Source organism: Noviherbaspirillum autotrophicum (assembly GCF_000818395.1).
In the GTDB taxonomy this organism is placed as follows: Bacteria; Pseudomonadota; Gammaproteobacteria; order Burkholderiales; family Burkholderiaceae_D; genus Noviherbaspirillum; species Noviherbaspirillum autotrophicum.
Genome location: NZ_JWJG01000028.1, coordinates 652784 through 710454 on the forward strand (window position 1 = coordinate 652784; position 57671 = coordinate 710454).

Consider the following 57671-nt stretch of genomic DNA (forward strand, 5'->3'; position numbering starts at 1 on the left):
GCCGTCGGCGCCTTGCTGGCTGGCTGGGGCGTGTTTGTGCGGTTCAACCGCGATGCGGAAGAGCTCGAACCCGATGCGATGCAGGAGGCCAAGCAGGAAGATAGCAAGCTGCAATAGCGGCGCGCCAGCCCGCGCCGCATGCCTCAGGAGCGGCTTCCGGGGATGACTTGCAGCTTCGGCCTGTGCGGGGAAGCAGGCAATAGTGCAGGCTCTGCGCTGCCCGCTTGGACCGACGAAGTGGCGGCTGTCGCTGGCGCATCCTCCAGCTTGAAGATGCCGACCAGCTGCTCCAGGTGACCGGCCTGATCCTGCATCGATTGCGATGCCGCGGCGGCTTGCTCGACCAGCGCCGCATTTTGCTGGGTGACGGCATCCATCTCGGCGATGGCCTGATTGACTTGCTCGATGCCCGCCGTCTGCTCGGAGCTGGCGGCGGCGATCTCGCCCATGATGTCGGTGACGTGCTTGATGCTGGCGACGACTTCCTGCATGGTGGCGCCCGCCTGATGCACCAGCGTCGTCCCCTCGCGCACCTGGTCGGCCGAGCCGCCGATGAGCGCCTTGATTTCTTTGGCCGCTGCCGCCGAGCGCTGCGCCAGGTTGCGCACTTCGGACGCCACCACCGCGAAGCCGCGGCCCTGTTCGCCGGCGCGCGCCGCTTCCACCGCCGCGTTCAGCGCCAGGATATTGGTCTGGAACGCGATGCCGTCGATCACGCTGATGATGTCGAAAATCTTGCGTGACGAGTCGCTGATCGCATCCATGGTTTCCACCACGCGCGCCACTGCCGCGCCGCCCTTGGCGGCCACGTCCGACGCCGATTCGGCCAGCTGGTTGGCCTGGTGCGCGTGCTCGGCATTCTGCTTGACGGCGCCGGTCAGGCGGTCCATCGAGGCGGCGGTCTTGTCCAGCGAGCCGGCCTGTTGCTCGGTGCGCGACGACAGGTCGGCGTTGCCGCTGGCGATGTCGCTCGATGCGCTATAGATTGCGTCGCTGCCTTCGCGCACCTGGCGCACGATGCGCACCAGGCTGCCGTTCATGTCCTTCAGGGCTTGCAGCAGTTCTCCGATTTCATTGTTCGAATCGACGTCGATCTGCTGCGTCAAGTCGCCGGTGGCGATGCCGCGCGCCACGCGCACGCCCTTTTCGAGCGGCCGGGTCACCACTCTGGTGATGAACGGATAGATCAAGAGCAGTACCGGGATGCAGGTGATGATGGCGGCGATGATCGACTTCATGCGCTGCTGCGCCAGCCCCGCGTTGACGTGGTCGAGCGAGAGCTTCATGCTGACCGCGCCCAATACCGTGTTTTCCGGCACCTGATGGCAGGAGGTGCAATCCTTGCCGAGCGAGTTCTTCTTGGCCAGCGCCGGGCGCACCGCGCGCAGGTACTCGCCGCGGCTGTCGGACTCGACGCGCACGACTTCCTTCCCGCTTTGCAGCACCTGCCGTTCCAGATCGTCCGGCTTGACGTCGTTCTTGGCGTTCGGCGCGCCGAACATCTTGCTGACGGCATCGCCCCGGATCACGCGCAGGTCGCGGATCGTGCCCAGCTGCTTGACCTGATCGAGGAACACGTCGCGCTGCTGCACGGTGCCGGTCACCATCATGCCGGTCAGCCCGGCCATGGTGGCGTCATGCATGCTGAGGGAAAAGTCGTCGGCCTGTTCGATCGCGGCCTTGCGGTACACATAATCCTGCCAGGCGATCACGCCCGACCAGACGACTGCCAGTGCGATACCGATGGTCAGCAGCAGCTGTACCCAGATCTTCGTGTTGGAGATGCGCGAGCCCATAGTCATTCCATGTAATGCAGACTTGTGAAGTACGCCGCCAGCCGCTGCGGCGCCTGTTGTCTGCGTCACGCATGGATGCCGCCACGCTGCATGGTCGAGGCGAGCGGCGCTGGGGCGCGGTCATTGTGATTCCTGCCGAACACGCCCGGCACCGTGCCGCCGGTGATGATTGCTGGCGAACCGAGGGCCAAACCGGGTAGTTCGTGCGCCCAGCATAGGTGCCGCTCGTTTCGAAATCCTTGACTTAGAGCAAATTATTTCTTTTTTGCAATTGTGCGCCCAGGGGCGGATGCCCCGGAGCGCTCCGCTAGACGGCTTGCGCCATGCCGGCACCGCCGCTGACCATGCTTTGTCCGGCGCCGGAAATGTGCATTTTCGGCGAGGGCCGGCTGATGTGATAGCCCTGGGCATAATCGATGCCGAGACGGCCGACCGCGGCCAGCACGTCGGCGTCTTCCACGAATTCGGCGACGGTCTTGATCTTCAGTTCCTTGGCCAGGGTCACGATGCTCTTGATGAAGGCGAGATAGACCTCGTCGTGCAGCATGTTGCGCACGAATTCGCCCTCGATCTTGATGTAGTCGACCGGGAAGCGCTTGATGTACTGGAACGATGAGAAGCCGGAACCGAAGTCGTCGATCGCGAAGCTGAAACCCTGCATCTTCACGTCGAGCACGAATTTTTCCAGCAGGGTCAGGTTGCGCACCGTTTCGCGCTCGGTGATCTCGAACACGATGCGGCTCGGCTCGATCTCGAACTGCTCGGCCAAGCGGCTCACGCGCGCGGCAAATTCGCCGACGATGAGCGCTTTGGGTGACAGGTTCACGAACAGCATGCCCTGGTAGCCTTGCTCCTTGACCTGGGTGAACGCCTTTTCGATGAGCTGGTAATCCATCTTGTGGGCGATGCCCATGCTCTCGGCCTGTTCGATGAAGTCGTTGGCGGTCACGATTTCGTCGCCGAGCGAAATGCGCATGAGCAGTTCGTGAATCACGATCTCGCCGGTCGCGGTGTCGCAGATCGGCTGGAAGAACGGCACGATGCGGTGCTGGTCGAGCGCGTTCTGGATCATCAGCGACTTTTCGCCGGCTTTCCGGAACACTTCGGCCATCTCGTCCTCGTTCGGGATGGCGATCGCGTTCTTGCCGGCGTTCTTCGCCTTGTACATCATGTTGTCGGCTACCAGGAACAGATCCTTCGGGTTTTCGCCGTGGTCGGGGCTGATGGCGATGCCGATCGAGGTGGTGGCCTTGAGCTTGATGCCGTCGGGCGTGTCCATCGAAAACTCTTCGAGCATCTCGCCGATGCGCTGCGCCACGACGTAAGCCTGCGTCTCGGACGCCTCGGGCAGGATGATGCAGAACTCGTCGCCGCCGTAGCGCGCCAGCAGGTCGCCGTTGCGCACGGCCTTTTGCAGCAGCTTGGCGAACGCCTGCAGGAAGGCGTCGCCGAAGTGATGGCCGAAGCGGTCGTTGATGGTCTTGAAGTTGTCCATGTCGAGCATCATCACGGCGAACTTCTGCTCATGCCGCCTGGCGCGCCCGACTTCGTAACCCAGCAGCTCCCAGAACATGCGCTGGTTGTACAGGTCGGTGAGCGGGTCGCGCGTGGCGTAGTGCTCCAGGTCTTTGGTGTACTTGTAGATCGCCTTGACCGAGCCGACCAGGTTCAGGAGCGTGGTCAGGATGCTGCCGATGACCATGTGCCGCACGTTGTCCTGCGCCATGGTCGACTGCACGCCGATGCCGACGATGCCGCCGATCTTGGGCGTGTCCAGCAGCAGCGTCTTGGTCTGCAGCTCGATGTCGCGCAGGCTCAGCTCGGGCAGCGTGCCGGTATCGTCGGCGATGTTGTGCACGATGTTGAGCAGGCTGGCGCCGTGCAGCAGCGAGTGCTCGCGGATCTGCTGGCGCAGGATGCGTTCCAGGAGCCGCACCGTGTTGTCGCGGGGCCGGTTGCGCCAGAACACTTCGCATTCGTACGCTTCTTCCTCCACCCGGAAAATCGTCACCAACGCATAGGCTTCGATGATCGGATTGATTTCCAGCAGCAGGTTCTGGATAAATTCGCGCCAGTCGCGCACCACGTTGGAGGTGATGATGAATTTTTCCAGCAGCCTGATCTCGAATTCGAGCACGCCCTTGTCGACGGCGACGCTCTTGACCTTTTCGACCAGCAGCGCTACATGCTCGAAAGCCTGGTCGAATTCGCGGAAGCCGAACTCGACCTTGCCGATGTCGAAATGCTCGAAATCTTTGATCGTGTTGAACGATTCGACCTTGCGCCGGAACAGATACGCCGAGCGCTCCAGCCGGTGCACGACCGACGAAGTCAATGCCCCGGCAGCCACCAGCACCAGCGTGCCCAGCGCCAGGAAGAGCGCGACATAATAGCCGCGCACGGTGCCCGCTACCGGCTCGATCTTGTGGCGGATATCGATCACGCCGAGCACGTCGCCAGTCTTGGCGTTAAAGTGGCAGTTCATGCATTCGCTCTGGGCCTGGAGCGGATAGAGGTAGCGGATCTGGTCCCCGGTCGTGGCGATCACGTTCTTGCCGTCACGCAGCACCTGCTGCGCCAGGTCCGATGGTGGCGGTGTCTTGGTGTCGCCGTACAGCGCGGCCACGTCGTCGCTGCGATAGACGTCGATGCGTTCGACGAAGCTCGGAAAGGCGGAGCGGCTGGCGGTTTCGGCCTCGTCGATCTGGCTGCGCAAGCCGCCGCTGCGCAGAACCTGGTAGATCGCGTTGCGGTTTTGCGCGGCGACTTCTTCCGAGGTGGCGCGCGAGCGCTCTTCCAGCAGTTTTTCGTAAAGAATCGACGACGCGAAGGTCGCTCCCAGGAACACCAGCAGCGCGACGCTCACGGTGGACAGGAACACAAATCCTCGCAGGCTGCCGAGCACGCGGGAAACCATTTTGAATACATCTCGCATGGTGCGAGCCCTCTATATGAGTGTGAATCTATGTGGCGGCGTCAGGCGCAACGCATAGTGCATGCATGGGCAGCCCCGGCGCCCCGGCGGCAATCGATCCGGGAAACGATCCAGCAAAAAGCAGGGGATGCGGGTGAATGGACGACAAGGCAGCCGTTGGAGCCGAGCGCTGCGCGAATGCAAGCTTAGGCGCGAGCCTAAACCATTTCCTTGATCTAGGGCAACTAATTACTTTTTGGAAATTACGAGGGAGTGCACCACGGCGGCGATCTCGGCGCTCATCCTGGCCAAGGCGCGCGCGTAGGCCGCAGCCAGCGCCTCGTAGCCGTCCGCCTGCACCGCCTCGCGCAGGGCCGAGCGGCCGGCGTGCAGCGTCGTTCCCTCGTGCCGCACGCTCCACGCGGCCAGCACCGTCACGCCTTGCCCCGGCACGGCGTCGAACTGCTCGATATCGAGCGCAATCCGGTAGTCGGCGCGTTCGCCTGCCTGGCCGCCGGCGGAAACGGTGCGTGCATCGGGCAGCCGTCCCGCCAGGTCGGCGGCCAGCACGCGCGCAATCTCCGCGCCCAGCGGCTGCGCCCAGCGGTGGTGCTCCAGCACATCGACCCGGTTGGGGCTGCGGCGCACCACCAGTTGCGGCCGGTCGACCATCTCCGGCACCGTGACCGGCCCCACCGCTACGGTGAAGCGGGCTTGGCTGCGCGCCTCGGCCGGCATCGGTGCGGGCGCCGGGCTGAGCGTATAGAAGGTTTCCTGCGGCGGGGTGCGGCAGGCGGCCAAGAAGAAGGCTTGGGCGAGGATTGCCGCCGCTAGGGCGAAGGCTGGGCGCGTGCGCATGCGCTATTCCTTTCCGCGGATGAGCGCCTCGGGATGGCGGCTCAGGTAATCGGCCAGCACGCGCAGTGCGCGCGCGGCGCGGTTCACTTCCTGCAACGTCGAGCGCAGGTCTTCCTGCACCGGCGCGTCTGACGACAAGGCGTGCTCGGCATTGCCCAGCGCCTTGTGCGCCTGCTCCAGCGTGCCCTTCAGCTCCGGCAGTACGGCGGCATCCAGCTGCCGCAGCACCGCATCGGCGCTGCGCAGCGTGGTGTCGAGGCTCTTGAGCGAGCGATCGACGTCGTGCCCGATCGATTCGAACGGCACCTTGTCGAGCTTGCGCGCGATGCTGGCCAAGGTATCCTGGATATCGGCGAAACTGCCGGCCACGCTCGGCAGCACCGGGGGGGCATGGCGCCAGTCGACCTTGGCGGCAGGCGCGTGCGGGAAGAAGTCCAGCGCCACGAACAGCTGCCCGGTCAGCAGGTTGCCGCTCTTGAGCTGCGCGCGCAGGCCGCGCGCCACCAGCTTGTCGAGGAAGGCCTGCGGGTTGCGCTCCAGCGGCGAAGGCGCCGGCGCCGCACCGCGCGCGCGCAGGCGTTCGGGGAACAGGCTGATTTCCACCGGAAAGCGGATCGCCCCGGACTCATCCTTGTACTCCACGCCGATGGAATTGACTTCGCCGATCTCGATGCCATGCAGGTCGATGGCGGCACCGGGCGCCAGCCCGCGCAGGGATTCGTCGAAATAGAGCACGTACGGCTGCGCCTGCCGGCTTGGTAGCTTGAAGGCGCTTTCCCGGTCGCGGTACAAGGTAAAGCTGGAGTCGGACGCCGCTGGTGCGCCGCCCTCGACACCCGGCGGCGTCTGGAACGAGATGCCGCCGACCACGACCGAGGTCAGCGATTCGGTGTTGAGCGTGAGGCCGCCGCTGTTGACCGACAGGTCCACGCCGCTGGCTTGCCAGAAGCGCGTGTCGGCGCTGACGAAGCGGTCGTTGGGAGCGTCGATGAAAATGTCGAGCGTCACGCCGCGCCCGTCGCCATCGATGCGATAGCCGGTCACCCGGCCGACCGCGACGCGCCGGAAATAGACTGGGGCGCCGAGGTAGAGCGAGTCCATGTTTTCGGCGTGCAGCATGAACTGGCTGCCCTTGGCGTCGGACAGCACCGGCGGCGGCGTGTCGAGGCCGACGAAATGCCGCCTGTCCTGGGCCGAGGTGCCGGCGTCGGTGCCGATATAGGCGCCCGAGAAGAGCGTGCCCAGCCCGGTGATGCTGCCCAGGGTGATGCGCGGACGCTCCACCCAGAAGCGCGTGTCCTGCACCAGCAGCTGCTCGGCCTGCTTGGCGATCTGGGCGGTGACGATCACGTGCGAGCGGTCTTCGGCGATCGCGACGGCCGACACCGTGCCGATATCGACTTCCTTGTAGCGCACCTTGGTCTTGCCGGCTTCCAGGCCTTCCGCATTCTTGAATTCGATGGTGATGACCGGCCCCTGCGCCAGCAGGTAGTGCGCGGCCAGCCAGATCCCGAGCAGGGCGGCGACGATCGGGATGATCCAGACCAGCGGCACGGTCCAGTGCCGCTTGGGCACGGCCACGGCGTCGGGGATGGAGGACTGATCCGGCGGCGTGTCAGGCATTGCGCTCCCTAATCCGGATCATCACAGCCTCTCGTCCCAGATCAGCCTGGGGTCGAAGCTGTGGGCGGCCAGCATCGTGAGCACCACGACCGTGCCGAAGGCGGCCGCGCCGGGGCCGGCGCGCATCGAGGCAAACGATTCGACCTGTACCAGCGCCACAGACAGGGCGGCCACGTAGATGTCGAGCATCGACCAGCGCCCGATTGCGTCGACCAGGCGGTACAGCCGGGTGCGCTGGCGCGGCTGCCAATCCATGCGGCGCTGCACCGACACCAGCAGCAGGGTCAGCGCAATGAGCTTGGTCAGCGGCACCACGATACTGGCAAAGAAGATCAGCGCCGCGACGAACCAGGAGCCGCTGTTCCAGAACAGGATTACGCCGCTCATGATCGTATTGCTTTGCACGTCGAACAGCGAGCGCGTTTCCAGGATCGGCAGCGTATTGGCCGGTATGTAAAGGAGGTAGGAGGCGATCACGAACGCCCAGGTGCGCGACACGCTGTTGGGCTTGCGCGCATGCAAGCGGGCGTGGCAGCGCGGGCAGCGCAGCGCATCCGGCGTGCTGCGGCAGCGGCACAACAGGCCACACGCAGGACAGGTGATCAGCCCGTGCCGGGCCGCGGAGCCGCCCCGGGATTCCACTACGTTCATCGCCTGTCCTCCGCGCGGATCGTCTCGACCCAGCCCCAGAAATCGCGCGCGCTGAATGACGCGGCGACTGCGGAAAACGTCGCGATCAGGCCGACGAACGCCCACAGCGCGAGGCCGGGCAGGATGGTGGCGAGATCCGACAGCTTGGCCAGGGTCACCAGCAGGCCGAGCAGGAACACTTCGATCATGACCCAGCGGTGGGTCGCCAGCACGAAGCGAAAGGTGTGCGCCAGCCCCGGCACGATGCGGCAGGCGCGCAACGGCAGCAGCATGTACAGCAGCGCGCACAACTCCAGCGCCGGCGCCAGGATGGCGGTGCCGAGTACCAGCGCGGCCACCAGCGGCCGGTTCTGGTGGTACAGGGTCAGCACGGTGCCAGTCAGCGTGGTCGCATTGTAGACACCGTACTTTTCCAGCGCCGCGATCGGGAACAGGTTGGACACGAGAAACAGAATCGCGCTGGCCAGCACCAGCGCAATCATCCAGTCCAGGCGCGAGCGCGTGCCCCGGTAAAGCCGCGCGCCACAACGCACGCAATGGGCGTCATGGTGTGGTTGCAGGGCGACTTCATGCTGAAGCAGGTCGCAATGCCGACAGGCAAGCAGCCTTTGTTGCGAGTTGGTTTCCATGATGGTTGTGACCTGCGGGTGGGAAGCACGCTCCCGCCTGTCGGAAAATGCAGGTTGCGCTAGTCGATTTGTACGATAGACAACAGGATTGCGCAGAGGTTGCGTCGGTTTGACGACAAGCAGGAAGCGGGAAGGCCGGAGCGGCGGAAAAAGCCGACAGCGAGTTGAGTGCCGGGGGAAGGCGGCGCATCCCTTTCCCGTCCGGCGCCGGGAAAGGGAGTGTGCGTGCTACATGTTGCGCCGGTACTGCCCGCCCACCTCGAACAGCGCATTGCTGATCTGCCCGAGCGAACAGGCGCGCACCGCGTCCATCAGGGTGGCGAACACGTTCTCGTTGTCGATCACCGCCTGCTGCAGGCGCTGCAGCAGGGCAGGCGCATCTTTCGCGTGGCGTTGATGAAAGTCGGCCAGACGCTTGAGCTGCGACTGCTTTTCCTCTTCCGTGGAGCGCGCCAGTTCCAGTTGCTGAGGCGTGGCGTCGCCCTTCGGATTGCGGAAGGTGTTCACGCCGATGATGGGCAGCGTGCCGTCGTGCTTCAGGTGCTCGTAATACATCGACTCTTCCTGGATCTTGCCGCGCTGGTAGCCGGTCTCCATCGCGCCCAGGACGCCGCCGCGCTCGGCGATGCGCTCGAACTCTTGCAGCACCGCTTCTTCCACCAGATCGGTCAGCTCCTCGATGATGAACGAGCCCTGGTTCGGGTTCTCGTTCTTCGCCAGGCCCCATTCGCGGTTGATGATCAACTGGATCGCCAATGCGCGCCGTACCGATTCGTCGGTCGGCGTCGTGATCGCCTCGTCGTAGGCGTTGGTATGCAGCGAGTTGCAGTTGTCGTAGATCGCGATCAGCGCCTGCAGCGTGGTGCGGATGTCGTTGAAGTCGATCTCCTGCGCATGCAGCGAGCGCCCCGACGTCTGGATGTGGTACTTCAGCTTTTGCGAACGCTCGTTGGCGCCGTACTTGTCGCGCATGGCGACTGCCCAGATGCGACGCGCCACGCGCCCCAGCACCGTGTATTCCGGGTCCATGCCGTTGGAGAAGAAGAACGACAGGTTGGGTGCGAAATCGTCGATATTCATGCCGCGCGCCAGATACGCTTCGACGAAGGTGAAGCCGTTCGACAGCGTGAACGCCAGCTGCGAAATCGGGTTCGCGCCCGCCTCGGCGATGTGGTAGCCGGAAATCGACACCGAGTAGAAGTTGCGCACCTGGTTCCGCACAAAGAATTCCTGGATGTCGCCCATCACCTTGAGGCTGAACTCGGTGGAGAAGATGCAGGTGTTCTGGCCCTGGTCTTCCTTGAGGATGTCGGCCTGCACCGTGCCGCGCACGTTTTGCAGCACCCAGGCGCGCAGTTGCGCCGCTTCGTCGGCGCTCGGCTCGCGCCCGTGTTCGGCGCGGAACTTGTCCATGCGCTGGTCGATCGCGGTATTCATGAACATCGCGAGGATCGTCGGTGCCGGGCCGTTGATCGTCATCGACACCGAGGTGGCCGGATCGCACAGATCGAAGCCGTCGTACAGTACCTTCATGTCGTCGAGCGTCGCGACCGACACGCCGGAGTTGCCGATCTTGCCATAGATGTCCGGGCGCAGGGCTGGGTCGGCGCCGTACAGCGTGACCGAGTCGAACGCGGCCGACAGGCGCTTGGCGTCCATGCCGGCCGACACCAGCTTGAAGCGGCGGTTGGTGCGGAACGGGTCGCCCTCGCCGGCAAACATGCGGGTCGGGTCTTCGTTCTCGCGCTTGAACGGGAACACGCCAGCGGTGTACGGGAAGGAGCCGGGCAGGTTTTCCGCCATCAGCCAGCGCAGGATTTCGCCGTGGTCCTCGAACTTCGGCAGCGACACCTTGCGGATGGTGTTTCCCGACAGCGTCTTGTACGTCAGGCGCGTGCGCAATTCCTTGTCGCGGATCTTGGTGACGAACTCGTCGCCGGCATAGGCGGCCTTCATCTCCGGCCAGCACGCCAGCAGCTTCTTCGCATTGGCATCGAGCTGGTTGTCGCGCTCGGCGATCAGGTCGTCCATGTCGGCGCTCTTGCCGCACGCGGCAAGCATGCGCTTCGATTCCTGCAACTGCTGGCGTTCGCGCGCCAGCCTGACCTGTTTTGCCGTGTGCTTGTGATAGCCGCGCACGGTGTCCGCGATTTCCGCGAGATAGCGGGTACGGGCAGGTGGCAGGATCGCATTCTTGCCGGAGGAATGGCGCACCTGTACCGGCGCCAGCTTGCCAGGCTGCGTTTTCAAACCAAGTTCCGTCAGCTTCGGCAGTAAGCCCTGGTACAGAGCGGTCACGCCGTCGTCATTGAAGCGCGAGGCCTGGGTGCCGAACACCGGCATGTCCTCGGGCTTCTTGCTGAACAGTTCCCTGTTGCGCTGGTATTGCTTGGCCACGTCGCGCAGCGCATCCTGTGCGCCCTTGCGGTCGAACTTGTTGATCGCGACAAAGTCCGCGAAGTCGAGCATGTCGATCTTTTCCAGCTGCGACGCCGCGCCAAACTCCGGCGTCATCACGTACATCGACACGTCGACATGCGGCACGATCGCGGCGTCGCCCTGGCCGATGCCGGACGTTTCCACGATCACCAGGCCGAATCCGGCCACTTTGCAGGCGGCGATCACGTCCGGCAGCGCCTGCGAAATCTCGGAACCCGCTTCGCGCGTGGCGAGCGAACGCATGAAGACGCGCGCCTGGCCGTTCCACGGATTGATCGCATTCATGCGGATGCGGTCGCCCAGCAGCGCGCCGCCCGACTTGCGGCGCGACGGGTCGATCGACACCACGGCGATGTGCAGGCAATCGGCCTGGTCGAGGCGGATGCGGCGGATCAGCTCGTCGGTGAGCGACGACTTGCCCGCGCCGCCGGTGCCGGTAATGCCCAGCACCGGCGTATTGATGGTGTCGGCAGCCTTGTGCAGTTCGTTCTTCAAGGCGGGGTCGGCCTTGCCGTTTTCCAGTGCCGTGATCAGTTGCGCCAGCGGCCGTTGCCGCTCGCCGATCTCGCCGCCGGTAAGCTGCGCCAGGCTGGTCGGCGCATATGTGGACAGGTCGACGTCGCAGGCTTGGACCATCGATTCGATCATGCCCGCCAGGCCCATGCGCTGGCCGTCTTCCGGACTGAAGATGCGTGCCACGCCATAGGCATGGAGTTCCGCGATTTCGGAAGGGACGATCACGCCGCCGCCGCCGCCGAATACCTTGATGTGGGCGCCGCCGCGCGCGCGCAAGAGGTCGATCATGTACTTGAAGTACTCGACATGGCCGCCCTGGTAGCTCGATACCGCAATGCCTTGCGCATCTTCCTGCAGCGCGGCGGTGACGATCTCATCGACCGAGCGGTTGTGGCCGAGGTGAATGACTTCCGCGCCGTGTGCCATCAGGATGCGGCGCATGATATTGATCGACGCATCATGGCCGTCGAACAGCGACGCGGCGGTGACGAAGCGGACCTTGTTGGCGGGTTTGTACTCGGCAAGTTTCTTGGCGACGGAAAGGTCGGTCATGGCGCGGGTGTCTCTTCCTTGGAATGTGAATAATCGGCGCTACGAATGACGTTTACGTTAACGTCAATTTAACGGCCCGTCAATCCGGCTCCGCGCCTTTATTGCGCACGGCGGCAAGGCTGCTGCGCGCTTGGTAGGGTCCGTATTCCGGACCAAAATATTGCTCGATTTGAATCTTCCATGTAGTTGACCGGAAGACAAGCATCGGATACGTTGTTGTATTACGGAATCGTTGGGACATTCTGGCGCGCGCCAGGGCAGCGCGTTTGTACCTCGGAGCGCCTCAAGGGCCTCATCCAGGGAGGAAGTAGTGAGTGAAGAAGCACGGGGCCGGCCCCAGATCCTGATCGTCGACGATGTGCCGACCAACGTCTTCGTGCTCGGCAATGCCTTATCGGACTCCTACGACGTGCGCTTTGCGACGTCCGGCCCGGAAGCGCTGGAGCTGGCCACGCGCTATCCGCCCGACGTGATCCTGCTGGACGTGATGATGCCCGGCATGAGCGGCCATGACGTCCACCGGCGCCTGCGCCAGGACCCGGTGCTGCACGACGTCGCGGTCATCTTCGTGACCGCCGACGCCTCGCTCGACAGCGAACTGGAAGGGTTCATGTGCGGCGCCGAAGACTACATCACCAAGCCGGTCGTCGTCCCGATCCTGCTGGCCCGCGTCAAGAACGTGCTGGAGCGCAGCCGCCGGCGCAAGGATTTGGAGCTGTGCCTGTCCGGCGCCGAGCAGGGCCTGTGGGAGTGGCAAATCAATGCGGAAACGGTGAAATTCAACGCGAACTGGGCGATTCCGCTTGGCTATGCGCGCGGCGAAATGAGTCCGTGCGTGCTGACCTGGCAGCATATCGTGCATCCGGACGACTGGCCGACGCTGTTTGCCGCGCGTGACGCCTATTTCAGCGGCAAGTCGCGCCTGTTTGACCCGGAAATCCGCATGCGCCACAAGAGCGATGCCTTCGTCTGGATGCAGCTGCACGGCAAGGCCGTCGACGTCGACGAGCAGCAGCGCCCCTTGCGGCTGATGGGCACCTACATGAACATTGGCCGGCGTAAGCACGCCGAGATCGAATTGCGCAAGCGGGAAACGCAGCTCGCCACCATGATCGCTTCGCTGCAGGATGCGGTGCTGGTGCTCGATCAGGCGGGCCGCATCACGATGCGCCATGTCCCGGAAAACAGCGCGCTGTCGTTCCTGACGCCGGCGCTGCTGGGGCAGCTGTATGCCGCGGCGCTGCCCGGCGCCATCGCCCAGCTGCTGGACCAGGCCATCGCCGACATCCGCGCATCGCGCCAGTCGGTGCAGGTCGAATGCGAACTGGCGGCGGACGATTGCCGCCATTACCTGCATCTGACCGTCAATGCGCTGGCCGGCTCCGACCAGGACCCGACCGGTTACCTGGTCGTGATGCAGGACATCACGCCGCGCAAGATGGCGGAAGAAGAAATCCGCACCTTGGCCTTCTTCGATGCCCTGACCAAGCTGCCCAACAAGCGCATGCTGCGCGACCGGCTGCGGCTGGCGCTTGGCATGAGCGGGCGCAACGGGCGCTGCGGCGCCGTGCTGTTCGTGGATCTCGACAATTTCCGGCGGCTGGAGCAGACCCACGGCCATGCCGTTCCCGATCACATCCTGATGGAGATAGCGCGGCGCCTCGAACGCTGCATGCAAGGCAGCAGCGTGGTGGCGTGCGCCGGCCGCGACCAGTTCCTGGTGCTGCTGGAAGACCTGAGCGACACGGAAATCGACGCCGCCAACACGGTCAGCCGGGTTGGCGAGAAAATCCAGACGGCGATCAATCAGGCGGTCGTCATCGCGGACCAGGAGTACCGCGTGACCGCCTCGATCGGCGCGGCCATGATCAACGGCCAGAGCCATAGCGAAGACATGCTGCTGCAGCAGGTGCAGCTGGCCAAGGACAGCGCTAAGTCGGCGGGCGGCAACACGCTCAAGTTCTTTGACCCGGAAATGCAGGCCAGCGCGCAGAATTACGTCGCGCTGGAACAGGCGATCTACAAGGGATTGCAACGCGAGGAGTTCTTCCTGGTCTACCAGCCGCAGCTCGACAGCGACGGCCGCATCATCGGCGCCGAGGCGCTGGTGCGCTGGCAGCATCCGGAGCAGGGCTTGCTCGGGCCGGGCCACTTCATCGCGCTGGCCGAAGAGACCGGGCTGATCGTGCCGCTCGGGCTGTACGTGCTCAAGGCCGCCTGCCACCAGCTGTGCCGCTGGCAGCTCAATGCGGCCACGGCGCATCTCACCGTGTCGGTCAACGTCAGCTCGCGCCAGTTTGAAAAACCCGGCTTCGTGGACGATGTCGAACTGCTGGTGCAATCCAGCGGCATCAATCCGCGCCAGCTCAAATTCGAAATCACCGAGAGCCTGCTGCTGGAAAATACGGAAAGCATCGTCGGCAAGATGCGGCGCCTGCGCGAGATTGGCATCAGCCTGTCGCTCGACGATTTCGGCACTGGTTATGCCTCGCTGGCTTATCTGAAGAACCTGCCGCTGGACCAGCTCAAGATCGACCAATCGTTCGTGCGCAATGCGCCGCAAAGCAGCGTCGACGTAGCGATCATCCGCTCCATCATGTCGCTCGGCAAAAGCTTGGGCATTGCCGTGATCGCCGAAGGCGTGGAAACCGAGGCACAATGGCGCTTCCTGATCGGCGAAGGATGCACCCTGTTCCAGGGCTTTCATTTCAGCCGGCCCTGCGGCGTGCGGGAGTTCGAGGCGCAGCTGTAGCAGGCTGTTGACAAACTACTGCGCGGGCCGAGATCGCGACGTTTTTCAACAGCCCCGCGACAGCGCTCAACCTGCGCCCGCCATGAAACGCCGTAACGCCGCCAGCGCTTCCGCGTACCGCAGTTCCCGCGCCTGGCGGCTGACGTCGCGAAAGCCGGCTACCAGGCGCGTATCGCGCAGCATGCCTTCGATAGCGTCGACTGTCGGCATCGCGCCGAAATCGCGCGACTCCAGCTGTTGCTCCAGCAGTTCGAGCTGGTGGCGCAGCTGCGCCGGCGCGTATTGCCCTGGCGCGGCGCCAGCCAGATGGTCCGTTTCGTCGACTTCCGCACTTGCGCGCAGCGTTGCAACGGCCTGCGTGCAGGCACGGGCCAGCCTGTCCGCCAGCTCGCCTATCCTGTTGTGCCGCTGTTCCTTGATGCCGGCGGCAAGCTCGTTCGCCGCCTGCGACACGTCCTCCAGCCCGAGGCTGCCCGCGTCGCTCTTCAGTTCGTGACAGATCCGGAACAGCGCGTCGCCATCGTTCGGCGCTTGGCATGAGCGGATGGCGTCGGCGGATTGCGCATGACGGCTGGCAAAGGAATGCAGCAGCCGTCGGTACAGCGCCGCGTTGCCATGCAGCCGCACCAAGGCTTGCCGCACGGCGACGCCGGGCAGCGCGCGCTCGAGCTGCGCGATGTCTTCCTGCGCTGCCGGCTGCGGCGCCGATATTACGGGCTGAGCACCGGGCTGCCCGCCGCCGTCGGGCCTGATCCATTCGACCAACCGGTTGGCCAATTCCTGCGGATCGATCGGCTTGGCGATATGGGCATTCATTCCGGCTGCCAGGCTGGCATCGCGGTCCTGCGGCATGGCGGCGGCAGTCATCGCGAAAATCGGCAGCCGCTGGCCGTTCGGCAAGTCGCGGATCAGCCGGGTCGCTTCCAGGCCATCCATGACGGGCATGTGCAGATCCATCAGTACCGCGTCGAACGGCTCGTGGCGCACCCGCTCCACCGCTTCCTGGCCGTTGGCGGCGAGCGTCACGGCCAGGCCGGCGCGGCCCAGGAATTCGCTGACGACTTCCTGGTTCAGCGCATTGTCCTCGACCAGCAGGATGCGTGCCCCTTGCAGGCGCGCCAGGGTTTCGCGCGGCGCCAGGTAATTGGCGCCCGGAGGCGTCGGCCGCGCCTGGCCGGGGGACTGGATGTGCAGCAGGGCGTCGAACAGCGCCGACGGCACCACCGGCTTAGTCAGCACCGAATCGAGCGCCGCCGCGCCCGCTTCCTGCAGCAGCTCGTCCTTGTCGTGTGCGGTCACCATCGCCATCACCGGCGTGCGCCGGATGCGTCCGGCCTGCGCCGCCCGCGCGATTTCCTGCGCCACGTCCAGTCCGCTCAGGCCCGGCATTCTCCAGTCCAGCAGCAGCAGTTCGAAGGGCGTGCCGGCCGCCTCCGCGGCAAAGACCGCTTCCAGCGCATGGCGCCCGGACGGCGCCGTCTGCGCCTCGAAGCCCCACGATTGCAGCAGCTTGCGCAGCATGATGCGCGAGGTTTCATGGTCGTCCACCACCAGCGACTTCATCGGACGCAGCTGCTGCAGCCGGTCCGGCGCCGCGTGCGCCGCGGCGGCTCCGCAGTGCACCGTGAAGGTGAACGTGCTGCCGCGCCCCGGTTCGCTGTCCACGCCGATGTCGCCGCCCATCAGATGCACCAGCTGGCGGCAGATGGCCAGCCCGAGGCCGGAGCCGCCGAACTTGCGCGTGATCGACGTGTCGGCCTGCGCGAATGCCTGGAACAGCCGCTCGCACTGGGCCGCGTCCAGGCCGATGCCGGTATCCTTGACCGCCACCTGCAGCACGATGTCGTCGCCGCGGCGCTCGCGCAGGTCGACCTTGACGTGGATTTCGCCGGCTTCGGTGAACTTGATGGCATTGCCGACCAGGTTGTTCAATACCTGCTCGAAGCGCAGCGGATCGCCCACCACCCGGCATGGCACGCGCGGATCGAGTTCGACGAACAGCTCCAGGCCCTTTTCTTCGATGCGCCCGCTAAACAGGTTGCAGACATTCTTCAGGCAGTTTTCCAGCTGAAATTCGGTCCGCTCCAGGTGCAGCTGGCCAGCCTCGATCTTGGAATAGTCGAGGATGTCGTTGAGCAGCCCCAGCAATGCCGCCGACGACACCTGGACTTTTTGCAGGTAATCCTTCTGCTTGTGCGTCAGGCTCGTTTCCAGCACCAGATGGGTCAGGCCCATGATCGCATTCATAGGCGTGCGGATTTCATGGCTCATGTTGGCCAGGAAGGCGCCCTTGGCGCGCGAGGCAGCTTCGGCCGCATCCTTGGCCTGTCGCAGCTCCTGCGTGCGCAGCGCCACGGTGCTTTCAAGGTTGCGGTTGAGGTCCTTGAGTTCCTTCATCGAATCGAACAGCCGGGAGCGGCTTTCGTTAAGGGCGTGCACCAGGTCGCCCAGCTCGTCCTGGTACGGATAGTCGATCTGCTCGACGGGCGCGCCGCCGTGCTCGCGCTGGAAGCGCCAGCCGGACACCGCCTTGGCCACCCGGGTCACGCTGTCGGACAGGCGGAAGCGCACGGCCCACGAAAAGATCAGCCACAGGCCGGCGGTGAAGATGACGGAATTGATGAGCACGACCAGGAAGGTGTACTTGATGCGGTTCCAGGCCACTTCGCGGCTGGAATACATGTCCAGGTAGCCGATCAGCTTGTCTTCGCCGCGCGGCGGGCGGTAGACCAGCGGCAGCACCTGCTGCCGGTCGCGCCACGGGAAAGTGCTGTTGGCTTCATGCGGCGTGGCCGGCACCTCGCCGTCGGCAGCCAGCACCTCGCCCCTGGCGCCGGTCACGCGCGCGCCGGTGACGATGGCATTTTGCCGGATGCCGCTCACCGTGGCGGCGATGCCGTCCGTGTCCAGCTTCCACACCGCCTCGGTGACGGTCGGCCCCACGGTCTTGCCCAGCGAAGCGAGGTCGGCGGCAATGTCGCTGGTCACCGAAACGTACTGGATCGCCAGCTGCACCGCGGTCATGCTCAGCGCCAGCGCCAGGTACCATGGAAACATCGTGTACAGCAGGCGGCGCGCCAGCGATTGTGTCGAAAACATCGGCTTCCCCCCAGATTTATTGTCAGACGCTTCGTCGGCTGGCGTGCCGGGGCACGGCGCGCAAAGAACCGTCCGCTAGCGGGTAGTGTAGCGACATTTATGGCGTGAAGGCACAGGTTCGCCCGCGCCCTGATGCGTTGCCGCATCAGGGCGTATCGGAGGTATGGGGCGTCAGGCCGCGTGCGGCAAGCCGGACTGCGGCGCGAATTTCTGCAGGAGCGCCTCCTGTTCCGCCCGGACTTGCCCGACCGCCTTTGCCTTCACATGGCCGAAACCGCGTATCTTCTCCGGCAAGGCTGCAATCTCCGCCGCCATTGCCAGATTATCCGCGCGCAGGCCATCGAGCAGCGACAGCACCGTCACCCGGTATTCGTCGATCAGGCGCCGTTCCATGCGGCGCTCGGCGCTATAACCGAACACGTCAAAGCGCGTGCCGCGCAGCTTCTTCAGCTTCGCCAGCAGCCGGAATCCGTGCCACATCCAGGCGCCGTACTGCGCTTTGACCGGGACGCCGTTCGCATCCTTCTTCGCGAACAGGGGCGGCGCGAGGTTGAACGTCAGCGTGAACTCGCCCTCGAACTGCTGCTTGAGCTTGTTGATGAACGTGCCGTCGGTGTACAGGCGGGCGACTTCGTATTCATCCTTGTACGCCATCAGCTTGAAGTAGGATTTCGCCACCGCGCGTGTGAGCCGGTCGCCTGCGCCCAGCGCGCTTTCTGCTTTGTGCACCGTATTGACCAGCGCTTCGTAGCGCGCCGCATAGGCTGCGTCCTGATACGCGGTGAGGAAGGCGATGCGGCGCGCGATCAGTCCGTTGAGCGTCTGCGGCATCTGCAGTAAGACCGGCTGCGCGGGCGTGGCGATGCGCTCCACCCGCGCCAGGTCCGCCGCCGCGCGCCGGCCCCACAGGAAGCTCTTCTTGTTCGATTCGATCGCCACGCCGTTCAATTCGATTGCGCGCAGCAAGGCCGCCTCCGACAACGGCAGCGCGCCTTTCTGGTACGCGAAGCCGAGCATGAACAGGTTGGTCGCAATCGCGTCGCCCATCAGCGCGGTGGCCAGGCGCGTGGCGTCGATGTAGTCGGCGCGCTCGGCCACCGATTCGTTGATCAGCGAACGTACCTGCTCGAACGGAAATTGCCAGTCCGGGTTCCTGGTGAAATGGCCGGTTGGTTGTCGGTGCGTGTTGATGACTGCCCGAGTGCGCCCTGCGCGCATCTTGGAAATGGCATCCTGCGCGCCGGCGGTCAGCATGTCGCCGCCCAGCACCAGGTCCGCTTCGCCGGTGGCGATGCGTTGCGCACGGATCGTGCCCGGCACGCGCGCAATGCGGATGTGCGAGGTGACCGAGCCGTTTTTCTGCGACATGCCGGTCATGTCGAGCACCGACACGCCCTTGCCTTCCAGGTGCGCGGCCATGCCGATCAGCGCGCCGATGGTGATGACGCCGGTGCCGCCGATGCCGTTCAACAGGATGTTGTACGGCGCATCGCAGGCCGGCAGCACGGGATCGGGCAGGGGGCCGAAATCGTCCTGTTTGGCGGTGCCTGTAGTCGATTTCCTCAGCGTGCCGCCTTCGACCGTCACGAAGCTCGGGCAGAAACCTTTCACGCATGAGTAATCCTTGTTGCACGACGACTGGTCGATGCTGCGCTTGCGGCCGAACTCGGTTTCGAGAGGCAGGATCGACGTGCAGTTCGACTGCACGCCGCAATCGCCGCAGCCTTCGCATACCGCGTCATTAATGAACAAGCGTTGCGCCGGGTCGGGATATTCGCCTTTCTTGCGGCGCCGGCGCTTCTCGGCCGCGCAGGTCTGGTCGTAGATCAGCACCGACACGCCTTGCACCTCGCGCAGTTCGCGCTGCACCGCATCGAGCTCCTTGCGGTCGTGCAGGCTGACGATCGCCGGCAGCGCCGAGCGGTCGGCATAGCGGGAAAGGTCCTCGGTCACCAGCGCGATGCGTTTGACGCCTTCGGCCGCCATCTGCTGCGCGATCATCGGCACCGACGTGATCCCGTCCACTGGCTGGCCGCCGGTCATTGCGACCGCGTCGTTGTACAGGATCTTGTAGGTGATATTGACGTTGGCCGCGATCGCAGCGCGGATCGCCAGATAGCCGGAATGAAAATAGGTGCCGTCGCCCAGGTTCTGGAACACATGCGGCACCTTGGAAAACGCCGCCTGTCCGATCCACGGCGCGCCTTCGCCGCCCATGTGGGTGGTGAGCTTGTTGTGCTCGGGGTAGATCGCGGTCGCCATCACGTGGCAGCCAATGCCGGCCAGCGCGAAGCTGCCTTCCGGGACACGGGTCGAGGCATTGTGCGGGCAGCCGGAACAGTAGAACGCCGGGCGTGGCGGCGTGTTGACCGCCTTGGTCAAGACCTTGTCCTTTGCTTCCAGGAAGGCCAGGCGCGCCTTGATCAGGTCGCTGGTGTGGAAGCGCGCAATACGCGCAGCAATCACGCGCGCGATCTGCGCGATCGAAAAATCGGCTTTCGGCGCCAGCAGCCAGTCGCCGCGCGGATGCACCCATTCGCCTTTTTCGTCGAACTTGCCGATCACGCGCGGGCGCACGTCGTCGCGCCAGTTGTACAGCTGTTCTTTCAGCTGGTATTCGACGATCTGGCGCTTTTCCTCCACCACCAGGATTTCATCGAGTCCCTGCGCGAATTCGCGCACGCCGTCCGGCTCCAGCGGCCACGGCATTGACACCTTGTAGACGCGGATGCCGATCTCGGCCGCCATCCTGTCATCGATGCCGAGTTCTTCCATCGCTTCCAGCACATCCAGATACGACTTGCCGGACGCGATGATGCCGAGTTTCGCCTTCGGGCTGTCGATGGTGGTGTGATTGAGCTTGTTGGCGCGCGCATAGGCCAGCGCCGCGTAGATCTTGTAGTCCTGCATCAGCGCTTCCTGCTTGCGCGCCTGGATGCCGAGCGTGTCGGTCGACAGCCGCGTGTTCAGCCCGCCTTCCGGCATCACGAAGTCGGTCGGATAAACGATTTTCAGGCGGAACGGATCGGCATCGACCGAAGCGGTCGATTCGACCGTGTCGGCCAGCGCCTTGAAGCCGACCGCGCATCCCGAGTAGCGCGACATCGCCCACGCATGCAGCCCGAGGTCGAGGTATTCCTGCACATTGCACGGGTATAGAACGGGAATCATGCATGCTGCAAAGATATGGTCGGACTGGTGCGGCAGCGTCGACGAATACGCGCCGTGGTCGTCGCCGGCCACCAGCAGCACGCCGCCGTGTTTGGCGGTGCCGGCATGGTTCATGTGCTTGAACACGTCGCCGCAGCGGTCCACGCCCGGGCCCTTGCCGTACCACATCGCGAATACGCCGTCGTACTTGGCCGGGCCGATCAGGTCGACCGTTTGGGTGCCCCAGACCGACGTGGCTGCCAGATCCTCGTTCACGCCGGGCACGAACCTGATGTGGTTCTGTTCCAGCAGTTTCTGCGCCTTCCACAGGTTTTCATCGAGGCCGCCCAGCGGCGAGCCGCGGTAGCCGGAGATGAAGCCGGCGGTGTTCAGTCCGGCGGCCAGGTCGCGCTGGCGCTGCATCAGCGGCAGGCGCACCAGTGCCTGGATACCGGAAATGAAGATCAGGCCGGAAGTCGAGGTGTACTTGTCGTCGAGGGAAACGGGGGCGAGGGGGGCGTGGGGCGTTGCGCCGGAGGCGGCAGACAGCCCAGCCGGGGTGGCTGCTGTGTCAGCTTGCATGATGTCTCCAAAGTTGTTGTTCGGATAGCAGCTTGGCTTGAAGCGCCGGGTAAGGCGGGGTGGAGCCAGGCTGCAGGACCAGGGGTAGCGGTCGTTACAGCGGTTCGGATGTCAAAACGCTATGCTGCAAGTTTATGTCGATTGCGCAGCCAGCGCAAACGGGAAATGGCGTGGAGGGCGCAAAACGCCCTCCATCGCCTCAAAGAACCGGCTTGATCGCCTTGCGCTCGATGCAGGACGACAGGATCAGGGACGTGGAGGTGATGCCGCAGCGCGTCAGTTCGAGGATCACTTTTTCCAGCTCGGATACCGAGGAAGCGACGACTTTGACGATGCTGCAGTCGTCGCCGGTGATCGAGTGGCATTCGATAATCTGCGGCACCTGCGCGGCCACCACCTCGACCGGCGTTTCATGGCTGCGCCGAGACACGCGGATGAAGGCAGTCATGCCGTAGCCGAGCGCGGCCGGATTCACGCGTGCGTGATAGCCCTCGATGACGCCGGCCGCTTCCATGCGCTTGACCCGCTCGGCTACCGCCGGCTGGCTCATGTGGATGCGCCGCCCGATTTCGGCCAGCGTGGTGCGGGCGTCGGCCTGCAGGATTTCCAGGATTTTCCCGTCCATTGCGTCGAATTCGATTTTCACGGCATGCGCTCCCTATTTCGATGAAATCAAAGGTTAACTGAAGATTTTTCCTTGCATTATCCATTCAAACACGTGTTTGTGATGCATACACTATTCACAAATCAACAAGGGAGCACGCAATGAACTGGGACACTTACCTGATTTTTCTCGTGACCACTGCGGTGGTGTGCCTGACGCCCGGGCCGGCCGCGCTATTGATCGTCACGCAGGGCATCTCGAACGGCCTGCGGCGCTCGTACTGGGCGGTGGCCGGCATTGCGCTGGCCAACGCGATCTACTTCGCGCTGTCGGCCACCGGCATTGCGGCGCTAATCGTGGCCAGCGGCACGCTGTTTTCCATTATCAAATGGGCCGGCGTCGCCTACCTGTTCTATCTCGGGATCGCCGCCATGCGCAGCAAGGCCAGCGCGCTGACAGTGAGCGCTAACGCCGCCCATGCCCTTAGCGGCCCGCGCGCGTTCTGGCAAGCGGTCGTGGTCGAGCTGTCCAATCCGAAGGCATTGCTGTACTTCGTGGCGCTGCTGCCGCAGTTCGTCGACCCGGCCCGCTCGGTCGGCATGCAGATGCTGGTGTTCGGCGCGACCACCATCGCGCTCGACCTGATGGCCTACAGCCTGTATGCCTGGCTGGGCAGCACCACGCAGCGCTTTACCGCCAATGCGCGCTTCGTCAAGGCGAGCAACCGCGCCTCCGGCGGGCTGCTGATGATCGCGGGGGCGATGATGGCGACGGTAAAGCGCGCGCTGCACTGACGTTGGCGTTTGAATGGGCGGCTGCTATAGTCGATGTACGTTCCTTCCAGCGTCCATCGAGTATGAAGTCTGCCGCAGCCGCCCTGTTTTTCCTGTCGATCCCGGCGCTGTCGTCGGCCGCGCCTGCGCCGGCGGCCCCGATTACCGTGGCCTGGCGCGACAAGGCGCCGTACCATTACATGGAAAATGGGGTCGAGCAGGGCTTTCTGCTCAAGCGCGCGCGGCAGGTGTTCGACAGCGCCGACGTTCCCTCCCAATTCGTGGAAGAGCCGGCCAAGCGCATCTGGTCCAACTTTGCCGGCGGCGCGTCTTCCTATTGTTCGATCGGCTGGTACAAGTTGCCGGAGCGCGAAGCCCTCGTGCAGTTTTCCGAACCGTTCCATACCGACCGGCCGCACACGCTGCTGGTCGCGCCCGATGCGCTCAAACAGGTGCGCTCGCACGGCAGCCTCGCTTCACTGCTGACCGACCGCGGCTTGACGCTGGGCGTGGTTGATGGCGTTTCCTACGGACCGCAACTCGACGGCATGATCAGGGCTACGCAGAATCAGGTCGACCGCAAGACGGTCAGTCCGGCGTTGATGACGCGCAGCGTCGCCGCCGGCCGGGTATCCTTCATGTTCATCGACCGCGACGACTACGAATACGTGCGCGAACGCGACGACGCCATGCGCGCGGCGGTGCAGATCGATTTCCCCGACATGCCGCGCGGGTTGAACCGCTACATCGTCTGCAGCAAGGATGTGCCGCACGAGGTCATGGCAAGGCTGAACCGCGCAATCGAGAAGCTGCGTGAAGAGAAAAGACCGTCAAAAAGGGCGGACGCCCGCTGAACGCGCGACGGGCACGGCGCAATGCGCGCCGGCCGCCGGCTGAAAATCAGAAGAATTCGACTTCGTCGTTCGACACTTCCGAATGCAGCAAGCCGCTGCTGACGAGTTCGTCGTAGTGGCACACGCGGTTGCGGCCGTTTTCCTTGGCGTAGTACAGCGCCTGGTCGGCGTGCCCGAGGATGACGACCGGCGATTCGTTCGAAATGCTGGCAAAGCCCACGCTGACCGTCACCTTTCCCACCTGCGGGAATTCATGCTTTTCGACGTTGGCGCGGAAGCGCTCGAAGATATGGCGCGCCTGCTCCAGGGTGGTCGAGCGCAACAGCACCACGAACTCCTCGCCGCCGAACCGGAATACGCGGTCTTGCGAGCGGAACGACGAGCGCAGCAGGTTGGCGACCAAAATCAGCACCTCGTCGCCGTACAGATGGCCGAACTGGTCGTTGACGCGCTTGAAGTGGTCGATGTCGACCACTGCCAGCCACTGGCCGATGCCGTCGGTGTTGTGGTGGCGCCGGTCTTCCTGGTTTCCCGGCGTGACATCGGAGCTGCTGCTGGCCAGCAGCTTGGAAAATTTTTCGTCGAAGGTTTTCCGGTTGAGCAAGCCGGTGAGCGAATCGCGCTCGGAGTAGTCGAGAATGTTCTGGTAATTGCGGTACACGCACATGATCCCTTCGATCATGTGCAGCGTCTCGCCGCTGTACGGCGCCGAATTGATCACCTCGATGCAGGTGCTGACCTTGTCGTTGAGCCAGACCGGCAGCCACAGGATGTGATCGCCGGCGGCGCTGGTCTCTTCCACGCAGGTCTTGCGGTCCTTGATGCTGTCGACCAGCGTCGGATACTTGCTGATCGCCTCGCCGGAATGATCGGCCGTCAGGCTGTCCTCGACCGACACCACCTCGCCATCCTGGATCCACACCCGCGGACGGACGAACAGTTCGTCGCGAAAACGGAACAATTCGTGCACCCGCACCTGCTTGGCGCCGACCAGCTCATGCAACGCCGACGCCACCGAGCTATCCAGCAGCGCGTGGTCGCGCTGGCAGGTGATGTCGATCAGGTGCTTGAGCAGCGCTTCCATGATAGTTACGCTCCCCGACTGTGCGGCAGCATGACGCCGGCCACATCGGGCCGGAGGAGGGTACTGGGCGGGTTCAGCATGGAAGGGTTTTATCGAATCCGTAAGTGCGAGGGCTTTGTCTCAGTCCTGTTTTTTTGCGCCGCACAAGACGGTCGGACAGGTACTATTTTTTATTTCATTTAGGCTATTTTTTCTATTCTATCCCGAATCGGTAAAATTTTTGCATGCTGTCTCATTTACGCCATGCAATGCGTTGGCCAGGCCGCCCGCGCACAACCGCAGGCAAGAGCGTGCAATGGGGGACCCTCTCCTGCGCGGAGAGGGCGTTAGCCTGCTTGCGCTTCAGCGCTTCAGCGCTCCAGCACGTAACTGCCGGGCGCGGCCATCAGCGGCGCATATCCCTTGTGCGGCGCGCCCATGGTCGGCGGCGCGCTCTGGCCGCTCGCATGCCGCTCCAGCCAGTCGACCCAGGTCGGCCACCACGATCCCTCGATCTGGGGATTGGACAGGAACCAGGTTTCTGGATCGATGTAGTTGGTGCCGGACGGGCGGTGCGCCACCCGGTAGTGCCGGCCCGTGTGGCCGGGCTGGCTGACGATGCCGGCGTTGTGCCCGCCATTGGTGAGCAGGAAGGTCACGTCGGGGTCGGCGATCAGGTTGATCTTGTAGACCGACTTCCACGGCGCGACGTGGTCGGTCTCGGTCGCCACCGCGAACATCGGCGCGCTGATGTCGCCCAGCGAAATCGTCCTGCCGTTGATCTTGTAGCGCCCCGCGAACAGGTCGTTGCGCAAGAAGAGCCGGTGCAGGTATTCACTGTGCATGCGGTAGGGCATGCGCGTGGCGTCGGCGTTCCACGCCATCAGGTCGGTCAGGGTCTGGCGTCCGCCCAGCAGGTACTGCCGCACCACCAGCGACCACACCAGGTCGTGCGAGCGCAGCAGCTGGAAGGCGCCGGCCATCTGGCGGTTGTCGAGATAGCCCTGCTTCCACATGATGTCTTCCAGATAATTCAGCTGGCTGTCGTCGATGAACAGCATCAGTTCGCCGGCCTCGGTGAAATCGGTCTGCGCGGCCAGGAGCGTGATCGTGTTCAGGCGTTCGTCGCCCACCTGCGCCATGTAGGCGGCGGCCATCGACAGCAGGGTGCCGCCGATGCAGTAGCCGACCGTGTTGATCTTCTTGCCGGGCACGATCGCCTGCACCGCGTTGAGCGCTTCCAGCACGCCCAGGCGCAGGTAGTCTTCCATGTCGAGGTCGCGGTCGTGCTCGGTCGGGTTATGCCACGAAATCATGAACACGGTATGGCCGCGCTCGACCAGGTATTTCACCAGCGAGTTGTGCGGTGACAGGTCGAGGATGTAGTACTTCATGATCCAGGCCGGCACGATCAGCACCGGTTCCGCATGCACTTCGGGCGTGGCGGCGGAATACTGGATCAGTTCGACCAGGCGGTTGCGGTACACCACCTGGCCCCTGGTGAGCGCCACCTGCTTGCCGGGCTGGAAATCCTCGGTGCCCAGCGGCGGCTTGTCGCCGACGCTGCGCTCCAGATCCTCGATGAAATTCATGGCGCCGCGCAGCAGGTTGCGCCCGCCTTCGCGCGCGGTCGCATCCAGCACTTCCGGATTGGTCGCGATGAAGTTTACCGGCGACACCATGTCGAGCAACTGGCGCGCCACGAACGACACCACCTGTTCATGATGCGGCGACACGCCGCCCAGTCCGGTGGTGACGTTGTGCCACCACTGCTGGTGCAGCAGGAAGCCCTGGTAAATCAGGTTGAACGGCCAGCGCCGCCACGCCTCGTTGCGAAAGCGTCGGTCTTGCGGCAAGGGCTCGATGCAGGGTTCGGTCTCGGCGTTGCTCAGTACGTGCGCCGCATAGATGTTGAAGCGGGCTGTCTTGCGCACCGCCTTTTCCGCCAGGCGCTGCCACTTGCCGGGTGACTCCGCAAGGTGCAGCGCCCAGTCGGCATACGCCAGCGCCAGGCTCACCGGCGACAGGCCGCCGGTGACGCGTCCGGTGGTGGCGTGCAGCAGGCGGTCGATGGTGGCCGGCGGCTCGATGTCGGGCACGGTCCACGGCACTTGGGCGAAGTGCGGCGCTGCGTGCTGGCCGGCGGGGCTGTCGGCGTTGAAGAGGGGACGGGCTCTGTCCATGCTTTTCTCCAGGCGGGGAGGCCGCGCCGCTTACGGCGAACTCCCCGATCGTCGGGATGAACACGGTGCGGCATTGTGGGTGGGCCTAATGTAATCCGGCATGGCGGTACCACTCCGCGAACTGTGCGCCGGGCATTGGCCTGGCCAGATAAAATCCTTGCGCGCAATGACAATGGTGCTCCTGCAGGAACTGGAGCACTTGCTGCGACTCCAGCCCTTCGGCCACCACTTCGATGCCGAGCGAATTGCCGAACGAAATGGCGGCTTCGGTCACCGCGGCGCTCGCTTTGTCGTGCGGCAGCGCCATGATCAGCGTATGGTCGATCTTGACCCGGTCGAACGGCAGCCGGCTCAGCCGTTCCAGGGGCGAGTGGCCGACGCCGAAGTCGTCGAGCGTGATGCGCACGCCCAGCGCCTTGAGACGGTCGAGGGCGGCCAGCGTGTAGGGCGTGCCGCCATTCAGGGTGCGGTCGCTGATTTCGATCCAGAGGTGGGCCGGATCGATCGGACAGCGCGCGATCTGCTGCAGGATCGCATCCGGCAGCCCGGCTTCGCGCAGCTGGGACGGCGACAGGTTGATGCCGATGTCGATCGCGGGCAAGCCTTGCTGCTTCCACTCGTCATGCTGCGCGCAGGCGGTCTGCAGCACCCAGTTGCTCAGCTCGTCGAGGAAACCGCTTTGCTCGGCAATCGCCACGAACATGTCGGGCGACATCGTCACGCCTTGCGGCGTCGGCCAGCGCAGCAGCGCTTCGGCGGCGATCACGCGCTGCGTGGACAGGTTCACCATCGGCTGGAAATACAGCTGCAGGCTCTGGTGCGCCATGCTTTCGTGCAGGCGGTGCTGCAGCTGCATCGTGTCCGGCTGCATGGTGCCGTTGTTGCTGTAAAAGCGGTAACCCGCCTTGCCGTGCTGCTTGACGTCATACATGGCGGCGTCGGCATGCCGCACCAGCGTCTCGATGTCGGCGCCGTCGCGCGGATACAGGCTGATGCCGATGCTGGGCGACGAATGCAGCACCAGGTCGCCGATGTGATACGGCAGGCTGAGCTGGTGCAGCGCATGGGCCGCCGCATGCACCGCGCCCTGCGCGGCGTCGAGCTGGGTGAGGGCAATCAGGAATTCGTCGCCGCCGATGCGCCCGACCGTGTCCTGCGCGCGAAACGCGCCCTTCAGGCGCAGCGCAACCTCCTTGAGCACTTCGTCGCCGATGTGATGGCCGTAGATGTCGTTGATCGGCTTGAAGCCGTCGAGGTCGACGAACAGCATGGCGCACATCTTGCCGTTGCGGTGCGCCGCCGACAGCGACTGCTCGGCCAGTTCGAACGTCAATGCGCGGTTGGGCAGGCCGGTCAGGCGGTCATGCTGCGCGATCAACCGCACCTGTTCCTCGCGCTCCTTGTGGTCGGAAATGTCAATGTGGGTGCCGACCATGCGCTGCGGCTGCCCCTGCTCGTCGCGCTGGATCTGCGCCTTGGCCTCGATCCAGCGGTAGGAGCCGTCGCGATGCTGCAGCCGGAACTGCACATGGTAGTCGGTGCCGCCGCGCTTGAGCTCGGCTTCCAGCCCGGCCAGCACGCGCGCGCGGTCGGCCGGGTGCATGCGCGACTCCCATTCCTCGTAGCGGTTCGGCAGCTCTTCGTCGCGATAGCCGAGATGGCGCTTCCATTGCGGCGAGAAATACATGTCGTTGCTGCGGATATCCCATTCCCAGAAGCCGAGCCCGGCAATCTCGGTCGCCAGCCGCAGCTTGGTTTCGGCGTCGGCCAGCCGCTTCTGGGCCTGTTGCTGCCCCGTCATGCGCGCCTGCCATTCAAGCGACACGTCGCTCAGCATTTCGATCGCCCTGATCGTGCGGCCCTGACCATCTTTCACCGGAGACGCGGCGACGCGCAGGCAACCGCGGCTGCCGTCGCTACGCACATACAACATTTCTTTCGAGTACACCGTTTCGCCCTGCAAGGCCCGCGCCATGGGATATTCGTCAGGAGTATAGGGCGTGCCATTCTCATGGATCGCGCGATAGCGCGCCGCCTCGTCATTGCTGTGGTGATCAACGGCAATCGGATTTCCCAGTAGCGCCGCTCCGGCTCGGTTCATGAAAAGCAGTTTCCCCGACCCGCTTTCCGCCATCAGGATGCCAGCAGGCACTTGGTCCAGGATGCCCGCCAGTTCCCGGTAGCGGGCCGGGATGTCACGTACGGTTTTGTCGAGGAACATGGCGCGTCATGCCCAATGGATTGTCTGGTAATAGACATGAAAAAAGTTGCTCGGTTTCGCCGCGCCGCAGCAAAGGCAGCGCGGTCTGCGTTACGTCATATAGATGGTTGTTTTGCTTGAGTGATCGGCGGTTGCAAAACGGCGGTCGGGATTTCCCCGCGAAACTTGGCCGGTGCAACGATGTCAGATCGTTATCTGTGTGCACGCGGCGGTGACGACCCATTCATGAAACTTTTGTTCCAAGAGGCACAACAGGCTGAAAACCTCTATCGCCTGATTCTCGACAATGCCCTCGACGCATTCATCGCCATCGATCAGCAAAGCCAGATCCTCGACTGGAGCGTGCAGGCGGAAAAAACCTTTGGCTGGAGCAAGCAGGAAGTGCTTGGCCGCCCGCTGGCCGACACCATCATTCCGCAGCGCTACCGCGCCGCCCATCTGGAAGGCGTCCGGCGCTACCTGGCCCACGGCAGCGGGCGCTTCCTGAATCGCCGCGTCGAAATTTCCGCCTGCCACAAAGACCAGCACGAAATTCCGGTCGAACTGGCGGTCACGCCGATCCGCACGTCCGAGCGGGTGATCTTCTTTGCTTCGCTGCGCGACATTTCGGAGCGCCGCGCACTGGAAGACGAAGTACGCCGCCAGGCCAACATCACCCGCTCGATCATCGACAGCATGGCGGCCGCGGTCGCCGTGGCCGATCCGTCCGGGCAGCTCGTGCTGGTCAATCCGGCCGCGCAGCGCCTGCTCCATCTCGAACCGGCCGACCATGCGCCGGAACAGTTCTTTCATTCCTTCCGCCTGCTGCAGCCGGATGGAAGGACGGAATACCCGGAGAGCGAGCGGCCGATGGCGCGCGCGCTGCGCGGCGAAGCGGTCGACGGCTTTCTGGCATTGGTTTGCCACGACGCCTCGCCCGACGACGTCTGGGTCAGCTGCAATGCGCGCCCGCTGGTCGACGAGCGCGGCGCGCCGGCCGGCGGCGTGGTGGTGTTCCATGACGTGACCGAACTGCGCCGCCGCGCGGAAGAGAGCGCACTGCAGGCGCGGCGCCTGCAGGAGCAGGCCAGCCTGCTCGACCTGGCGCATGACGCGATCATGGTGCGCACCATGGACGACGTCATCACCTACTGGAACCGCAGCGCGGAAAAGCTGTACGGCTACAGCAAGGACGAGGCGACCGGCACGGTCAGCCACGTACTGCTCAAAACGCGATTCCCCACGCCGCTCGAGCGTATCCGCGCCAACATGCGCGAGCAGCACTACTGGGAAGGCGAGCTGATCCACTTCAGCAAGGCCGGCAAGGAAGTCGTCGTGTTCAGCCAGTGGGCGCTGGAGGTCAATGAGTCGGGGCCGTCGCGTTACCTCGAAATCAATACCGACATCACGCAGGCCCGGCAGACCGAGCGCGCGCTGCGCGAATCGCAGCAGGATTTCCGCGCGCTGGTGGAGGCGTCGACCGATTACGCCATCGTGATGATGGATCCGGACGGAGGCATCCTGAGCTGGAATTCCGGTGCGCAAATCATGTTCGGCTTTTCGGCGCAGGAAGCCGTCGGCCAGAATGCCGCACGCCTGTTTACGCCGGAAGACCGGGAGGGCGGCGAGCCCCAACATGAGCTGGACGAAGCCAGGAACGTCGGCCGCGCCGAGGACGAGCGCTGGCACCTGCGGCGCGACGGCACGCGCTTTTGGGCCGCCGGCGTGGTCACGCCGCTGTGGCACGACGACGGCACGCTGCGCGGCTTCGTGAAGATCATGCGCGACCAGACCCGGCGCCACCTGGACGAGGAGCAGACGCAGTTCCTCGCCAATCACGACGGCTTGACCGGCCTGCCGAACCGCGTGTATTTCAGTAACCAGCTGCACAAGGCGATCGCGCTGTCGGAGCGCAATGACGTGCCGCTGGCGGTGCTGCTGCTCGACCTGGATCGCTTCAAGCAAGTCAACGACACGCTCGGCCATCACGCCGGCGACCTGCTGCTCAAGGAAGTGGCATTGCGCATCCTGTCGTCGGTGCGCGAAACCGATTTCGTCGCGCGCCTGGGCGGCGACGAATTCGTGATCATCCAGAAGGATGTCACGCAACCGGATGCGTCCGAAACCCTCGCCAGGAAGCTGATCCTCGAAATGGGCCGGCCTTACCAGATCGATTCGCACGAAGTCATCAGCGGCACCAGCATCGGCATCAGCCTGTATCCGGGCGACGCGCACAACTCGGTCGACCTGATCAAGCGCGCCGACCTGGCGCTGTATCGCGCGAAAAGCGCGGGACGCCATACCTATCAGTTCTACACCCCCGACCTGTTTGCCGCGCAGGCCTGGAAGAAGGACCGCGAGGCTGCCCTGCGCAGCGCGCTGCTGCACGACCAGTTCGAGCTGCATTACCTGCCGCAGGTCGAACTCGACAGCTGGAAGATATCGACGGTGGAAGCGCTGCTGCGCTGGAAGGCGACCGAGATGGAGCTGGTGCTGCCGCAGGACTTTTTGGACATCGCCGAAGACAGCGGCTTGATCGTCGAGATCGGCGAGTGGGTGCTGCGTCGCGCCTGCCGGCAATTGCGCGAATGGCAGCTGCATGGCTTGAGCGAGTTGAGCCTGTCGATCAACTGTTCGGCGCGCCAGTTCCGCGATCCGAAGTTCGTCACCAAGATTCCCTCCATCGCCGATGACGCCGGAGTCGCTTACTCCAGCCTGGAGCTGGAAGTGCCGGAAGCGTTGCTGGCGCAGCATCCGGAAATCAAGGCGCAACTGACCGAGCTGCGCGCGCTCGGCATGCGCGTGACGATCGACAATTTCGGCACCGGCGCCACCGCGCTGGTGGACTTGAAGGATTTCCAGATCGATGCGCTGAAAATCGACAAGGCCTTCGTGCAGCATTTGCCACACCGGCGCGAGGATTCCGCCATTGCCTCGGCCATCATCAGCCTGGCCCACAACCTCGGCATCAAGGTCGGAGCCGGCGGCGTGGAAACAGCGGAGCAGCTGGCGTACCTGAAGGCGCGCGACTGTACCAGCGCACAAGGCTTCATCTTCAGCCCGCCGCTGCCGGCGGACAAGATCGAGGAACTGATGCTCACTGGAAGTTGGTCACGCATTAACCGCTGGGGAGGCAGCGAGGCAGCGGGCGTGCCGGACCTGCATTAGCAAAATGCCATCGTGTGGATGCGCACATGTGGCATGCCGGCGTGACATATCTCGGAAATGTCCTACGCGGATCGTTGTTTCCCTGACGGAGATTTTCAGCCGCATGCGGATGGTGGAACGGGCACGGGATTGCGATACTGCTGCATCGGGTTGCCGACGGTGCGCGTCGCTCTGCGGCGTGCCATCGATAACCCGGCATCGGCATTCCGCTATCTCACCCCTCTCTGTCCAATCAGAATATCAGGAGACCCGCCTTGCACAATCACATCGCTGATTTTTCCTCCGTATCGGTCAACCCGGCGATTCTTGCCGACACAGGCTTGCAGCGCACGTCCAGGCTCTGGTCGACGCTCAAGGAAGTATGCAGCCTGCTGCGCATTCCCGACGATGCCTCCTACGGGCAGCACGACACGCTGTTCCAGCATGTGCAGTTCAAGGCCGGCCAGCGCATCCATACCATCGGCCAGCCGTTCGACATGCTGTATGTCGTCAACTCCGGTTTCCTCAAGACGGTGGCCATCGATGTGTTCGGCAACGAGCAGGTGCTCAGCTTCCCTATGAAGGGCGATCTGTTCGGAGTCGACGGCATCCACGGCAAGCGCTACGAATCGGAAGCGGTTGCGCTGTCCAACTGCGACGTCATCCTGCTGCCGTTCAAGAAGTTCACGTCGATCGGCAAGGTGCATCCGGAGCTGGAAACGGCGATCTATTCAGTCATGAGCCGCGAGCTGATCCGCGAACAGGCCATGGTCAGCATGCTTGGCTCGCTGTCGGCAGAAGCGCGCGTGGCCCGCTTCCTGGTGAACCTGTCGGAGCGGTTTGCCGAGATGGGTTACTCGGGGCGCCAATTCAATCTGCGCATGACGCGCCATGAAATCGGCAGCTATCTTGGCCTCACGCTGGAGACGGTCAGCCGCACGCTGTCGGCCTTCAATGAAATCGGCTTGATCACGGTCGACCAGCGCGCCATCGAACTCAAGGATTTCTCCGCGCTGCGCACGCTGCGCCGCCTGCCGCCTTCGCGCGGGCGCGCCAAACAACTCGCCGCCAATGCCCTTGCGGCGAGCCCGGAGGGGCAAGTCACGGCGGCTTGATAGAGTGCGCCGCTGGTCGGCGCACGCCCGTGCGCCATGCTTCTCCATGAATTGCTGCCGGGGAGCGACACGACCAGCAGCGATGTACCGGTGACGACGATGACAATTTCAAAGTTGCCGCCAATGCGATTCGGTGACTTCGCAAGGTGTGCCTGCGCAGGGGAGGACGGCCTGTTTTCGATAGAGAAGCGAGCGTTCAACGTCATAGGCAGCACGTGCCTGCCGCCCCGCGTGTAAATTTCCTGCTGAGCCTGGCCTGACACCGCGCAGGTTTTCGGTCAGTGCCGGTGCCATTCGTTGCACAGGCTGCCATGCGCAGCCGGAAGACCAGGCCAAGCTTCTCGTCTTGGTCTCGCTGCACTCACCATTCATCGCGTCGCAGGCACATCTTTCTGAGTGCAACAAATGATTTGCTAGTTTTTCTCGCGCAGGCATTGCAGGTATTCGCAGCTTCGCCTTCTTCAACCTTCGCAGGGCATCCTTGCTCGCGATGCGCGTGCGCTCGAATCCAATGGAACCCCGACAAATTGATGAATGACGCCGTGCTGTCGCGCTACATGTCGACACGCGTCCATATCCATGATGAGGCATTGAAAATACATGTCTGCAATTAAATAGCGCGTATAAGAATTTCGTCCAATTTCATGTTTTAGCCCGCCAGTAAAGGCTAAAACATGTATCGCGCGTATCCTTTCTTCTCTTCCAAGGCACGAATTTTTCCTCCAGAAAATGTTGATCTGGGTCATTCTCTTTCGCATCTAAAGCGCGAAGAATGAAGACGTACCTGATGCAAGCACAGACTCATTAGCTTGCACTGAAGCTCGTGCTTCATCGGGGCCGGAGCCCGGCGCCATGCGTCGGATTTGTTAGACAACAGGAGAAAAAAATGAAGAAACTGATGACTGCAATGAAGGCCTTTTGGAACGATGAAGAAGGCGCCACCGCCATCGAGTACGGCCTGATTGCGGCGTTGATCGCCGTGGTGATTCTGGCTGCCGTATCGACGATCGGCACAAATCTGAACACCGTGTTCGAGAAAATCGGCAAGTGTATCGGCGGCGATAAAGCGAGCTGTGGAATCTCCACGCCTAGCACTGGCGGCTAATTCACGCAGCGATCTTCGAGCGGGGTCGCATCTCGTTATGTCGATCCCTAACCCGTTCGGGCGAGGTCATCTCACGGAGGATGACATCGCTTGAGCGCGGCGCGAGGTCCAGGGAGCTAAGGCAGGGCGAAAGATTTTCTCCTTGGCTGTTCATATAAAGCGAAAGATGGCTGCGCTCGTGCTTGTTCCCAACGAGCCATCTCGATAGAAGAAGAAAAAAATGGAAATCAGCGCAGCACGCCTCATCATCCTGGCCGGTGTCATCGCCGCCAGTGTGTGCCACGACATTCGTGCAAAAAGAATCCCTAATCGCGTGATTATTTTCGGCGCATTGGCGGGCCTGGCGAGCAGCGTTCTGCCGGGCTCCATCGGGCTGGCGCAATCGCTCGGCGGGCTGGGAATGGGACTGGCGATGTTAATGCCGCTGTATGCGCTGCGTGCGATGGGCGCCGGCGATGTGAAGCTGATGGCGGTCGCTGGCGCGTTCCTCGGTATCGAGACCACTTTTTTCTCCGCATTGTTTGCCTTTGCCGCAGGCGGCTTGCTGGCGCTTGTCTACAGCGCCTATGCCGGCGCGTTCGGGCAGACCATGCGCAACTTGAAAATGTTCATCTTTCACTCTGCAGTGCGCGTGGCTGGCGGGCGCCTGCCCAATGCAGGCGACATGGCGCTCGGCGGGGAACGCATGCCGTATTCGCTGGCCATCGCAGGCGGTGTTGGTACGTATTTGGCAGTCCGTTTTTACACCGCGGGTGTGCTTGTTTAGCGCCCGTGGGCGGCTTACCGCGCGCAGTCCCGGCGCAAACGAAAGGACGAGAACATGAAGAACGCAAGAGCATTGGCCATGATCGGCGTGTCGGTCGTGGTCGGCCTAGGGGCGGTGCTGACCGCCGCACAGTGGGTGGCGCGACAAACGGCCATCGCAACCTCAAAGGTGGTGGTGGCATCGCGTGACCTGGATGTGGGAACGCGCTTGTCGCCGGTCGTTCTGCAAGTCGTGGACTGGCCCGCATCGAGCGTGGTGAAGGGAGGATTCACCGATCCCAAGCAACTCGATACACGCGTTCTCAACACCAATATCCTGCGCGGCGAGCCTGTGCTTGAGACCAAGCTTGCTCCTGTCGGAAGCAAGGGAGGACTGTCGGCCGTGATTGGTGAAGGCCGGCGCGCGATGACGGTGAAAGTGAATGAAGTGGTTGGCGTCGCAGGCTTCGCGCTGCCCGGCAACTACGTCGACATCATGGTCAACGCCGAGGACGCGCAAAAGAAGACGGTCTCCAAGATCGTCCTGGAGCAGATCCTCGTGCTGGCCGTCGCGCAAGAACAGGTGGTGCGCGAAGAGGCCAAGGCCAAGGTCGTCAGCGCGGTGACGCTCGAAGTGACGCCGGAACAGGCCGAGAAGCTCGACCTCGCGCGCAGCATCGGCAACCTCTCGCTGGTACTGCGCAATCAAGTCGATCGCAAGCCCGCCGCTACTGCCGGTGCGCGCGCCAGCGATCTGCTGGCCGTGGCTGCGGTGCCCGTCGCTGCAAAGCCAGAGCCGGCGCCGGTTCAACGCGCAAAGCCGGCCGAGCCGAAGGAGGCGCGCAAGGTGGTGCGCGCCGCGGCAGTCATCAAACGGGCGCCAGGTCCGCAGGTGGAAGTCATTCGCGGCGTCACGCGCGCCAATGTCGAAGCAAGCAAAGTAGAAGCAAGCAGCGCCGAATAACGGCGGCGAACAAAAGGGGAATGCAACCATGATGCAAACATTCAGACCAATCGCAGCGACGGGGAAATGCCGCCGTATTGCCGCACTGCTGATGCTGCTCGGCGCGACGCCCGCGTATGCCGCTCCGGCGGCGAAACCTGCAGCCGCCAAGCCGGCCGTTCCGGCCGCATCGGCGCCGCAGCCGACCGACATCGCGCCGCCGATGCAGCTCACCGTCGGCAAGTCGACCTTGTTGCGCTCGCCGCAGGAAATCAGCCGCCTCTCTGTCGGTAATCCCGATACAGCCGACGTGGTGCTGCTCAATGCGCACGAAGTCTACCTGCTCGGAAAACATACCGGCGCGACCAACGTCTTCCTCTGGTCCAAAGGCGGCCGCACGACGGTCGTCGACGTGACCGTCGGCGCCGATACCGCCGGATTGAAGAGCCGCATCAACCAGCTGATGCCGAATGAAACGGGCATTAACGTGGATGCGGCGGGCGACTCGCTGGTGCTGAGCGGCCAGGTATCGGATTCCGTGAAGGCGCAGCGCGCCGCGCTGCTGGCGGAGCAGTTCACCGGCAAGAAGGTGCTGAACTTGCTGAGCACGACAGACGTGCCGCAGGTGATGCTGGAAGTGAAAGTCGCCGAGGTATCCAAGTCGCTGATTGACAAGTTGGGCGCCCAGTTCAGCGGCACGCGGAATGCGGGCAATTTCACCTACTCGCTGCTGAGCGATTTCCTGTCCCAGGCGGGCGGCGCGCTCTCCATCGCGCAAGGCGCGACGCGCCTGACGTTGGACGCCGAAGCCAAGAAAGGCTTGGTCAAGATTCTTGCCGAGCCCACCATCATGGCCATCTCCGGGCAGGAAGGCGCATTCCTCGCAGGCGGCAAGATTTTTATCCCGGTGTCGCAATCGTCATCGACGGGCGCCACGTCCATCACATTGGAAGAAAAGGAATTCGGCGTTGGCCTCAAGTTTACGCCGACGGTTCTCGAAGAGGGGCGCATCAACTTGCGCGTGACGCCGGAAGTGTCGGAGTTGTCGCAGGTTGGCAGCCCGTTCACCACCGTCAATGGCGTCACCAGCATCCTTCCGAGCATTACCACCCGGCGGGCATCCACCACGGTGCAGCTCAAGGACGGACAGAGCTTCGCCATCGGCGGCCTGATCAAGAACAACGTGAATGAAGCCATCAAGGCCTTCCCCGTCCTGGGCGAGGTGCCGGTGCTTGGCGCACTGTTTCGCAGCAGCGAATTCCAGAGCGACCGCACCGAGCTTTTGTTCGTCGTGACGCCGCGCCTGGTCAAGCCGCTCGATCCGGCCTACAGCCTGCCGACGGATAAGTTCGTCCCGCCGAGCCGTGCCGAATTCCTGCTGCAAGGCCGCATGGAAGGCAAATCGGCTTCTGATGACAAGGCGCCCGAAAACCGGCCAGCTCCGCAGGACGCTGCGCCGAACACCCAACGTGGATTCGAAGTTAAGTAAGGGGACTGCTATGACTCAGCGAACAATCATCGGGCTGGCCCAACTGGGCACGGCAGCCCTGATCCTCGGCGGATGCGCGCATCCGCAATACGCCACCGACGAAGCCTTCGGCGACTCGGTGCGCGCAGCGCAGGCGCAGCAGACGCTCAACCAGGATGCCTCGCGCAATACCGCACCGATGACGGGACTGGACGGCGCCGCGGCCAAGGCCACTGTCGATCGTTACCAGAAGAGCTATGAAACGCCGCCGGCGCCGGTGAACGTCTTCACGATCGGCGTGGGGGGGGCGAACACTTCCGGCAGCGGTCAACGTTAACAGGCGTCGGCATCATGAAAAGCAGCTCCGTACAGTTGTGCAGGCAGAAAGGCGCCATCGCTGTCATGACTGGCATCACCATTGTTGTTTTGATCGGGATTGCGGGCCTGGTGCTCGATCTGGCGCATCTGTACATCGTCAAGACCGAGCTGCAAAACGCGGCGGACGCATGCGCGCTGTCCGCCGCGCGCGAGCTGTCCACCATTAACGGAAGCACGGTCATGCGGGCCACGAGCGCAGGCATCACCGCCGGGCAGCGCAACCGGGTAGATTTCCAGAGCGCCGTACCCGACATCCAGGACGCCGACATCACGTTCGGCGCCAACCTCGATGCCGATGCCAACGGCAAGCTGCTCAACTTCACGCGTAGCGCCGATAAAAATACGCAATACGTGCGCTGCGCGCCGCATGAAACGCAGGCGATGAGCGTGATGACGTGGTTCATGAGGGCACTCGGCAAATATGAAAGCAGCATGACTGCCGAGGCGACTGCCAAATATCCAAAAGCAGCGCCGTATTGCGGCGTTCCGCTGGCGGTGTGCACCAAGAACGTCGCTGCCGCCAACATGAATTTCGAGGTCGGCAAGTGGTACTCGGGGCGCCTGGAGGCCGGAACTGCGGAGCAGGGAAATTACGGCTGGATTCGCTTCCCGAATCAGGATACGGGAACGGATGCCTTGTCGGAGATTATCGCCGGGGACGGGCAGTGCGATCTTTCCAGCGCCACCGTGGTATTCCAGAACACCGGTGTGAGCAACGGCGCGGCCAAGGCATGGAACACCCGCTTCGGGCTGTATGGCTCACCGTACAAGAAAGATGCGGCGAACATGACGGCCTACAAGCCTGATCAGACCGGCTGGTCATACCAGAATCCGGTCGAAGGCGGCGTGTACGACGACTTCGTGAGCCGGCATGACAATCATGTGTCGTACGATCCGGCCAATATCATTGACAGCAAAGGCAAGCCGGTCGATTACCCCGGCACGCCGGCGATCGCCTCGCACAGCGATCTGGTGACCTATGGCTCAGATCGGCGCATGGTGTCGATGCCGATCATCGACTGCGATTCCTGGTCAGCCAAGAAGGAAATGCCCGTCGTCGGCTGGGCCTGCAGCTTGATGGTCGCGCCGATGGAAGATGCGAACGGGCAGATACGGCTTGAGTTCCGTGGCATTGTCGGAAATGGCTGCGGCGGCGCGGGCGGCGGCGTTGTCGGTTTCCCAAAATTGGTGAGGTGACGCGATGCGGTCCACATCTACCCAGCGTGGTGTCGCGGCGATCGAGTTCGCGCTCGTTCTGGTGTTCCTGATCCCGCTGGCGTTCGGGATCACGGAGCTGGGGCGCGCCTTCTACCAGTACAACACGCTCGTCAAGGCGACGCGTAATGGCGCGCGTGCTCTCGCGGCGGGCCAGACGGTAAACATCGACAGGATGACAGTGTACGGAAATCCGGAAGGCAGCGGGGCTCCTCTGGTGGACGGACTGTCGCTGAGCATGGTCGACATTCCGCCGGAGCAGACGGTGGCCTATGAAGGCGGCACCATGAAGGTGGTAACCGTCTCAATCCATGGATTCAAGTTCGTTTCTCTAGTGCCAGGCGTGATCGGAGATATCGAGTTTGGCCCGATTAGCACATCGATGCGGCGGGGATAACAATGAAATTCTTCCACGAGCAGAGACGTCAGGACGGGGCCGCCATCGTCGAATTCGCGCTGGTGCTGACCGCGTATTTGTTGCTCCTGCTGGGGATTATTGAAATCGGACGCGCGCTTTTCACCTATAACTCGGCCGCGGAGGCGACGCGCCGCGGCGCGCGCTTGGCCGTTGTGACGAAACCGGCCGACTTTAACAGCGTTGTCGTCCCTTCCATGCAGGCGATCATGCCGGACCTGAAAGCGGAAAACGTCGCTGTCCGATACGCGCCGGCTGGCTGCACGACACAGTGCGAGTATCTTGAACTGGGCATTGTGAATTACTCGATGACCTTGTTCTTCTGGCCGGTAAGTTCGATCTCTTTTCCCGGCACTGAAGCGAATCCCGGATTTAAAACGGCGCTTCCGGTAGAGAGCCTGGGCGACAACTAACAGGAGGCAAAAGATGAAAATCACCGTTGTGTCCAATAAAAAGGAAGCCCTCTCCGACCTGCGCCAGCTCCTCGGCAGCAGTGCCGACAGCGACCAGCTGGCGTTCGTCGAAGGCGGCAGCGCGACGATGGCGACGCTGCCCGGCTTGGGAACGAATGACCTGTTGATCATCGACTGCCCCGAACCGGCAAGCGCGGACATGGATGCCATTGAGGCCATCACCCGTGCCAATCCCAAGCTCGCGGTGCTCCTGCAATGTGCGACGAAGTCGCCGGAAATGCTGATCGACGCGATGCGTGCCGGCGTGCGCGAGGTGCTGACGACGCCGGTGACACGCGACGAGCTGCTGGCCGCGATCGCGCGCGTGAAAAAACGCATGGCGGCGGATACCGAGGAAAAGCCGCGCGGAAAGATCATCGCCTTCCTGTCATGCAAAGGAGGGAGCGGGGCAACGTTCACCTCGACCAATCTCGGCTACGCGCTCGCCACGCAATACAACAAGAAGGTGCTGCTGGTCGACCTGGATTTCCAGTATGGCGACGCGTCGTTCTTCATTGCCGACACCCGCCCGGTGGCGACCGTGGTGGATGTGGCAAAGCAGCCGGAACGGATTGATGCCCATGTGCTGTCGTCAAGCAGCATCCAGGTCACGCAGACCTACTCCCTGTTGCCGGCGCCGGAGGATCCCGAAAAGGCGATCGGCCTGCTGCCGGAGCACATCGACCGCCTTCTTTCAGTGGCGGCCGAAAGCTACGACTTCGTGATTCTCGACGTCGAGCGGGCGCTCGACGTGCTGTCGATCCGGGCACTGGATCGCGCCGACCTGATTTTCCTCGTGATGCAGCCGATGGTGCCGTATGTGCGCGATAGCCAGAAGTTGCTGCGCCTGTTCCGGTCGCTCGATTACTCCCCGAGCAAGGTGCATTTGCTCGGCAACCGCTCCGATGCCGAAACCGACCTGCCGCCCAAGGCGATTGAGAAGGCGCTCGGGATAAATTTTTACCGGAAGCTGCCGAACGATTTCATCCACGCCAGCGCGTCCGTCAACCTCGGCGTGCCGGTGGCAAAACATGCGCCCGGTAGCCCGATCGCGCGCGCGTTGAATGAACTTGCGGCTGATCTGGTGGGGGCGGCGAGAGACCACGAGTCCTGGCTGAGCCGGTTCCTGCATGGCTCGCGCCAGTAGCGGTCGGGACCGCATTGAGGGAGTAACAGATGTCACTCAGAGAAAGCTTGCAGGACCGCGGCGGCCAGCTAGGGCGGGAAAATCCTCGCGTTGCCATCATGCGCGCAAGGAGCGAGCTGGCCATGCTGAAAGCGGCGCTCCACAGCAAGCTGCTTGACCAGCTCGATCTGGGCGCGATGGAGCGCATGCCGCGCGAAAGGCTGCGCGCCGAACTGAAAGTGCTGGTCGAACGGATGCTCGACCAGGAGCGTCTCCCGATCAATGAAGCGGAGCGCAAGCAGCTGGTCGACGACATCCAGAACGAGGTGATGGGATTGGGGCCGATCGAGCCGCTGCTGGCCGACCCCACGATCTCCGATATCCTGGTCAACGGCCACAGCGAAGTCTACGTCGAACGGGAAGGGCGGTTGATTCTTACCGATATCCATTTCAATGATGATCAGCATCTCCTGAAAATTATTGAAAAGATCGTCTCGCGCATCGGCCGCCGCGTGGACGAGTCAAGCCCGATGGTCGATGCGCGCCTGCCCGACGGTTCGCGCGTCAATGCCGTGATACCGCCGCTGGCCATCGACGGCCCGATCCTGTCGATCCGGCGCTTTTCCACGATTCCATTGTCGCTAGACGATGTGGTGCGGCATGGCACGCTGACATCGGACATGGCGCAAATTATCGCCGGCCTGGTCAAGTCCAAGATCAATATCCTGATTTCCGGCGGCACGGGCACCGGCAAGACGACGCTGCTCAACATCATGTCAGCGTTCATTCCGGACACCGAACGCATCATCACCATCGAGGATGCGGCCGAGCTCAAGCTGCAGCAGCCGCACGTGGTGCGCCTTGAAACCCGCCCGCCGAATATCGAAGGCAAGGGGGAAGTCTCGCAGCGCGCGCTGGTGCGCAATTCCTTGCGCATGCGCCCCGACCGCATTGTGGTGGGCGAGGTGCGCGGCGCCGAAGTGCTCGACATGCTGCAGGCGATGAACACCGGCCACGAGGGCTCGATGACCACGATCCACGCGAACGCCGCGCGCGATGCGTTGACGCGCCTGGAAAACATGGTCGGCATGGCGGGCATGACCGTTTCGTCCAAGGCGCTGCGTCAGCAGATCGTGTCGGCGATTTCGATCGTGATTCAGATCGCGCGTCTGAGCGACGGGCGGCGCAAGATCGTCAGCATCCAGGAGATCACGGGCATGGAAGGCGACATGGTGACCATGCAAGAGATTTTCAATTTTCAGCAGACCGGCGTCGCCGCCGACGGAACCGTGCTGGGCCGCTTTCGCGCTACCGGCATCCGGCCGCGATTTGTCGAGCGCCTGCACGTGCGCGGCGTGGTGCTGCCCGACCAGCTGTTTGATCCGGCCCGAATACAGTGAGAGGTACAGTCATGGACTATGTTTACTACTTGTTTGTCATCCTGGCCTTCTTCGCCGTCGCCGGCCTGATCGAGGGATTGCTTCTCACCTGGAATGCCTATCGCGGGCCGGAAGCGGTACGCATCAAGCGGCGGCTGCAAGCCATGTCGGCAGGTGCCCAGAGCGTGGAAACGCCGCTGCTGAAAAAGCGGCTGCTTTCCGAAGTGCCGTTGCTGGAGCGTCTGTTGCTCGAGATGCCAAGGATTAAGCTCGTGGACCGCTTGCTGGTGCAAGCCGGCTCGAAGGTGACCGTCGCCACTTTTCTCGGCACGTGCGTGATGCTTGCGGCAGCCGTCGGCGTGGGCGTGATCGTGCTGGGGCAACCGCTTGGCTTGGTGGCGCCTGCGGCCATCATCGCGGGAATGCTGCCGTTCGGTTACATGGTGCGCCAGCGTCGCAAACGCCTGCTAACCATTGAGGCGCAGTTGCCCGATTCGCTCGACCTGATGTCGCGCGCGCTGCGCGCAGGACATGCCTTCTCCGGGGCATTGAATATGGTGGCATCGGAAGGGCCGGAACCGATTGCGCAGGAATTCCGCACCACCTTCGATGAAATCAATTTTGGCGTGTCGATGCAGGATGCGCTGACAAATCTCGCCACACGCGTCGATAGCACGGACGTGCGCTATTTCGTGGTGGCGGTGCTGATTCAGCGCGAGACGGGCGGCAACCTGGCCGAGTTGATGACGAACCTGGCAGTGCTGATCCGCGAAAGGCTGAAGCTCAATGCCACGGTGCGCGTGCTGTCAGCGGAGGGACGCCTGTCGGCATGGATTCTGGGGCTGTTGCCGTTCGCGGTCGGTTTAATGATCAACGCCGTCAATCCACGCTTTATGTCTGTCTTGTGGGCTGATCCGCTCGGCGTGCGCATTGTCGTCGGGGCGCTGGCGCTGATGGCCGTCGGCGTAGTCTGGATGTGGCGCGTCATTTCAATTCGCGTCTGAGGAGAACAGAACATGACATTCACGCAAATTCTTTTCCTGGTCCTGACGTTTATCGTGATGTCCGGCCTGACCTATCTGATTGCGAGCAGGTTGTCTGCGCCGTCCGAGGAGAAACGCCTGGAGAGCATGGGCGGCGGTTCGCCCCAGCCCGTTGTCTCCCCCTGGCATGCCGCCGGAATGCGGCTCAGGCGTTTCCTCGAACCGTTGGCGAAGTTGTCTGTGCCTGAGGAAAAATGGGAAACGTCGCCGCTGCGCACGCGCTTCCTGAATGCCGGGTTTCGCGGCTTTTCGGCGCCGCTGGTGTATTTCGCCAGCAAGACGGTCGGCACGTTCCTCGTTCCGGTCCTGTTTGCCGTCTACGCCGGCATGAGCAAGGGCGATTTCAATAGTTCAACCCTGCTGCTGGTGGCCGTGGTGCTTGCCGCCATCGGCTACTACCTGCCGATGGCGGTGCTGGCGAGGCTGATTGCGCATCGGCAGCGGGAGTTGTTCGAGAACTTTCCGGATGCGCTGGACCTGATGCGCGTATGCGTGGAAGCGGGCCTGGGGCTGGATGCGGCAATCGCGCGCGTCGGGGATGAAATGCGCCTGAAGAGCCAGGCACTCTACGAAGAGCTGCATCTGGTCAGCCTTGAGCTGCGCGCGGGCGCTCCACGTGATCGTGCGCTGCGCAACCTGGCGCTACGCATGGGCATGGAAGAAGTCGATGCGCTGGTGGCGATGCTGATCCAGGCCGACCGCTTCGGCACCAGCGTGGCCGAGTCGCTGCGCGTGCACGCGGAAGGGCTGCGCGTCAAGCGCAAGCTGCAAGCTGAAGAGGCGGCCGCGAAGGTTCCGGTGAAGTTGTTGTTCCCGCTCATTTTCTGCATCTTCCCGGCGCTGCTCGTGGTGTTGCTGGGACCGGCATATATCAGCATCAACCGGACGCTGTTGCCCACCCTTGTGGGAAATTAATGAAGAAGGAGGCAGCATGTTCAAGCTAAATGCAGTTGCGATGGCAGTGGGTAGCGTTGCCCTGTTTTCCGGATGCGCTGCGCCGCACTCCACGCGCATAACGGTCGAGCCCGTCATGGCGGTGCGCAACGGTACCATCGACGCAGAGCGCATGTACCGCATTGGCCGCCAGTATCAGGGCCAGCACCGTCTTGGCCATGCCGAAGAGGCTTTCGTGAAGGCGCTTGCGCTTGACGCAAACCATGTCGAGGCGCGCAATGCGCTGGCCGTCACCTATTACGAACAAGGGCTGATCCAGAAAGCAGAACAAGAGTTCAAGGCCGCCATTGCCGCAGCGCCCAAGCGCGCGCACCTGCATAACAATCTCGGCTATCTCTACCAGCAGATCGGGCGTGATGAAGAGGCGATCGGCGCATTTCGCGCGGCGCTTGTGGTCGACCCCGACAATCAGCGCGCACTGGACAGCCTGGCAGCATTAACCTGTGGCGACAAGCGCGCGTGCCCGGCACGCGGGGCGGCAGCGGCAATGTCTGCATCACCAGCAATGCCCGCAACACCGGCAGCTGCACCGGAGGTGGCGCGCCAGTCGTCAGCAGCTGCCGTACAACCCCCTGCCAGGCAGCCTGATGCGCCAACGGTGGCGCTGGCAAGCGTTGCGCCCAACGTCTGGGAGCTCCAGCCAATCAGCACTGGCAAGCCGTCCAATGGGGCAAGCGCGCCGGTTGCATCAGCGCTCGCAGCGCCGGCTGTTGCTGCCCGATCTGCCACGGCTCAGCCATTGCTGACAAAGCGTATCGAGGTCGCCAACGGCAACGGTGTGGCGGGGATGGCAAAACGCGTCGGCTCCTATCTGCATGAGCAGGGATTTATCCCGCCGCGGCTGACCAATCATCGCAATTTCAAGCAACAGTACACGGAAGTCCAGTACGTTCCCGGTGCCGAATCGCTGGCTCGCCAAGTCAGCGGCAGCTTTGAGCGACCGGCGCGCCTGGTCGCCGTGCCCAAGCTCGAGCGCCAGATGCCGGTGCGCCTGGTGCTGGGCAAGGACTTCAACGAATCGCAGTCGATTGCGAAGGGCGGGCGGCCATCCGGCCATCAGGTCGCGCTGGCATCTACGCCGGAACGGAAGTAACGCAGTTTTACCAACCCTGTCATAGGAGAATTTCATGGACGTCAATCACATCATCGAACCCGAGCGTCAAGGCCTTTGGATTGCCGCCACGTTCATCGTTGCATTGCTCGCTCTTGTGCTTGCATTTGCCTCTCTCAAGCGCGTCAATAATTTGACGTACATGACCCAGACGGAAGCGCTCCTTCTGAACAAGAAAATTGAGGACTCGAAGACACAAGGCGGCAGTGCGCCGGCTGCGGCTCCCGCAGCACCGGCGACGTCCAAGTAAGCCGCTTCGCCAGCGAACGCATCAGGGGCAGGCATGGCGGCCAGCTCCTGATGCGTTCTCTAGGCGTGCCTGCCATAACGCAGGCCGCACAGGCCCATGACGCCATGCGCGGCGCGCTACAGCGCCCGGATCTCCACCGGATTGGCCGGCTCCGCAAACGGCATCCTGGTTTCCAGCTGTTCCTCGAACTCTTCATCGAGCTGCCCGTGGCGCTTCAGGAATTCGCGCACTTCGCGCAGCCACAGCCGTTTATCGCTCAGGCCAGAGTCGTCGCCCAATGAATAGGTGTCCCTGTCGCCAAACAGGTGCTCGGCTTCGGTTTGCTGCAAACCGAATACCTGCGCCATGACCTGCGCTTCGGCTCCGCTCCCCGCCGATTGATCCCCGAAGCACAGGCGGGACCCGTCGTCGGACAGAGACAGGCCAAGTTTCGTGAACGTCGGATGTTGCGCGAGCCATCCCGCCGGTGAACAAATCGTTCCCTTGTCCAGCGATTCGCCGCGCGCCGTTTGCAGGTTGCCGAGCGCGATGGCGGTTTCGGGAATGCCGTCGATAATGGCATAAGCATCTTTGAGCAATTCAAAATCGGGACTGGTCTTCATTGCGTATCCTTTCAATGGGCGTTTGCACTTTTCTTGTGGCAGCTCCGTGCGCTGCTTCACGGTATATTTCTGCAATAGACTGAAATTCTTGCAATACGTTTTCTTGAAGATTAGATTTGCCGCAATCTTCCTCTCTACTCGCAGGAAAAAGTCTCTGAAGGGCGAGCTCAGCCTGATTTTTGCGGAGTAATCTTTCCTCACGTCATATTGAGGTTCCGGTTACGGCTTCAGCTGGAGAAAAGCCGGCCGCCCGGCCAGCCCTGAACGTTCCAGCCACGAAAACACCGAATCCGCTGTCACTGTTTCGATCCGATCCGAGAATCGCTTCTCGAACGGATGGTCGTCGAATGCGACATTGGCTGCGCTAATGCGCCCGCCCAGCCGGGTCAACGCGTCGAGCCTGAGCATCGCCGGCTGGTAGCCGCGCAACTGCAGCCACGCCTGCGCCTGCATGCGCGAATCCACCGCCGGCTCCATCGCCGCCGCGAGCGTTTCGATCGCCCACTGGTTCGACTGCTGGTATTTTCGTCCCCATGCGTAGCTGACGATGCTGTAGGGCCGATGGTGCATTTTCACCGCGCGGATATCGTCCCGCAGCAAGGCGAGCAAGCGCTCCTGCACCTGCGGCGCCGGCGCTGCGTACGCGGCCTCGTAGCGCCACAGGTCGTCCAGGAAGAATTCGCCCAGCCCTTGGCGGTAAATGGCGGCCACGTTGGTGCCGCAATGGTTCAGCTTGTGCACCACCCGCCACACATGGCCGCCCTGGCCGTTGGGCTGGCGATAGGCAAAGCCGAGATGCGAGTAGTGCACGCCGTACTTGCTAAGGTCCTGACCGGCGCGGGCCAGCACCACGACACTGTTGCCGCTGGCGTCGAGCGCAGCCATGGTGCGTTCGGCCAGTGCCAGTCCGCGCTCGATGGTGTGTACGGACGGCTTCTTTTGCTCGCACGAGCGGCCGGCATGGGCGGCGGTCGCAATCAGCATGCCGGCTGCCAGCACGAGGGCCGCTGCTTTTCGGGGTAGATAACGCATGGCGGCCTCAATACGCCAGTTGTTCATTGTGCAGCAGCGCGCGGCCCAGCGCGTTGGGAATGAAGGCGATGGCGTCGCCCGCTGCGGACAAGATGGTGCCGGCGCCGATCACGCTGACCGTCACGAGCGTGCCGGCGGCCACGGCTGACGCGGCCAGCCCGTGGCCGGCGATGTCCAGGCTCACGCGCGTGCCGTCCGCCAGGCTTTCCAGCACGAGCACGGTGCCGCGCGCGCTCAATTCCACCGTTTTCACCACCAGCACCGCGCCCGCGGTGGACAACACCAGCGGCACTGCCAGCACGGCGCCTGCCGCCGCACTGGCCACAGTACCCGATGCGACGGCGACCGAAGCAATCGGCAGTGCGGACACCGCGCTCAGGGCCGAGGCTTCGCTTTGCGCCCGCGCCGGCGGCGCGACGGACGCCGCCAGGAGGAACATCGATGCGAAGAGCGAACTTGCAAGCTTTTTCATGACAGTCTCCTTATGGGAAAAATCAGGTGTTGCCCGTCGTGCGTGCTTCGGCCAGATCGGCTTCATGCCTGTCGCGCAGCGCCTTGGCCAGCGTGAAGGCGCAGCTGATCAGGTACAGCCAGCTCACGCCGAGGAATGCCTTGTAGGTGTCGTTGATCTCCATGCGCAGCAGGCCCCAGCCGGTCAGCGCCATCGCCAGGAAGAAGCTGCTCCACACCACCACCCTGAACAGCGGCGTGTCGGCCGGCTTGCCGGCGAGGACGCTCTGCTCGGCGTCGCGCACGAACTTGGCGAGCACGAAGGCGTTGGTCAGGCAAAAGACGTAACCCATGATCATGAAGGCGCGGTCGAGGTCCTTGCCGGGCAAATAGCCGAGCCCCACGCCGCACAGGAAAACGGCGACGGCAAACGATATCCAGACTTGCAGCTGCCAGGCGCGCGAATCGCGGTGGATCAGAACTTTCATTTTTTCCTCTCGGTGATGTGTTGTTGCGGTGAGAGGAGTGTGGGGGAGGAGGATAGAAAAGGCTCGTGAAATGATGCTGGTTGTTTTTACTGTGCCTTAAGGTATCAAAATACGATGCCAAATCGCTGGCGGCACGCGCATGGGGCCCGCAGGCATTGGCTAAATATCATTCATGCTCATGCCGGATTGGGTCATACTGGACGGGCAACGTTTTGGCGCTCAACGCTGGAGATAAGGAGGAATGAAATGCCTTCTGGGAAAATTCTGGTCGCTCAAGGCGGCGGCCCCACGGCAGTGATCAACCAGTCGCTGGTCGGCGTCGCGCTGGAGGCGCGGCGCTTTCGCAGCGTCGAACGGGTCTACGGCGCGCGCCACGGGGTGCGCGGCATCATCAATGAAGACTTCGATGACCTGACCCAGGAAACTAGCCACAACCTGGAACTGGTGGCCAACACGCCGTCGTCGGCGCTGGGCTCCACCCGCGACAAGCCGGATGCGAAGTATTGCCATGAAATTTTCGAAGTGCTGCGCGCCCACGAAATCGAGCATTTTTTCTACATCGGCGGCAACGACTCGGCCGATACCACCCGCATCGTCAGCCTGGAAGCGCAAAGGGCAGGCTATCCGCTGCGCTGCATCCACATCCCCAAGACGATCGACAATGACCTGGTCGGTAACGACCACACGCCCGGCTTTCCGTCGGCTGCGCGCTTTGTGGCGCAAGCGTTTGCCGGCGCCAATCTCGACAACGCGTCGCTGCCCGGCGTGTATGTCGGCGTGGTGATGGGGCGTCATGCCGGTTTTTTGACCGCCGCCTCGGCGCTGGGCAAGAAATTCCCCGACGACGGCCCGCACCTGATTTACGTGCCGGAGCGTACCTTCGCGATCGAGCAATTCCTGCATGACGTCAAGCAGACTTACGAGCGCTTCGGCCGCTGCGTGATCGCCGTTTCCGAAGGCATCCACGATGCTTCGGGCGCGCCCATGGCGAGCCTCCTGGCCAAGGATATCGAGCGCGACGAGCACGGCAACCTGCAGCTCTCCGGCAACGGCGCGCTGGCCGACCTGCTGTGCGAAGAGATCAAGTCCAAGCTCGGCATCAAGCGCGTGCGCGGCGACACCTTCGGCTACCTGCAGCGCTCCTTCATCGGCTGCGTATCCGACGTCGACCAGCGCGAAGCGCGCGAGGTTGGCGAAAAGGCGGTCCAGTTCGCCATGTGGGGCCGGCGCGACGGCTCGGTGGCGATCAGGCGCACCGGCTTTTATTCGGTCGACTACGAATTGCTGGCGCTCGACGACGTGGCTGGCAAGACGCGCGTGATGGAGGATGAATTCATCGCCGCGAGCGGCACCGACATCACCGATGCCTTCCGCCTGTACCTGCGCCCGCTGTTGGGTTCGGGCATGCCGGATGCGTTCCGCCTGCGGCCCAATCCGGTGCCCAAGGTGAGGAATGCGGCGCGCTGATACAGGAGCGGCGGCCGCCCGGAAATTAGCGTAACCTGAGGCCCGCATTGTTTTTTTCGGGCTCCTTCATGCATGACATTCCGGGCGAATGGCAATCGCGCCTGATCGCGCTGGCCAGCGCCGACCCACAAGACGACGGCGCGCACGATCTCCATCATCTGCATCGCGTCTGGCGCATCGCGCAGCAACTGCTGGCCGAGCATGCCGACGCCGATGCGCTGGTCGTGCTGGCCGCCTGCTACCTGCACGACCTCGTCAACCTGCCGAAGAACCATCCCGACCGCGCCCAAGCGTCGCGCCTGGCCGCGCAAGCCGCATGCGACAGGCTCGCGCAAGCCGGCTTCCCGGCCGCCAAGCTGCCGGGCGTGGCGCATGCGATCGAGGCGCACAGCTTTTCCGCCGCGATTGCGCCGGCGACGATCGAAGCGATGATCGTGCAGGATGCCGACCGGCTCGACGCGCTCGGCGCGGTCGGACTGGCCAGGCTGTTTTATACGGCGGGCAGAATGGCGTCGGCCCTGGCCCATCCGGACGACCCGCTGGCGCTGCAGCGCGACCCCGACGACCGCGCGTATGCGCTCGACCATGTCGCCGTCAAGCTGACGCACTTGCCAGCCAGCATGCGGACGGCAGCCGGGCGCAAGTTGGGCCAGGCCAGGCTCGACTGGCTGCTTGCGTTTCGCGCAACCTTCGTCGCCGAATGGGGCGATGGCGCCGCCGCAGGCGCGGGGCGATAATAGTCGGAAACTTAGCGCGATCCCATGAGAACTCCCAGTACGGCGGCCACCGCCACCTTCGGCCTGGAACCGGCCGGATATCGCCAGCTGCTCGACCAGTTTGCGCATGCCAAGCGCATCATGGTCTACAGCGGCGCCGGCATGTCGGCCGATTCCGGGCTGCCCACCTACCGCGGCGCCGGCGAGCACTTGTGGACCGGCGACGTGCTGCGCAAGGTGGCAACGCCGGCGGGGTTCGCGCGCGACCCCGCCTTCGCGGTCGACTGGTACGTCCATCAGGCGATGCGGCTGCACACGGCGCAGCCGCATGCCGGCCACTACGCGCTGCTGGAACTGGAGACGCACTGGACGGTGACGCACGTGACGCAAAACGTGGACACCCTGCTCGAGCAGGCCGGCTGCTCGGTGGTCATCCACCTGCACGGCCGCTACGACGAGCTCAAGTGCACCCAGTGTTCCTGGCACGGCATCGTGGACAGCCCCGAGGCGCTGCGCGAGCCTTGCCCGGCCTGCGGCGGGCAAGTGCGCCCCGCCATCGTCTGGATGAGCGAGATGCCAAGCCAGCGCGACATGGTCGATGCGGAAGCGGCGGCGGCGTCCGCCGACCTAGTGCTCGTGGTCGGTACGCCGGCGGAAATGTATCCCGGCGCGGCCGTGGTCGAAACCGCGCATCGCGCCGGCGCCGCCATTTGCGTCATCAATCCCGAATGGTGCGAGAACCTGCATTATGCGCGTTGGCAACTCTTTGCCGGTGCGCGCGAGGCGCTGCCGGTGCTGATGCGCGACGCGGTCACGCGCCGGCAGGCCGAAGGCAAGCCGATTCCCTGGTACCTGCAATGGCTGCCCAATTGGGCAAAATAATTCCTTCGCCAGCGCCGTGCCGGTACAATTCCGCTCCCCGCATGGCGCGTTGAACCACGTCGGCGCCGTGCATGGACTATTGGCATTCAGGAAAAATGAACATCAGGATTCACGATGAATTGCGGGCCTATACCGACCCGCTGACCGCCAGCGAGTATGCGGCACTGGAGCGCAGCATCCTGGCCGAAGGCTGCCGCGATGCGCTGGTCTTGTGGGGTGACGTGCTGATCGACGGGCACAACCGTTATGCGATTTGCCGGCAGCACGGGATCGAGTTCAAGACTGTCCAGAACAACAGCTTTGCGTCGCTGGAAGAAGTGATGTTGTGGATGATCGACAACCATCTGGCGCGGCGCAGCGTGACCGATTTCCAGCGCGGCATGTTTGCATTACGCAAGAAAGCGATTCTTGCTGCGCGGGCAAAGGAGCAGCAGGAACAACAGCCGCAGCCAGAAGAGCAACCGGAAAGCCACGCCAGCGCAGCAGCCCCTGTTGCGGCGCAGCCCGCACTGAGCACGCGCGAGGATGTCGCCAAGGCCGCCGGCATCAGCAGCAATGCCATCAGCCGGATCGAGAAAATCCAGAAAACCGCCGCGCCGGAACTGGTTGAGGCGGTCAGGATCGGCACCATCTCGCTCAATGCCGCCGCCGCCGTGGCCGAGCTGCCCGTCGAGGAGCAGGTTGCCGCCGTCGTGGCCGGGAAAAAGGAGTTGCAGCAGGTCGCAAAACAGGTGCGCGAAGCGAAATCCCCGTCCAAGCCGCCGCGTGTCGAGCCGGCTGCCAACGCGGCCTCGGCGCCGCCAGGCGACGTTGCCGCGCTGGCGGCGCGCATCGCTGAACTGGAGACGGAAAACGCTGCGCTCCAGGCGCAGGTTGCCACCCTCACGGCTGCGCTCGCAGAGGCACGGCGCTCGGCGTGACGGCCGCTTGATTACATCTTCATGCGCCGGCGGCTGTCGTAATTGAACAAGACGGCCGCCGGCGCCTCCACTAGAGTCGGCGCAATCGACCGGCGACAGGGGCGACAACGCCACGCATCGACATCGCGCTTCCGCCACACGGCATGTTTCCCGGTGCGAAATGAAACGGACATGACCGGGGAGCGTTTCGCACCCAGGAGGCGCAATGCATACGAACTACGATTTCATCGTGATCGGCTCCGGTTTCGGCGGCAGCGTGTCGGCACTGCGCCTGGCCGAAAAGGGCTACCGGGTTGCCGTCATCGAGCAGGGACGGCGCTGGACGCCGGACAATCTGCCCAAAAGCACCTGGTCGCTGTCGCGCTGGATGTGGCGCCCGGCGCTGGGATTGCACGGCTTTTTCAGCATGCGCTTTTTCAAGCACGTCGTTGTTCTGCATGGCAACGCCGTCGGCGGCGGCTCCATCACCTATGCCAACACCCTGCTGGTCCCGCCCGACAGGATCTGGCGCGAAGGCAGCTGGGCCGGCCTGCAGGATTGGGAGCGCGTGATGCCGCAGCATTTCGCGACCGCGCGCCGCATGCTCGGCGTGACCACCAATCGCCGCCTGGGCGCGGCCGACCTGCGCCTGAAGGAAATGGCGCGCGCGGCCGGCGTCGACGCCAGTTTTTACCCGACCGAGGTCGGCGTCTTCTTCGGCAGGGATAGCGACGCGCCGGGCACCACCTATGCCGATCCGTTTTTCGGCGGGGAAGGGCCGCCGCGCACGTCCTGCCATGGCTGCGGCGGCTGCATGGTGGGCTGCCGTCACGGCGCGAAGAATTCGCTCGACCAGAACTACCTGTACCTGGCCGAGAAAAAAGGCGCCGAACTGCTTGCCGAAACCCGGGTGGTCGACGTCAAGCCGCTACAGTCCAGGTCGGATGGCGCGGCCGGTTACGAAGTGGAAACGCTGGCCTTGGCCGGCCCGTCGCGCGGGCAGAGGCGCCGCTTCACCTGCCGCGGCGTCGTGTTCGCCGCCTCCTCGCTGGGCACGCAGGAGTTGCTGTTCCGCCTGAAGGAGAAAAAATCGTTGCCGCGCATTTCGGATGCGCTCGGCAAGCATGTGCGCACCAATGCCGAATCGATCATCGGCATCCGCTTTCCCGGCTCCAAGGTCGACCTGTCGAAAGGCATTGCGATCGGCTCGGGCGTGTACATCGATGAGCATACGCATATCGAGACGACGCGCTATCCGAACGGCTCCGACACGATGGGCTTGCTCAGCACGGTCATGACGCTCGGGCGTCCCGGCTGGACGCGCCCCTTCACCTGGCTGGCCACGCTGGCCAAGCTCATGCTCACCAAGCCGCTCACCACGCTGCGCCTGTTGACCCCGTTCGGCTTTGCGCGCGAGACCATGATCTTCCTGTGCATGCAGACGCTGGACGGGCACTTGACGATGCGCCTGAAACGGCGCTGGTTCTGGCCGTTTTCCAAGCAACTGACCACGCACGGCAAGAAGATTCCCACCTTCATCCCCGCCGCCAACGATTTCGTCGTCAAGGCCGCGCAAGCCACCGGCGGCGTGCCGATGACATCGCTCACCGAGATCCTGCTCGACGTGCCGACCACGGCGCATTGCATGGGCGGCGCTGCCATCGGCCGCACGCGCGCTGAGGGCGTGTGCGACGGCCAGAACCGCGTGTTCGGCTATGCCAACATGTATATCTGCGACGGCTCCATGCTCGGTGCGAATCTCGGCGTCAATCCCAGCCTGACCATCACGGCGTTGACCGAGCATGCAATGAGCCATATCCCGCCGTATGAGCAGCAGCGGTGGGACGCCTGCGGGGCGGACGCTACTGGGGCATCGGCACAACTTGTCACGCCAGGCTGAGCGCGGAGCGCTTGATTTCAGTCAAGAAATTAAGAGCCCGGGCTGCCCGTTCAAAACATCCATGATTAAATCATTTCTCGATGGATACTTGACACGCAAATGGGGTTTTCGAATGCGCAACTCAGCGATAACAAGCATAGCCGATGCATCATCTCTCTCCTGGACCGATGCGTTGTTGACCGGCCACGAACGGATTGATGCCGATCACCGCCACATCTTTGACATCGCCCATCGGCTGGAAGCGGAACTTCTGGCTCCGCCGGAACATTCCGTGGTGGGCGAAGTTCTGGTCGAACTGATCGAATACACGGGCGAGCACTTCCTGCGGGAAGAGGCGGTCATGCGGTCGATCCGGTTTGCCCGCTATGACGAGCACAAGCGCGAACACGACTTGCTGGTGCAAAAGGTGAACGCGCTCCACCGGAACTTCATGGACGGCAACGGCGATTCGCCGGGCGAGGTGCTGGACTTTTTGCGCATGTGGCTGACGCATCATATCCTGCATCTGGACATGGAACTGGTGCGCGGCGTGAAAGCGGCCGGCGCGCCAGAGGAAACCGCCTCTGCGCAAGATGATTGATGCATGAGAGGCGGCATGGCGTATCCAGGCCGCCCTCGAACCACTTCATCCTCCCTCTAACGCGCGAGTTGCCAGACACTGTTCCTGTTTTCGATATCTTCGCTGGATAGCGGATGGCAGAACAGGTAGCCCTGCATTTCCAGGCATCCGCAGGAGCGCAGGAATTCTTCCTGTTGCGGCGTTTCCACGCCTTCGGCGATCACCGCCAGACCGAGATTGCGGGCAAGCGACACGATCGCTTTAATGATCGGACGGTCGGCCTTGGCATCCGTGATGTCCTTGACGAAGGAGCGGTCGATCTTGAGTTTGTGCACCGGGAAGCGCTGCAGGTAATGCAGGCTGGAATAACCGGTGCCGAAGTCGTCGATCGCGAGGCGGATGCCCATGTCGCGCAGTTGCGTCAGTGTCGAGATCACCGCTTCCTCGTTGTGCAGCGCGATATTTTCAGTGATTTCCAGTTCCAGGCAGCGCCGGTCCAGGCCGGTTTCGTCGAGCACGCGCCGCACCGTCTGCACCAGCCCGGCCTGCCGGAACTGCACCGCTGACAGGTTGACCGCGACCCGGATCGGCGGATGGGCTGCCTGCTGCCATTTCAGTGCCTGCAGACAGGCGGTGCGCAGCACCCACTCGCCGACCGGCACGATGAGGCCGGTCTCTTCCAGCAGCGGAATGAAAGCCGCCGGCGAAATGCGTTCGCCGCCCGGCGGCTGCCAGCGCAGCAGCGCCTCGACGCCGACGATTCTGCCGCTCGGCACGTCATATTGCGGCTGGTAATGCAGCACGAATTCATTCTGCTTGAGCGCGCGGTGCAATGCATGTTCCAAGACCAGCCGCTCCTGTTCGGCAGCATTCATCGCTGGATCGAAGAAGCGGTGGTTGCACGCGCCGCCGGAGCGCGCCTGGTTCATCGCGATTTCGGCGTTGACGATCAGTGCGTGGAAATCGCGCCCGTCGCGCGGATAGGCGCTGATGCCGATGCGCTGGGTAAGGAACAGCTCATGCTCGGCAATCTTCAGCGGGCGGGAGACTTCTTCGTTGAGCCGGCCGAGGACGGCGAGCGGCTCGGCGGCCCCGTCCTGCCCGGTCAGCAGGATGGCAAACCTGTCGCCGCCGACGTTGGCCACCAGGCCGGCGGTGCCGACGCTGTTTCTGATCCTCTGGCCGACCAGGCGCAAGGCGTGGTCGGCGGCATCCATGCCCAGCGTTCGCGTGATCTGCGAAAAGCGGTTGATGTTGACCATCATGAGCGTCAGCGTACGGCCGGCGCCGATCAGACGCTGTACTTTTTTCGCCAGGAATTCGCGGTTCGGCAGGCCGGTCAGCTGGTCGTAGTAGGCCATCTGACGCAGGTGTTCGCGCGCCTCGCGCAGGCCGACGATGGCGGACGCCTTCATCAGCTCGCGCTTTACCGCCGGCACCAGTCGGGAGCGATGCTCCTTGCTGATCATGTCGGCCGCCCCAGCCATCATGGTCGCGGTCGCGGTATCCTCCGTCATCGAACCGGACACGACGATGAAGGGCGTATCGCTGCCATTCTCCTGCACGATGCGCAGCGCCGACGGCGCGTCCAGTGTCGGCATGCCGTGGTCGCAGATGACGACGTCCCATTGTTGCCGCAACAGCGCGTCGCGCAGCGCGGCAGGCGAATCGACGCGCTCGTGCAGGATGTCGTCGAATTCGCCGCCCAGCGTATCGAGCAGAAGCTCCTTGTCATCTTCGGAGTCTTCGACGAACAGGACATGCAGTGTTTTCTTATTGCTCATTTTTCACCTCCGATCGGCTCGTGGTTGCGATTGCGGCATGGCGAGATGCAGCGCCAGATCCTCGAAGTCGCGCGACTTGTCGAGAAAAGCGTCGGCACCCAGCGCCAGGCAGGTGTTGCGGTACTGCGGCGCGCTCTTGTTGGTGAGGACGATGATGCGCAGCGCCGGCCACAGCGGTCGGACGCGGCGCAGCACCTCGATGCCGTTTCCCCGTGCAAGCGTCAGGTCCAGTATCACGACATCGGGACGGCAGGCCGCGATGCCGGCGATGGCGTCGTCCTGGCTGTTTGCTTCGGCGATCACTTCGGCGCCCGGTATTTCGGAGACGACGCGACGCAGATGCCCAAGGATCACGTCGCTGTCTTCGACGAGAAAGATTTTCATGAAAGCGATTTGTCCAACATGACTCGGTAGGGTGTCATGTTGTTGCTTTCCAGGAAAAAACGAAATCGGTGAAGCCTTATTTCAGGGTGGGAAGAGATGAAGAGGAGGGTAGGAGAATTCCCACGGCGGGGCGGCAGATAGCGCGGCGTTGCGCTACCGGCCGATTACTCCGTCGCTTGCCCGTTGTCGTCGATCAGTCCATGCCTGAGCGCATAGCGGATCAGATCGGTTGAAGTGGTGAAGTTCATCTTCTGCATGATGCGGGTCTTGTGCGTGCTGATGGTTTTCACGCTCAGGTGCAGTTGTTCGCCGATGGCGGTGATGCCCATGCCGGAGGCGATCAGCCGGAATACTTCGTACTCGCGGTCGGTCAGCAGCGTATGGGGCGGAGCCTCGGCGTTGGCGGTCAGCCTCAGCGCCAGGTT

The 57671-nt window shown here is 63.4% G+C and carries 47 protein-coding genes (2 of these 47 running past the window's edge); 26 read left to right on the top strand and 21 right to left on the bottom strand.

The genetic code is table 11. The features are described 5' to 3' along the window. A protein-coding gene (locus tag TSA66_RS04275) for a hypothetical protein (protein WP_040039122.1) crosses the window boundary here: on the top strand, window positions 1–117 show its end. Its footprint begins 390 nt before the window's first position; 117 of the gene's 507 nt are visible here — the last part of the coding sequence; its start codon lies off the left edge, out of view; it ends in the stop codon at window positions 115–117. 26 nt (window positions 118–143) lie between these two features. Here the strand turns inward: TSA66_RS04275 and TSA66_RS04280 are convergent, their stop codons facing one another. The 8 genes from TSA66_RS04280 to icmF all read right to left on the bottom strand — a co-directional run bounded on the left by TSA66_RS04280 (window position 144) and on the right by icmF (window position 11978). Then, window positions 144–1796, bottom strand: a complete 1653-nt coding sequence (locus TSA66_RS04280; protein ID WP_084199274.1) for a methyl-accepting chemotaxis protein — start codon at window positions 1794–1796, stop codon at window positions 144–146. A 65-nt stretch (window positions 1797–1861) separates the two neighbouring features. Beyond that, the gene (locus TSA66_RS27970) at window positions 1862–1987 is read right to left on the bottom strand and encodes a hypothetical protein (RefSeq protein WP_269748359.1); all 126 of its coding nucleotides are present in this window, start codon (window positions 1985–1987) and stop codon (window positions 1862–1864) included. Window positions 1988–2103: 116 nt separating this feature from the next. After that, the gene (locus TSA66_RS04285) at window positions 2104–4731 is read right to left on the bottom strand and encodes a putative bifunctional diguanylate cyclase/phosphodiesterase (protein ID WP_094298986.1); all 2628 of its coding nucleotides are present in this window, start codon (window positions 4729–4731) and stop codon (window positions 2104–2106) included. Between the two features lie 228 nt (window positions 4732–4959). Next, window positions 4960–5568, bottom strand: a complete 609-nt coding sequence (locus TSA66_RS04290) for a PqiC family protein (protein WP_040039123.1) — start codon at window positions 5566–5568, stop codon at window positions 4960–4962. 3 nt (window positions 5569–5571) lie between these two features. Continuing rightward, window positions 5572–7191, bottom strand: a complete 1620-nt coding sequence (locus TSA66_RS04295) for a PqiB family protein (protein ID WP_040039124.1) — start codon at window positions 7189–7191, stop codon at window positions 5572–5574. Window positions 7192–7212: 21 nt separating this feature from the next. Beyond that, complete coding sequence (locus TSA66_RS04300) at window positions 7213–7842, bottom strand: paraquat-inducible protein A (RefSeq protein WP_040039125.1); 630 nt, start codon at window positions 7840–7842, stop codon at window positions 7213–7215. Then, window positions 7839–8471 (bottom strand): paraquat-inducible protein A, encoded by a 633-nt coding sequence (locus TSA66_RS04305; RefSeq protein ID WP_040039126.1) that lies wholly within the window; start codon window positions 8469–8471, stop codon window positions 7839–7841. The genes TSA66_RS04300 and TSA66_RS04305 overlap by 4 nt, the downstream gene beginning before the upstream one ends. 228 nt (window positions 8472–8699) lie before the next feature. Next, window positions 8700–11978 (bottom strand): fused isobutyryl-CoA mutase/GTPase IcmF, encoded by a 3279-nt coding sequence (gene icmF / locus TSA66_RS04310; protein ID WP_040039127.1) that lies wholly within the window; start codon window positions 11976–11978, stop codon window positions 8700–8702. Window positions 11979–12288: 310 nt separating this feature from the next. On the opposite strand from icmF, the gene TSA66_RS04315 reads away from it, so the two are divergent. Beyond that, window positions 12289–14730 (top strand): two-component system response regulator, encoded by a 2442-nt coding sequence (locus tag TSA66_RS04315; protein WP_157691601.1) that lies wholly within the window; start codon window positions 12289–12291, stop codon window positions 14728–14730. A gap of 66 nt (window positions 14731–14796) precedes the next feature. On the opposite strand, the gene TSA66_RS04320 is transcribed toward TSA66_RS04315, so the two are convergent. From TSA66_RS04320 to TSA66_RS04330, 3 genes are all read right to left on the bottom strand, one after another. After that, window positions 14797–17829: a hybrid sensor histidine kinase/response regulator gene (locus TSA66_RS04320; protein ID WP_052452101.1), complete on the bottom strand. Its 3033-nt coding sequence runs from the start codon at window positions 17827–17829 to the stop codon at window positions 14797–14799. 171 nt (window positions 17830–18000) lie between these two features. Further along, window positions 18001–21561 carry an indolepyruvate ferredoxin oxidoreductase family protein gene (locus tag TSA66_RS04325; protein WP_040039128.1) on the bottom strand — a complete coding sequence of 1187 codons (3561 nt, stop codon included), beginning with the start codon at window positions 21559–21561 and terminating at the stop codon, window positions 18001–18003. A gap of 199 nt (window positions 21562–21760) precedes the next feature. Continuing rightward, window positions 21761–22207 carry an Lrp/AsnC family transcriptional regulator gene (locus TSA66_RS04330; RefSeq protein ID WP_198358710.1) on the bottom strand — a complete coding sequence of 149 codons (447 nt, stop codon included), beginning with the start codon at window positions 22205–22207 and terminating at the stop codon, window positions 21761–21763. Between the two features lie 119 nt (window positions 22208–22326). Between TSA66_RS04330 and TSA66_RS04335 the strand changes: the two genes are divergently transcribed. Together TSA66_RS04335 and TSA66_RS04340 are read left to right on the top strand one after the other, a co-directional pair. Continuing rightward, on the top strand, window positions 22327–22959 hold the full coding sequence (locus TSA66_RS04335) for a LysE family translocator (RefSeq protein WP_040039129.1): 633 nt from the start codon (window positions 22327–22329) through the stop codon (window positions 22957–22959). Between the two features lie 62 nt (window positions 22960–23021). Beyond that, window positions 23022–23792, top strand: coding sequence for a substrate-binding periplasmic protein (locus TSA66_RS04340; protein WP_040039130.1), 771 nt, complete (start codon window positions 23022–23024; stop codon window positions 23790–23792). A 46-nt stretch (window positions 23793–23838) separates the two neighbouring features. Here TSA66_RS04340 and TSA66_RS04345 read toward each other — a convergent pair whose 3' ends face one another. From TSA66_RS04345 to TSA66_RS04355, 3 genes are all read right to left on the bottom strand, one after another. Further along, a complete protein-coding gene (locus TSA66_RS04345) occupies window positions 23839–24876 on the bottom strand; it encodes a GGDEF domain-containing protein (RefSeq protein ID WP_040039131.1) in 1038 nt (345 codons plus the stop codon). 350 nt (window positions 24877–25226) lie between these two features. Then, window positions 25227–27038, bottom strand: coding sequence for a PHA/PHB synthase family protein (locus tag TSA66_RS04350; RefSeq protein WP_084199280.1), 1812 nt, complete (start codon window positions 27036–27038; stop codon window positions 25227–25229). Between the two features lie 85 nt (window positions 27039–27123). After that, complete coding sequence (locus TSA66_RS04355; RefSeq protein ID WP_040039132.1) at window positions 27124–29259, bottom strand: putative bifunctional diguanylate cyclase/phosphodiesterase; 2136 nt, start codon at window positions 29257–29259, stop codon at window positions 27124–27126. Between the two features lie 225 nt (window positions 29260–29484). On the opposite strand from TSA66_RS04355, the gene TSA66_RS25370 reads away from it, so the two are divergent. From TSA66_RS25370 to TSA66_RS04440, 16 genes are all read left to right on the top strand, one after another. Then, window positions 29485–32406, top strand: coding sequence for a sensor domain-containing protein (locus TSA66_RS25370; RefSeq protein WP_052452102.1), 2922 nt, complete (start codon window positions 29485–29487; stop codon window positions 32404–32406). A gap of 254 nt (window positions 32407–32660) precedes the next feature. Then, the gene (locus tag TSA66_RS04365) at window positions 32661–33500 is read left to right on the top strand and encodes a Crp/Fnr family transcriptional regulator (protein WP_232429406.1); all 840 of its coding nucleotides are present in this window, start codon (window positions 32661–32663) and stop codon (window positions 33498–33500) included. A gap of 886 nt (window positions 33501–34386) precedes the next feature. Further along, window positions 34387–34605, top strand: coding sequence for a Flp family type IVb pilin (locus tag TSA66_RS04375; RefSeq protein ID WP_040039134.1), 219 nt, complete (start codon window positions 34387–34389; stop codon window positions 34603–34605). A 220-nt stretch (window positions 34606–34825) separates the two neighbouring features. Beyond that, a complete protein-coding gene (locus tag TSA66_RS04380) occupies window positions 34826–35371 on the top strand; it encodes an A24 family peptidase (RefSeq protein WP_040039135.1) in 546 nt (181 codons plus the stop codon). A gap of 54 nt (window positions 35372–35425) precedes the next feature. Next, on the top strand, window positions 35426–36313 hold the full coding sequence (gene cpaB, locus TSA66_RS04385; protein ID WP_040039136.1) for a Flp pilus assembly protein CpaB: 888 nt from the start codon (window positions 35426–35428) through the stop codon (window positions 36311–36313). A gap of 28 nt (window positions 36314–36341) precedes the next feature. Then, window positions 36342–37781 (top strand): type II and III secretion system protein family protein, encoded by a 1440-nt coding sequence (locus TSA66_RS04390; RefSeq protein ID WP_052452103.1) that lies wholly within the window; start codon window positions 36342–36344, stop codon window positions 37779–37781. A gap of 10 nt (window positions 37782–37791) precedes the next feature. Beyond that, window positions 37792–38097, top strand: a complete 306-nt coding sequence (locus tag TSA66_RS04395; RefSeq protein ID WP_040039137.1) for a hypothetical protein — start codon at window positions 37792–37794, stop codon at window positions 38095–38097. A 14-nt stretch (window positions 38098–38111) separates the two neighbouring features. Beyond that, entirely contained in the window at window positions 38112–39335 is a 1224-nt protein-coding gene (locus TSA66_RS04400; RefSeq protein ID WP_040039138.1) for a pilus assembly protein TadG-related protein, read from the top strand. Between the two features lie 4 nt (window positions 39336–39339). Continuing rightward, window positions 39340–39750, top strand: coding sequence for a TadE/TadG family type IV pilus assembly protein (locus TSA66_RS04405; RefSeq protein WP_040039139.1), 411 nt, complete (start codon window positions 39340–39342; stop codon window positions 39748–39750). A gap of 2 nt (window positions 39751–39752) precedes the next feature. Beyond that, window positions 39753–40181, top strand: coding sequence for a TadE/TadG family type IV pilus assembly protein (locus TSA66_RS04410; protein ID WP_040039140.1), 429 nt, complete (start codon window positions 39753–39755; stop codon window positions 40179–40181). 13 nt (window positions 40182–40194) lie between these two features. Next, window positions 40195–41367 carry an AAA family ATPase gene (locus TSA66_RS04415; protein WP_040039141.1) on the top strand — a complete coding sequence of 391 codons (1173 nt, stop codon included), beginning with the start codon at window positions 40195–40197 and terminating at the stop codon, window positions 41365–41367. Window positions 41368–41396: 29 nt separating this feature from the next. Beyond that, on the top strand, window positions 41397–42746 hold the full coding sequence (locus TSA66_RS04420) for a CpaF family protein (RefSeq protein ID WP_040039142.1): 1350 nt from the start codon (window positions 41397–41399) through the stop codon (window positions 42744–42746). 11 nt (window positions 42747–42757) lie between these two features. Then, window positions 42758–43729, top strand: a complete 972-nt coding sequence (locus tag TSA66_RS04425; RefSeq protein ID WP_040039143.1) for a type II secretion system F family protein — start codon at window positions 42758–42760, stop codon at window positions 43727–43729. A 12-nt stretch (window positions 43730–43741) separates the two neighbouring features. Beyond that, window positions 43742–44683 (top strand): type II secretion system F family protein, encoded by a 942-nt coding sequence (locus TSA66_RS04430; RefSeq protein WP_040039144.1) that lies wholly within the window; start codon window positions 43742–43744, stop codon window positions 44681–44683. Window positions 44684–44699: 16 nt separating this feature from the next. Next, window positions 44700–45815, top strand: a complete 1116-nt coding sequence (locus TSA66_RS04435) for a LytR C-terminal domain-containing protein (RefSeq protein ID WP_040039145.1) — start codon at window positions 44700–44702, stop codon at window positions 45813–45815. A gap of 34 nt (window positions 45816–45849) precedes the next feature. Then, window positions 45850–46083: a hypothetical protein gene (locus TSA66_RS04440; protein ID WP_040039146.1), complete on the top strand. Its 234-nt coding sequence runs from the start codon at window positions 45850–45852 to the stop codon at window positions 46081–46083. Window positions 46084–46199: 116 nt separating this feature from the next. On the opposite strand, the gene TSA66_RS04445 is transcribed toward TSA66_RS04440, so the two are convergent. The 4 genes from TSA66_RS04445 to TSA66_RS04460 all read right to left on the bottom strand — a co-directional run bounded on the left by TSA66_RS04445 (window position 46200) and on the right by TSA66_RS04460 (window position 48655). Further along, window positions 46200–46685 carry a hypothetical protein gene (locus tag TSA66_RS04445; protein WP_157691603.1) on the bottom strand — a complete coding sequence of 162 codons (486 nt, stop codon included), beginning with the start codon at window positions 46683–46685 and terminating at the stop codon, window positions 46200–46202. Window positions 46686–46904: 219 nt separating this feature from the next. Beyond that, on the bottom strand, window positions 46905–47717 hold the full coding sequence (locus TSA66_RS04450) for a DUF2145 domain-containing protein (RefSeq protein WP_040042195.1): 813 nt from the start codon (window positions 47715–47717) through the stop codon (window positions 46905–46907). 7 nt (window positions 47718–47724) lie between these two features. Beyond that, window positions 47725–48189 carry a hypothetical protein gene (locus tag TSA66_RS04455; RefSeq protein WP_040039148.1) on the bottom strand — a complete coding sequence of 155 codons (465 nt, stop codon included), beginning with the start codon at window positions 48187–48189 and terminating at the stop codon, window positions 47725–47727. A 22-nt stretch (window positions 48190–48211) separates the two neighbouring features. Then, a complete protein-coding gene (locus TSA66_RS04460) occupies window positions 48212–48655 on the bottom strand; it encodes a YiaA/YiaB family inner membrane protein (protein WP_040039149.1) in 444 nt (147 codons plus the stop codon). A gap of 246 nt (window positions 48656–48901) precedes the next feature. On the opposite strand from TSA66_RS04460, the gene TSA66_RS04465 reads away from it, so the two are divergent. From TSA66_RS04465 to TSA66_RS26025, 6 genes are all read left to right on the top strand, one after another. Beyond that, window positions 48902–50122, top strand: coding sequence for a 6-phosphofructokinase (locus TSA66_RS04465; protein ID WP_040039150.1), 1221 nt, complete (start codon window positions 48902–48904; stop codon window positions 50120–50122). 68 nt (window positions 50123–50190) lie between these two features. Continuing rightward, complete coding sequence (locus TSA66_RS04470; RefSeq protein ID WP_040042196.1) at window positions 50191–50859, top strand: HD domain-containing protein; 669 nt, start codon at window positions 50191–50193, stop codon at window positions 50857–50859. Between the two features lie 24 nt (window positions 50860–50883). Then, on the top strand, window positions 50884–51720 hold the full coding sequence (locus TSA66_RS04475) for an SIR2 family NAD-dependent protein deacylase (RefSeq protein WP_052452104.1): 837 nt from the start codon (window positions 50884–50886) through the stop codon (window positions 51718–51720). Between the two features lie 95 nt (window positions 51721–51815). Beyond that, the gene (locus TSA66_RS04480; RefSeq protein ID WP_040039151.1) at window positions 51816–52640 is read left to right on the top strand and encodes a ParB N-terminal domain-containing protein; all 825 of its coding nucleotides are present in this window, start codon (window positions 51816–51818) and stop codon (window positions 52638–52640) included. A gap of 205 nt (window positions 52641–52845) precedes the next feature. Then, window positions 52846–54519: a GMC oxidoreductase gene (locus TSA66_RS04485; protein WP_052452105.1), complete on the top strand. Its 1674-nt coding sequence runs from the start codon at window positions 52846–52848 to the stop codon at window positions 54517–54519. Beyond that, window positions 54503–55099 (top strand): bacteriohemerythrin, encoded by a 597-nt coding sequence (locus tag TSA66_RS26025; protein WP_157691604.1) that lies wholly within the window; start codon window positions 54503–54505, stop codon window positions 55097–55099. The genes TSA66_RS04485 and TSA66_RS26025 overlap by 17 nt, the downstream gene beginning before the upstream one ends. Before the next feature lie 56 nt (window positions 55100–55155). On the opposite strand, the gene TSA66_RS04495 is transcribed toward TSA66_RS26025, so the two are convergent. The 3 genes from TSA66_RS04495 to TSA66_RS04505 all read right to left on the bottom strand — a co-directional run. Beyond that, complete coding sequence (locus TSA66_RS04495; protein ID WP_040039152.1) at window positions 55156–56862, bottom strand: putative bifunctional diguanylate cyclase/phosphodiesterase; 1707 nt, start codon at window positions 56860–56862, stop codon at window positions 55156–55158. A gap of 3 nt (window positions 56863–56865) precedes the next feature. Further along, entirely contained in the window at window positions 56866–57246 is a 381-nt protein-coding gene (locus TSA66_RS04500) for a response regulator (RefSeq protein WP_052452107.1), read from the bottom strand. Window positions 57247–57410: 164 nt separating this feature from the next. Next, window positions 57411–57671, bottom strand: partial view of a response regulator gene (locus TSA66_RS04505; RefSeq protein WP_040039153.1) — the 3' portion only. The gene runs 393 nt beyond the window's last position; 261 of the gene's 654 nt are visible here — the last part of the coding sequence; its start codon lies off the right edge, out of view; the stop codon is at window positions 57411–57413.

Excerpts from the sequence above, each read along its gene's own strand:
- TSA66_RS04280 (WP_084199274.1), bottom strand. The coding sequence starts at position 1,796 with ATGGGCTCGCGCATCTCCAACACGAAGATCTGGGTACAGCTGCTGCTG.
- TSA66_RS04285 (WP_094298986.1), bottom strand. The coding sequence starts at position 4,731 with ATGCGAGATGTATTCAAAATGGTTTCCCGCGTGCTCGGCAGCCTGCGA.
- TSA66_RS04290 (WP_040039123.1), bottom strand. The coding sequence starts at position 5,568 with ATGCGCACGCGCCCAGCCTTCGCCCTAGCGGCGGCAATCCTCGCCCAA.
- TSA66_RS04295 (WP_040039124.1), bottom strand. The coding sequence starts at position 7,191 with ATGCCTGACACGCCGCCGGATCAGTCCTCCATCCCCGACGCCGTGGCC.
- TSA66_RS04300 (WP_040039125.1), bottom strand. The coding sequence starts at position 7,842 with ATGAACGTAGTGGAATCCCGGGGCGGCTCCGCGGCCCGGCACGGGCTG.
- TSA66_RS04305 (WP_040039126.1), bottom strand. The coding sequence starts at position 8,471 with ATGGAAACCAACTCGCAACAAAGGCTGCTTGCCTGTCGGCATTGCGAC.
- icmF (WP_040039127.1), bottom strand. The coding sequence starts at position 11,978 with ATGACCGACCTTTCCGTCGCCAAGAAACTTGCCGAGTACAAACCCGCC.
- TSA66_RS04320 (WP_052452101.1), bottom strand. The coding sequence starts at position 17,829 with ATGTTTTCGACACAATCGCTGGCGCGCCGCCTGCTGTACACGATGTTT.
- TSA66_RS04325 (WP_040039128.1), bottom strand. The coding sequence starts at position 21,561 with ATGCAAGCTGACACAGCAGCCACCCCGGCTGGGCTGTCTGCCGCCTCC.
- TSA66_RS04335 (WP_040039129.1), top strand. The coding sequence starts at position 22,327 with ATGAACTGGGACACTTACCTGATTTTTCTCGTGACCACTGCGGTGGTG.
- TSA66_RS04340 (WP_040039130.1), top strand. The coding sequence starts at position 23,022 with ATGAAGTCTGCCGCAGCCGCCCTGTTTTTCCTGTCGATCCCGGCGCTG.
- TSA66_RS04345 (WP_040039131.1), bottom strand. The coding sequence starts at position 24,876 with ATGGAAGCGCTGCTCAAGCACCTGATCGACATCACCTGCCAGCGCGAC.
- TSA66_RS04350 (WP_084199280.1), bottom strand. The coding sequence starts at position 27,038 with ATGGACAGAGCCCGTCCCCTCTTCAACGCCGACAGCCCCGCCGGCCAG.
- TSA66_RS04355 (WP_040039132.1), bottom strand. The coding sequence starts at position 29,259 with ATGTTCCTCGACAAAACCGTACGTGACATCCCGGCCCGCTACCGGGAA.
- TSA66_RS25370 (WP_052452102.1), top strand. The coding sequence starts at position 29,485 with ATGAAACTTTTGTTCCAAGAGGCACAACAGGCTGAAAACCTCTATCGC.
- TSA66_RS04375 (WP_040039134.1), top strand. The coding sequence starts at position 34,387 with ATGAAGAAACTGATGACTGCAATGAAGGCCTTTTGGAACGATGAAGAA.
- TSA66_RS04380 (WP_040039135.1), top strand. The coding sequence starts at position 34,826 with ATGGAAATCAGCGCAGCACGCCTCATCATCCTGGCCGGTGTCATCGCC.
- cpaB (WP_040039136.1), top strand. The coding sequence starts at position 35,426 with ATGAAGAACGCAAGAGCATTGGCCATGATCGGCGTGTCGGTCGTGGTC.
- TSA66_RS04390 (WP_052452103.1), top strand. The coding sequence starts at position 36,342 with ATGATGCAAACATTCAGACCAATCGCAGCGACGGGGAAATGCCGCCGT.
- TSA66_RS04395 (WP_040039137.1), top strand. The coding sequence starts at position 37,792 with ATGACTCAGCGAACAATCATCGGGCTGGCCCAACTGGGCACGGCAGCC.
- TSA66_RS04400 (WP_040039138.1), top strand. The coding sequence starts at position 38,112 with ATGAAAAGCAGCTCCGTACAGTTGTGCAGGCAGAAAGGCGCCATCGCT.
- TSA66_RS04405 (WP_040039139.1), top strand. The coding sequence starts at position 39,340 with ATGCGGTCCACATCTACCCAGCGTGGTGTCGCGGCGATCGAGTTCGCG.
- TSA66_RS04410 (WP_040039140.1), top strand. The coding sequence starts at position 39,753 with ATGAAATTCTTCCACGAGCAGAGACGTCAGGACGGGGCCGCCATCGTC.
- TSA66_RS04415 (WP_040039141.1), top strand. The coding sequence starts at position 40,195 with ATGAAAATCACCGTTGTGTCCAATAAAAAGGAAGCCCTCTCCGACCTG.
- TSA66_RS04420 (WP_040039142.1), top strand. The coding sequence starts at position 41,397 with ATGTCACTCAGAGAAAGCTTGCAGGACCGCGGCGGCCAGCTAGGGCGG.
- TSA66_RS04425 (WP_040039143.1), top strand. The coding sequence starts at position 42,758 with ATGGACTATGTTTACTACTTGTTTGTCATCCTGGCCTTCTTCGCCGTC.
- TSA66_RS04430 (WP_040039144.1), top strand. The coding sequence starts at position 43,742 with ATGACATTCACGCAAATTCTTTTCCTGGTCCTGACGTTTATCGTGATG.
- TSA66_RS04435 (WP_040039145.1), top strand. The coding sequence starts at position 44,700 with ATGTTCAAGCTAAATGCAGTTGCGATGGCAGTGGGTAGCGTTGCCCTG.
- TSA66_RS04440 (WP_040039146.1), top strand. The coding sequence starts at position 45,850 with ATGGACGTCAATCACATCATCGAACCCGAGCGTCAAGGCCTTTGGATT.
- TSA66_RS04445 (WP_157691603.1), bottom strand. The coding sequence starts at position 46,685 with ATGAAGACCAGTCCCGATTTTGAATTGCTCAAAGATGCTTATGCCATT.
- TSA66_RS04450 (WP_040042195.1), bottom strand. The coding sequence starts at position 47,717 with ATGCGTTATCTACCCCGAAAAGCAGCGGCCCTCGTGCTGGCAGCCGGC.
- TSA66_RS04455 (WP_040039148.1), bottom strand. The coding sequence starts at position 48,189 with ATGAAAAAGCTTGCAAGTTCGCTCTTCGCATCGATGTTCCTCCTGGCG.
- TSA66_RS04460 (WP_040039149.1), bottom strand. The coding sequence starts at position 48,655 with ATGAAAGTTCTGATCCACCGCGATTCGCGCGCCTGGCAGCTGCAAGTC.
- TSA66_RS04465 (WP_040039150.1), top strand. The coding sequence starts at position 48,902 with ATGCCTTCTGGGAAAATTCTGGTCGCTCAAGGCGGCGGCCCCACGGCA.
- TSA66_RS04470 (WP_040042196.1), top strand. The coding sequence starts at position 50,191 with ATGCATGACATTCCGGGCGAATGGCAATCGCGCCTGATCGCGCTGGCC.
- TSA66_RS04475 (WP_052452104.1), top strand. The coding sequence starts at position 50,884 with ATGAGAACTCCCAGTACGGCGGCCACCGCCACCTTCGGCCTGGAACCG.
- TSA66_RS04480 (WP_040039151.1), top strand. The coding sequence starts at position 51,816 with ATGAACATCAGGATTCACGATGAATTGCGGGCCTATACCGACCCGCTG.
- TSA66_RS04485 (WP_052452105.1), top strand. The coding sequence starts at position 52,846 with ATGCATACGAACTACGATTTCATCGTGATCGGCTCCGGTTTCGGCGGC.
- TSA66_RS04495 (WP_040039152.1), bottom strand. The coding sequence starts at position 56,862 with ATGAGCAATAAGAAAACACTGCATGTCCTGTTCGTCGAAGACTCCGAA.
- TSA66_RS04500 (WP_052452107.1), bottom strand. The coding sequence starts at position 57,246 with ATGAAAATCTTTCTCGTCGAAGACAGCGACGTGATCCTTGGGCATCTG.